Source organism: Bradyrhizobium sp. GW821-FHT13H05, assembly GCF_058804065.1.
The window spans coordinates 339,672-396,791 of record NZ_JBXAPO010000005.1 but is presented as its reverse complement, the minus strand read 5'-3'; the positions used below and the strand labels follow the sequence as shown (position 1 = coordinate 396,791).

50 protein-coding genes (2 of these 50 running past the window's edge) are annotated in these 57,120 nt (G+C 65.0%); 21 read left to right on the top strand and 29 right to left on the bottom strand.

Going from position 1 to position 57,120, the window contains the following annotated elements:
• From cmk to AC1RR3_RS18485, 11 genes are all read left to right on the top strand, one after another.
• On the top strand, positions 1-200 hold the 3' end of the coding sequence (cmk, locus tag AC1RR3_RS18535; protein ID WP_492824551.1) for a (d)CMP kinase. 439 nt of this gene lie to the left of the window's left edge; 200 of the gene's 639 nt are visible here — the last part of the coding sequence; its start codon lies off the left edge, out of view; it ends in the stop codon at positions 198-200.
• A gap of 266 nt (positions 201-466) precedes the next feature.
• A complete protein-coding gene (gene rpsA / locus AC1RR3_RS18530; RefSeq protein WP_492824550.1) occupies positions 467-2,173 on the top strand; it encodes a 30S ribosomal protein S1 in 1,707 nt (568 codons plus the stop codon).
• Positions 2,174-2,385: 212 nt separating this feature from the next.
• Positions 2,386-3,366, top strand: coding sequence for a signal peptide peptidase SppA (sppA, locus tag AC1RR3_RS18525; protein WP_492824549.1), 981 nt, complete (start codon positions 2,386-2,388; stop codon positions 3,364-3,366).
• 171 nt (positions 3,367-3,537) lie between these two features.
• Positions 3,538-3,843, top strand: a complete 306-nt coding sequence (locus tag AC1RR3_RS18520; protein ID WP_007598410.1) for an integration host factor subunit beta — start codon at positions 3,538-3,540, stop codon at positions 3,841-3,843.
• 81 nt (positions 3,844-3,924) lie between these two features.
• A complete protein-coding gene (locus tag AC1RR3_RS18515; protein WP_492824548.1) occupies positions 3,925-4,317 on the top strand; it encodes a lipopolysaccharide assembly protein LapA domain-containing protein in 393 nt (130 codons plus the stop codon).
• Positions 4,318-4,381: 64 nt separating this feature from the next.
• A complete protein-coding gene (locus AC1RR3_RS18510; protein ID WP_492824547.1) occupies positions 4,382-5,053 on the top strand; it encodes a phosphoribosylanthranilate isomerase in 672 nt (223 codons plus the stop codon).
• Positions 5,050-6,267 carry a tryptophan synthase subunit beta gene (gene trpB, locus AC1RR3_RS18505; RefSeq protein WP_492824546.1) on the top strand — a complete coding sequence of 406 codons (1,218 nt, stop codon included), beginning with the start codon at positions 5,050-5,052 and terminating at the stop codon, positions 6,265-6,267. Before AC1RR3_RS18510 ends, trpB begins: the two co-directional genes overlap by 4 nt.
• Positions 6,264-7,100, top strand: a complete 837-nt coding sequence (trpA, locus tag AC1RR3_RS18500; protein WP_492824545.1) for a tryptophan synthase subunit alpha — start codon at positions 6,264-6,266, stop codon at positions 7,098-7,100. The genes trpB and trpA overlap by 4 nt, the downstream gene beginning before the upstream one ends.
• Before the next feature lie 174 nt (positions 7,101-7,274).
• Positions 7,275-8,216, top strand: a complete 942-nt coding sequence (gene accD / locus AC1RR3_RS18495; RefSeq protein WP_492824544.1) for an acetyl-CoA carboxylase, carboxyltransferase subunit beta — start codon at positions 7,275-7,277, stop codon at positions 8,214-8,216.
• Complete coding sequence (locus tag AC1RR3_RS18490) at positions 8,213-9,556, top strand: bifunctional folylpolyglutamate synthase/dihydrofolate synthase (RefSeq protein ID WP_492824543.1); 1,344 nt, start codon at positions 8,213-8,215, stop codon at positions 9,554-9,556. The genes accD and AC1RR3_RS18490 overlap by 4 nt, the downstream gene beginning before the upstream one ends.
• Positions 9,557-9,697: 141 nt before the next feature.
• On the top strand, positions 9,698-10,444 hold the full coding sequence (locus AC1RR3_RS18485; protein ID WP_492824542.1) for a metallophosphoesterase family protein: 747 nt from the start codon (positions 9,698-9,700) through the stop codon (positions 10,442-10,444).
• Positions 10,445-10,586: 142 nt separating this feature from the next.
• Here AC1RR3_RS18485 and trxA read toward each other — a convergent pair whose 3' ends face one another.
• The 11 genes from trxA to ubiE form a co-directional block, all read right to left on the bottom strand.
• Positions 10,587-10,907 (bottom strand): thioredoxin, encoded by a 321-nt coding sequence (trxA, locus tag AC1RR3_RS18480; RefSeq protein WP_007598398.1) that lies wholly within the window; start codon positions 10,905-10,907, stop codon positions 10,587-10,589.
• A 69-nt stretch (positions 10,908-10,976) separates the two neighbouring features.
• Entirely contained in the window at positions 10,977-14,486 is a 3,510-nt protein-coding gene (gene addA / locus AC1RR3_RS18475; RefSeq protein ID WP_492824541.1) for a double-strand break repair helicase AddA, read from the bottom strand.
• A complete protein-coding gene (gene addB / locus AC1RR3_RS18470; RefSeq protein ID WP_492824540.1) occupies positions 14,480-17,626 on the bottom strand; it encodes a double-strand break repair protein AddB in 3,147 nt (1,048 codons plus the stop codon). The genes addA and addB overlap by 7 nt, the downstream gene beginning before the upstream one ends.
• Positions 17,627-17,874: 248 nt before the next feature.
• Positions 17,875-18,597 carry a nucleotidyltransferase family protein gene (locus AC1RR3_RS18465; RefSeq protein WP_492824539.1) on the bottom strand — a complete coding sequence of 241 codons (723 nt, stop codon included), beginning with the start codon at positions 18,595-18,597 and terminating at the stop codon, positions 17,875-17,877.
• Positions 18,598-18,737: 140 nt separating this feature from the next.
• A complete protein-coding gene (locus AC1RR3_RS18460) occupies positions 18,738-19,055 on the bottom strand; it encodes a PilZ domain-containing protein (protein ID WP_492824538.1) in 318 nt (105 codons plus the stop codon).
• A gap of 89 nt (positions 19,056-19,144) precedes the next feature.
• Positions 19,145-20,665: a tRNA (adenosine(37)-N6)-threonylcarbamoyltransferase complex ATPase subunit type 1 TsaE gene (gene tsaE, locus AC1RR3_RS18455; RefSeq protein WP_492824537.1), complete on the bottom strand. Its 1,521-nt coding sequence runs from the start codon at positions 20,663-20,665 to the stop codon at positions 19,145-19,147.
• Positions 20,662-23,166 carry a sensor histidine kinase gene (locus tag AC1RR3_RS18450; protein WP_492824536.1) on the bottom strand — a complete coding sequence of 835 codons (2,505 nt, stop codon included), beginning with the start codon at positions 23,164-23,166 and terminating at the stop codon, positions 20,662-20,664. The genes tsaE and AC1RR3_RS18450 overlap by 4 nt, the downstream gene beginning before the upstream one ends.
• Before the next feature lie 373 nt (positions 23,167-23,539).
• Positions 23,540-23,998: a dUTP diphosphatase gene (gene dut, locus AC1RR3_RS18445; protein ID WP_492824535.1), complete on the bottom strand. Its 459-nt coding sequence runs from the start codon at positions 23,996-23,998 to the stop codon at positions 23,540-23,542.
• Positions 23,995-25,443 (bottom strand): bifunctional phosphopantothenoylcysteine decarboxylase/phosphopantothenate--cysteine ligase CoaBC, encoded by a 1,449-nt coding sequence (gene coaBC, locus AC1RR3_RS18440; RefSeq protein WP_492824534.1) that lies wholly within the window; start codon positions 25,441-25,443, stop codon positions 23,995-23,997. The genes dut and coaBC overlap by 4 nt, the downstream gene beginning before the upstream one ends.
• Positions 25,444-25,499: 56 nt before the next feature.
• A complete protein-coding gene (ubiB, locus tag AC1RR3_RS18435) occupies positions 25,500-27,074 on the bottom strand; it encodes a 2-polyprenylphenol 6-hydroxylase (RefSeq protein ID WP_492824533.1) in 1,575 nt (524 codons plus the stop codon).
• Complete coding sequence (gene ubiE / locus AC1RR3_RS18430; RefSeq protein WP_492824532.1) at positions 27,071-27,832, bottom strand: bifunctional demethylmenaquinone methyltransferase/2-methoxy-6-polyprenyl-1,4-benzoquinol methylase UbiE; 762 nt, start codon at positions 27,830-27,832, stop codon at positions 27,071-27,073. The genes ubiB and ubiE overlap by 4 nt, the downstream gene beginning before the upstream one ends.
• An 81-nt stretch (positions 27,833-27,913) precedes the next feature.
• Between ubiE and mutM the strand changes: the two genes are divergently transcribed.
• Positions 27,914-28,795: a bifunctional DNA-formamidopyrimidine glycosylase/DNA-(apurinic or apyrimidinic site) lyase gene (mutM, locus tag AC1RR3_RS18425; RefSeq protein ID WP_492824531.1), complete on the top strand. Its 882-nt coding sequence runs from the start codon at positions 27,914-27,916 to the stop codon at positions 28,793-28,795.
• 252 nt (positions 28,796-29,047) lie between these two features.
• Here the strand turns inward: mutM and AC1RR3_RS18420 are convergent, their stop codons facing one another.
• The gene (locus AC1RR3_RS18420; RefSeq protein WP_492824530.1) at positions 29,048-29,785 is read right to left on the bottom strand and encodes a nucleotide-binding protein; all 738 of its coding nucleotides are present in this window, start codon (positions 29,783-29,785) and stop codon (positions 29,048-29,050) included.
• A gap of 241 nt (positions 29,786-30,026) precedes the next feature.
• On the opposite strand from AC1RR3_RS18420, the gene ggt reads away from it, so the two are divergent.
• Together ggt and AC1RR3_RS18410 are read left to right on the top strand one after the other, a co-directional pair.
• Entirely contained in the window at positions 30,027-31,706 is a 1,680-nt protein-coding gene (gene ggt / locus AC1RR3_RS18415; RefSeq protein ID WP_492824529.1) for a gamma-glutamyltransferase, read from the top strand.
• Between the two features lie 190 nt (positions 31,707-31,896).
• A complete protein-coding gene (locus AC1RR3_RS18410) occupies positions 31,897-32,991 on the top strand; it encodes a sensor histidine kinase (RefSeq protein ID WP_492824528.1) in 1,095 nt (364 codons plus the stop codon).
• A gap of 89 nt (positions 32,992-33,080) precedes the next feature.
• Here AC1RR3_RS18410 and AC1RR3_RS18405 read toward each other — a convergent pair whose 3' ends face one another.
• Positions 33,081-34,442: a serine protease gene (locus AC1RR3_RS18405; RefSeq protein WP_492824527.1), complete on the bottom strand. Its 1,362-nt coding sequence runs from the start codon at positions 34,440-34,442 to the stop codon at positions 33,081-33,083.
• Positions 34,443-34,533: 91 nt separating this feature from the next.
• Here AC1RR3_RS18405 and AC1RR3_RS18400 point away from each other — a divergent pair, with 91 nt between their 5' ends.
• On the top strand, positions 34,534-35,337 hold the full coding sequence (locus tag AC1RR3_RS18400; protein ID WP_492824526.1) for a HesA/MoeB/ThiF family protein: 804 nt from the start codon (positions 34,534-34,536) through the stop codon (positions 35,335-35,337).
• 9 nt (positions 35,338-35,346) lie between these two features.
• Here the strand turns inward: AC1RR3_RS18400 and AC1RR3_RS18395 are convergent, their stop codons facing one another.
• Positions 35,347-36,354: an aldo/keto reductase gene (locus AC1RR3_RS18395; RefSeq protein WP_492824525.1), complete on the bottom strand. Its 1,008-nt coding sequence runs from the start codon at positions 36,352-36,354 to the stop codon at positions 35,347-35,349.
• Between the two features lie 116 nt (positions 36,355-36,470).
• Here AC1RR3_RS18395 and AC1RR3_RS18390 point away from each other — a divergent pair, with 116 nt between their 5' ends.
• Complete coding sequence (locus tag AC1RR3_RS18390; RefSeq protein WP_492824524.1) at positions 36,471-37,382, top strand: LysR family transcriptional regulator; 912 nt, start codon at positions 36,471-36,473, stop codon at positions 37,380-37,382.
• A gap of 134 nt (positions 37,383-37,516) precedes the next feature.
• On the opposite strand, the gene AC1RR3_RS18385 is transcribed toward AC1RR3_RS18390, so the two are convergent.
• Entirely contained in the window at positions 37,517-38,518 is a 1,002-nt protein-coding gene (locus AC1RR3_RS18385) for a 2-hydroxyacid dehydrogenase (protein ID WP_492824523.1), read from the bottom strand.
• Between the two features lie 331 nt (positions 38,519-38,849).
• Here AC1RR3_RS18385 and AC1RR3_RS18380 point away from each other — a divergent pair, with 331 nt between their 5' ends.
• Positions 38,850-39,380, top strand: a complete 531-nt coding sequence (locus AC1RR3_RS18380; RefSeq protein WP_492824522.1) for an SH3 domain-containing protein — start codon at positions 38,850-38,852, stop codon at positions 39,378-39,380.
• A gap of 67 nt (positions 39,381-39,447) precedes the next feature.
• Here AC1RR3_RS18380 and irrA read toward each other — a convergent pair whose 3' ends face one another.
• Positions 39,448-39,939 (bottom strand): iron response transcriptional regulator IrrA, encoded by a 492-nt coding sequence (gene irrA / locus AC1RR3_RS18375; RefSeq protein WP_492824521.1) that lies wholly within the window; start codon positions 39,937-39,939, stop codon positions 39,448-39,450.
• Positions 39,940-40,293: 354 nt separating this feature from the next.
• On the opposite strand from irrA, the gene fabA reads away from it, so the two are divergent.
• The 3 genes from fabA (at position 40,294) to fabI (ending at position 43,037) form a co-directional block, all read left to right on the top strand.
• Positions 40,294-40,815 (top strand): bifunctional 3-hydroxydecanoyl-ACP dehydratase/trans-2-decenoyl-ACP isomerase, encoded by a 522-nt coding sequence (gene fabA / locus AC1RR3_RS18370; RefSeq protein WP_008131765.1) that lies wholly within the window; start codon positions 40,294-40,296, stop codon positions 40,813-40,815.
• Positions 40,816-40,855: 40 nt separating this feature from the next.
• Positions 40,856-42,079, top strand: coding sequence for a beta-ketoacyl-ACP synthase I (gene fabB, locus AC1RR3_RS18365; RefSeq protein WP_492824520.1), 1,224 nt, complete (start codon positions 40,856-40,858; stop codon positions 42,077-42,079).
• Positions 42,080-42,236: 157 nt separating this feature from the next.
• Positions 42,237-43,037, top strand: a complete 801-nt coding sequence (gene fabI / locus AC1RR3_RS18360) for an enoyl-ACP reductase FabI (RefSeq protein ID WP_492824519.1) — start codon at positions 42,237-42,239, stop codon at positions 43,035-43,037.
• On the opposite strand, the gene AC1RR3_RS18355 is transcribed toward fabI, so the two are convergent.
• The 6 genes from AC1RR3_RS18355 to AC1RR3_RS18330 all read right to left on the bottom strand — a co-directional run bounded on the left by AC1RR3_RS18355 (position 43,034) and on the right by AC1RR3_RS18330 (position 46,476).
• Positions 43,034-43,630 (bottom strand): glutathione S-transferase family protein, encoded by a 597-nt coding sequence (locus AC1RR3_RS18355; RefSeq protein WP_492824518.1) that lies wholly within the window; start codon positions 43,628-43,630, stop codon positions 43,034-43,036. The genes fabI and AC1RR3_RS18355 overlap by 4 nt on opposite strands.
• A gap of 114 nt (positions 43,631-43,744) precedes the next feature.
• Positions 43,745-44,011, bottom strand: a complete 267-nt coding sequence (locus AC1RR3_RS18350) for a hypothetical protein (RefSeq protein WP_492824517.1) — start codon at positions 44,009-44,011, stop codon at positions 43,745-43,747.
• A complete protein-coding gene (locus AC1RR3_RS18345; RefSeq protein ID WP_492824516.1) occupies positions 44,008-44,139 on the bottom strand; it encodes a hypothetical protein in 132 nt (43 codons plus the stop codon). The genes AC1RR3_RS18350 and AC1RR3_RS18345 overlap by 4 nt, the downstream gene beginning before the upstream one ends.
• Before the next feature lie 13 nt (positions 44,140-44,152).
• The gene (locus tag AC1RR3_RS18340) at positions 44,153-44,947 is read right to left on the bottom strand and encodes a hypothetical protein (RefSeq protein ID WP_492824515.1); all 795 of its coding nucleotides are present in this window, start codon (positions 44,945-44,947) and stop codon (positions 44,153-44,155) included.
• A 130-nt stretch (positions 44,948-45,077) separates the two neighbouring features.
• A complete protein-coding gene (locus AC1RR3_RS18335; protein WP_492824514.1) occupies positions 45,078-45,542 on the bottom strand; it encodes a GNAT family N-acetyltransferase in 465 nt (154 codons plus the stop codon).
• A gap of 7 nt (positions 45,543-45,549) precedes the next feature.
• Positions 45,550-46,476: a hydrogen peroxide-inducible genes activator gene (locus AC1RR3_RS18330; RefSeq protein WP_492824513.1), complete on the bottom strand. Its 927-nt coding sequence runs from the start codon at positions 46,474-46,476 to the stop codon at positions 45,550-45,552.
• Positions 46,477-46,590: 114 nt separating this feature from the next.
• Here AC1RR3_RS18330 and katG point away from each other — a divergent pair, with 114 nt between their 5' ends.
• The gene (gene katG, locus AC1RR3_RS18325) at positions 46,591-48,756 is read left to right on the top strand and encodes a catalase/peroxidase HPI (RefSeq protein WP_492824512.1); all 2,166 of its coding nucleotides are present in this window, start codon (positions 46,591-46,593) and stop codon (positions 48,754-48,756) included.
• Between the two features lie 231 nt (positions 48,757-48,987).
• On the opposite strand, the gene pnp is transcribed toward katG, so the two are convergent.
• The 7 genes from pnp to nusA all read right to left on the bottom strand — a co-directional run.
• The gene (gene pnp, locus AC1RR3_RS18320; RefSeq protein WP_492824511.1) at positions 48,988-51,144 is read right to left on the bottom strand and encodes a polyribonucleotide nucleotidyltransferase; all 2,157 of its coding nucleotides are present in this window, start codon (positions 51,142-51,144) and stop codon (positions 48,988-48,990) included.
• Positions 51,145-51,601: 457 nt separating this feature from the next.
• A complete protein-coding gene (rpsO, locus tag AC1RR3_RS18315) occupies positions 51,602-51,871 on the bottom strand; it encodes a 30S ribosomal protein S15 (RefSeq protein ID WP_008131787.1) in 270 nt (89 codons plus the stop codon).
• Between the two features lie 2 nt (positions 51,872-51,873).
• The gene (truB, locus tag AC1RR3_RS18310; RefSeq protein WP_492824510.1) at positions 51,874-52,992 is read right to left on the bottom strand and encodes a tRNA pseudouridine(55) synthase TruB; all 1,119 of its coding nucleotides are present in this window, start codon (positions 52,990-52,992) and stop codon (positions 51,874-51,876) included.
• Positions 52,989-53,423 carry a 30S ribosome-binding factor RbfA gene (gene rbfA / locus AC1RR3_RS18305; RefSeq protein WP_492824509.1) on the bottom strand — a complete coding sequence of 145 codons (435 nt, stop codon included), beginning with the start codon at positions 53,421-53,423 and terminating at the stop codon, positions 52,989-52,991. The genes truB and rbfA overlap by 4 nt, the downstream gene beginning before the upstream one ends.
• Positions 53,424-53,579: 156 nt before the next feature.
• A complete protein-coding gene (gene infB, locus AC1RR3_RS18300; protein WP_492824508.1) occupies positions 53,580-56,288 on the bottom strand; it encodes a translation initiation factor IF-2 in 2,709 nt (902 codons plus the stop codon).
• Positions 56,289-56,358: 70 nt separating this feature from the next.
• Positions 56,359-57,042, bottom strand: coding sequence for an RNA-binding protein (locus AC1RR3_RS18295; RefSeq protein WP_492824507.1), 684 nt, complete (start codon positions 57,040-57,042; stop codon positions 56,359-56,361).
• Between the two features lie 23 nt (positions 57,043-57,065).
• Positions 57,066-57,120 carry the 3' portion of a transcription termination factor NusA gene (gene nusA / locus AC1RR3_RS18290; protein ID WP_492824506.1) on the bottom strand. It continues 1,556 nt past the right edge of the window, so the window shows 55 of its 1,611 coding nt (coding positions 1,557-1,611); the start codon falls outside the window, past its right edge; the stop codon is at positions 57,066-57,068.

Sequence of the window (57,120 nt, the reverse complement as noted above, 5' to 3'; positions counted from 1 at the left end):
GGGGCGAGGAGGCGGATGAGGCGGCGGTGCTCGCCGACATCATCCGGCGCGACGAACGGGACAAGAACCGGCCGATTGCGCCCTTGAAACCGGCCCCGGATGCTTACTTGCTAGATAACTCCCAACTGGATATAGAAGGCGGCGTCCGGGCCGCCATCGACATTATCGAGGCCGTCCGAGCGGGCCGGTCGCGGGGTTAAGCCGCGGCCGTCATTGGAGGAAGCGCCCGCTCCCGCTCTTTGAGGTCGATACTCTCGGTCCCTGTTTGGGGCCGACGCGATCCAGGCTCCGGACAAAAGATTTCCACGTATCGAACGTGCGGGCCCAGCCGGCCCGCTTCCGCTGTTCCGGTCTTAAGGCCGGGGCAACGAGCGGTCGCTCGAAGGTTTTGTGGACCTTCCGACACTGCACGCCCGATACGCCCAAAAACCCAACGGCCGGCAAGACATCCGCAACTGGAGAACAAATGGCTTCGATTTCTGCTGATACCTACAGCCCGTCGCGTGACGATTTCGCCGCGATGCTCGACGAGTCCTTCGCAGGTGGCAACCTGCAGGAGAGCTCCGTCGTCAAGGGCAAGGTGGTTGCAATTGAAAAGGACATGGCCGTCATCGACGTCGGCCTGAAGACCGAGGGCCGCGTTGCCCTGCGCGAATTTTCCGGCCCCGGCCGCGAGAGCGAGATCAAGGTCGGCGATGAGGTGGAAGTGTTCCTCGATCGGATCGAGAACGCCCTCGGCGAAGCCGTGCTGTCGCGCGACAAGGCGCGCCGCGAAGAGAGCTGGGGCAAGCTTGAGAAGGCCTTCCAGAACAACGAGAAGGTCAACGGCGTCATCTTCAACCAGGTCAAGGGCGGCTTCACCGTCGACCTCGACGGTGCCGTGGCCTTCCTGCCGCGCTCGCAGGTCGACATCCGTCCGATCCGCGACGTTGCGCCGCTGATGAACAACTCGCAGCCGTTCCAGATTCTCAAGATGGACCGCCGCCGCGGCAACATCGTGGTGTCGCGCCGCACGGTTCTCGAAGAGACCCGCGCCGAGCAGCGCCAGGAGCTGGTGCAGAACCTCGAAGAGGGTCAGGTCATCGACGGCGTGGTCAAGAACATCACCGATTACGGTGCGTTCGTTGACCTCGGCGGCATCGACGGCCTGCTGCACGTCACCGACATCGCGTGGCGCCGCGTCAACCACCCGACCGAGGTGCTCTCGATCGGCCAGACCGTGAAGGTCAAGATCATCAAGATCAACCACGAGACGCACCGCATCTCGCTGGGCATGAAGCAGTTGCTGGATGATCCGTGGCAGGGCATCGAAGCCAAGTACCCGCTGGGTGCCCGCTTCACCGGCCGCGTCACCAACATCACCGACTACGGTGCGTTCGTCGAACTCGAGCCGGGCATCGAAGGCCTGATCCACGTCTCCGAGATGTCGTGGACCAAGAAGAACATGCACCCCGGCAAGATCGTGTCGACCTCGCAGGAAGTCGACGTGCAGGTGCTGGAAGTCGATTCCGTCAAGCGCCGCATCTCGCTCGGCCTCAAGCAGACCATGCGCAACCCCTGGGAGGTCTTCGTCGAAGGTCACCCGACCGGTTCGGTGGTCGAGGGCGAAGTCAAGAACAAGACCGAGTTCGGTCTGTTCCTGGGCCTCGAGGGCGACGTCGACGGCATGGTCCATCTCTCCGACCTCGACTGGAAGCTTCCGGGCGAGCAGGTGATCGACAACTACAAGAAGGGCGACGTGGTGAAAGCCGTCGTGCTCGATGTGGACGTCGAGAAGGAGCGTATCTCGCTCGGCATCAAGCAGCTCGAAGGCGACCCCTTCGCCGAGCCGGGCGATGTCAAGAAGGGCGCCGTCGTGACCTGCGAAGTGCTCGAAGTGAAGGAAAGCGGCATCGAGGTGAAGATCGCCGGTACCGACTTCACCACGTTCGTCAAGCGCTCGGAGCTCGCGCGTGACCGCAACGACCAGCGCGCCGAACGCTTTGCCGTCGGCGAGAAGGTCGATGCCCGCGTGATCCAGTTCGACAAGAAGGCCCGCAAGGTCCAGGTGTCGATCAAGGCGCTCGAAGTTGCCGAAGAGAAGGAAGCCATCGCGCAGTACGGCTCCTCCGATTCGGGAGCGACGCTGGGCGACATCCTCGGCACCGCGCTCAAGAACCGCGACAGCAAATAAGCGAAACGTTTGTTTTGCTGACATCAAAGCCCCGGCGCGAGCCGGGGCTTTTTTGTTGCGTATCCGTAGCCCGGATTACGCTTCGCTCCATCCGGGCTACAGGCCGCAGGCCTTGTTTTCTTCAAATTGCGCCGCAATTGATGTATTCAGACAAGCCATTGGTCACGTTGTGACGGCACAACGCCCGCGGCCTTTCATTTGGAGATATTCCGATGTCGCTCGATTCGGACATCATCGTCGATCGCCGCAGGATCCGTCGTAAATTGACGTTCTGGCGCGTGGTGGCTGCGCTGATCGCGATCGCGGCGATTGCGGGTTTTGCGCTGGTCGTGACGCCCGGTACGCGTGGCACCTTCGCCTCCGCCGGCGCGATCGCGCGGGTCCAGATCGAGGGCCTGATCCGCAGCGATTCCGATCGCACCCAGGCGCTTGAGCGGCTGGAGAATTCGCAGGCCGCCGCCGTCATCGTTCACATCAACTCGCCGGGCGGCACCACTGCCGGCTCCGAGCAGCTCTACGATTCGCTTGTGCGGCTGAAAGCGAAGAAGCCGCTCGTCGTCGTGGTCGAGGGCCTTGCCGCTTCCGGCGGCTACATCACGGCGATCGCGAGCGACCACATCATCGCCCAGCAGAGCTCGCTGGTCGGCTCGATCGGTGTGTTGTTCCAGTTTCCGAACGTCTCGGAGCTGCTGAAGACCGTCGGCGTCAAGGTCGAGGAGGTGAAGTCCTCCCCGCTGAAGGCCGCGCCCAACGGCTTTGAGCCGACCAGCCCCGAAGCGCGCGCCGCGCTCGATGCGCTGGTGAAGGACTCCTATGCCTGGTTCAAGGATTTGGTGAAGCAGCGCCGTGGCATGGATGACACGCAGCTCGAAAAAGTTGCCGATGGCCGCGTCTTCACGGGACGCCAGGCGATCGATCTCAAGCTGATTGATCAGCTCGGCGACGAGAAGGCGGCGGTGACCTGGCTCGAGGAGCAGAAGGGCGTCAAGAAGGGGCTCACCGTGCGTGATTACAAGCTCCAGCCGCGCTTTAGCGATCTGCCGTTCCTCAAGACAGCTGCTGTCGTCACGCTGGAAGCGCTTGGTTTAGGCTCGATTGCGCATCAGATCGGGCAAACCGGCGTCGCGCAGGCGGTCGATCGGCTCGGAATGGATGGAATGCTGGCTTTGTGGCAGCCCGCCGCGTCAAACTGACTGGTGCAAGCGAGTTCCGAAGGATTTTCTCGTCTGACGAGTGCCGGGGCAGCCCGCTTTTTCGGCATTTGTCACGCATTTTCACGACGCTCAACCTTCATTTAGCGTCTTGACAGATCACGGTATTTTCACGGAAATGGTCATCCGCACGCTTCCGGGTCCTATCTCTCGATGATCAAATCCGAACTTGTTCAGCGTATCGCCGAGCACAACCCGCATCTGTACCAGCGGGATGTCGAGAACATTGTGAATGCGATTCTCGAAGAGATCGTAGCGGCTCTCGCACGCGGTGATCGCGTCGAGTTGCGCGGCTTCGGTGCCTTCTCGGTCAAACATCGCCCTGCACGCGCCGGGCGTAATCCGCGCACTGGCGCCCATGTGCCCGTCGACCAGAAGAGCGTACCGTTCTTCAAGACCGGCAAGGAAATGCGCGAACGGCTGAACCGCGACCATCCGGATCCCGGCGCGCCAGATTAAGGCCGTCGCCGACTGTCGTCCGGGCTTAAACGAACGGCCGCATGATGCGGCAGCAAGCTTGATTCAAGACGAGCGATCGCGATGCGAAAGTTCCTGACCGCGCTGATCGTGCTTCCGCTGGGCCTGATCCTGGTGACCTTTGCGGTTGCCAACCGGCATTTCGTCACGGTCTCGTTCGACCCCTTCGTGTCGAACGACCCGTCATTTTCGCTCACCATGCCGCTGTTCCTGCTTCTGATCCTGGTGGCTGCCTTCGGGGTCGTTGCCGGTGGCTGTGCCGTCTGGTTCGGCCAGCGGCACTGGCGGCGCGCCGCGCGCCGGCATGAGGCGGATGCCCGGGCTGCGAGGGGCGAACTGGCTGATCTGCGGGCCCAGGCGGCCGTAGCGAAGCCCGAGTCCCAGCGCCTTCCCGTCCCCGCCGGGGTGGGTCTTTACGGGGCCATCGGGCGAGACAAGCAGCGCGCGACGTTGTAGAAGCGGCCCCAACCGAAAACCCGTTTCCCGGCCGCAGCTTGCGGCCTTGACCCGCTTTGAGACCATGTCCCTGCTTGTCAAAATCTGCGGCCTGTCCACGCGCGAGACGCTCGACGTCGCGCTCGGCGCTGGCGCGGACATGGTGGGGTTCGTGTTCTTTCCACCCTCGCCGCGGCATGTGTCGCTGGAGACCGGGCGGGATCTCGGCCGCCAGGTGAAGCGGCGCGCGCTGAAGGTTGCGCTCACCGTCGATGCCGACGATGCCACGCTCGACAACATTATGGATGCGCTGTCTCCGGACATCTTCCAGCTCCACGGCAGTGAGAGCGTGGCGCGGCTGCGCGACATCAAGCAGAAGTTCGGCCGCCCGGTGATGAAGGCGGTACCGGTCGCAACCTCGGCCGATCTCGCCGTGCTATCAGGCTATGCCGCGGTCGCCGACCGCATCCTGTTCGATGCGCGTGCGCCGAAGGATGCGACGCGGCCCGGCGGCCTCGGTGCGCCCTTCGACTGGCATCTGCTGGAAAATCTCGATCTGAAATTGCCCTATATGGTCTCGGGCGGGCTTGATGCCGACAACGTCGCGGAAGCCCTTCGCGTCACCCGCGCTGGCAGCGTCGACGTGTCCTCCGGCATCGAAAGCGCTCCTGGCGTGAAAGATCCCGAAATGATCAAGGCCTTCATTCGCGCCGCGCGCGCCACCCAAGATGCTAGCCAAGAGTTGAGCGTCCGATGAACATCGCCAAACCAAACTCCTACCGCAGCGGCCCCGACGAGCGCGGCCATTTCGGCATCTTTGGCGGACGCTTCGTCGCCGAAACCCTGATGCCGCTGATCCTCGATCTGGAGAAGGCCTACACCGCGGCCAAGGCCGATCCGGCCTTCCAGGCCGAGATGGACGGCTATCTCAAGAACTATGTCGGCCGGCCCTCGCCGCTCTATTTCGCCGAGCGTCTCACCGAGCATCTCGGCGGCGCCAAGATCTACCTCAAGCGCGAAGAGCTCAACCACACCGGTTCGCACAAGGTGAACAACGTGCTCGGCCAGATCATGCTGGCGCGACGCATGGGCAAGAAGCGCATCATCGCCGAGACCGGCGCCGGGCAGCACGGTGTCGCCACCGCGACGTTGTGCGCGCGCTTCGGTCTCGAATGCATTGTCTACATGGGCGCGGTCGACGTCGAGCGGCAGCAGCCCAACGTCATCCGCATGGAGATGCTGGGCGCAACCGTGGTCCCGGTGCAGTCGGGCACGCGCACGCTGAAGGACGCGATGAACGAGGCGCTGCGCGACTGGGTCACCAACGTGCACAACACCTTCTACTGCATCGGCACGGTGGCGGGTCCGCATCCCTATCCGACGCTGGTGCGCGACTTCCAGTCGATCATCGGCAACGAGACCAAGGCGCAGATGCAGGAGATCGAAGGCCGCCTGCCGGATTCGCTGGTCGCCTGCATCGGCGGCGGCTCGAATGCGATGGGCCTGTTCCATCCCTTCCTCGACGATTCCACCGTCGAGATTTTTGGCGTCGAAGCCGCAGGCCACGGACTGACGCAGCTGCACGCGGCCTCGATCGCAGGCGGCCGCCCCGGCGTGCTCCACGGCAACCGCACTTATCTGCTGATGGATGCCGACGGCCAGATCCAGGACGCGCATTCGATCTCGGCCGGTCTCGATTATCCCGGCATCGGCCCCGAGCATTCCTGGCTGCACGAGATCGGCCGCGTGAACTATCTCTCCGCGACCGACGACGAGGCGCTCGCCGCCTTCCAGCTGCTGTCGAAGCTGGAAGGCATCATTCCCGCGCTCGAACCCGCGCACGCCATCGCCAAGGTGATGGAGCTCGCGCCGAAGCGGCCGAAGGACCACCTGATGGTCGTCAATCTCTCCGGCCGCGGTGACAAGGACGTTCCGCAGGTCGGCGACATCCTGAGGGGCAAGAGCAAGTGACCACGCGTATCGATACCCGTTTTGCCGAGCTGAAGAAGCAGGGCCGCGCGGCCTTTGTCACCTATGTGATGGCCGGCGATCCCGATCTCACGACGTCGCTCGAGATCGTCAAGGCGCTGCCCAAGGCAGGCGCCGAAATCATCGAACTCGGCATTCCCTTCACCGATCCGATGGCGGATGGTCCCTCGATTCAGGCGGCAGGTCTGCGCGCGCTCAAGAACGGCATGACCTTGAAGAAGACGCTGGGCCTGGTGCGCGATTTCCGCAAGGACGACAATTTCACGCCACTGGTGCTGATGGGTTATTACAATCCGATCTACATTTACGGCGTCGACAAGTTTTTGGCTGACGCCAAGACATCAGGCGTTGACGGCCTGATCATCGTCGATTTGCCGCCGGAGGAAGACGACGAGCTCTGCATTCCCGCGCTGAAGGCGGGCCTGAATTTCATTCGCCTGGCGACCCCGACCACCGACGACAAGCGCCTGCCCGCGGTGCTCTCGAACACATCAGGCTTTGTCTATTACGTCTCCATCGCTGGCATCACCGGTGCGGCGGCGGCGGACGCCAACGCCGTAGGTGAAGCCGTCGCGCGCATCAAGCGGCATACCAAGCTGCCGATCTGCGTTGGTTTTGGCATCCGCACGCCGGAGGCGGCGCGCGCCATTGCCGAGAAGGCTGATGGTTCGGTGGTCGGCACCGCGCTGGTCGACGCGCTCAAGAACAGCCTCGATGCCGAAGGCCGCGCGACCGCCAAAACCGTTAACGCCGTGGCGGAGCTGACCGCGGCGCTGGCCCAAGGCGTCAGGGCTGCGAAACAAGCGGCCGAATAGGCCATAATTCCGCTTTAGCTCTTTAGTTTGAGCATGATCTTGTCGGAAAACCGCTTCACACTTTTCCGGATCATGCTCTAAGGCGGACGACACGGCGGCTTGCCGGGCCGAGGCCCGGCCGCCATATATCCCTTCAGGCGGTCCCCAGCGGGGGCCAGCACATCGGAGCAAACCATGAACTGGCTTACCAATGTGGTCCGGCCGAAGATCCGCAACATGCTGCGGCGGGAGACGCCGGAGAATCTGTGGATCAAGTGTCCGGATTCCGGGCAGCTCGTGTTCTACAAGGACGTCGAGGCCAATCAGTTCGTCATTCCCGGCTCGAACTACCACATGCGCATGGGCGCGGTGGCGCGTCTGAAATCGATCTTCGACAACGAGACCTGGTACGATGTCGCGCTGCCTGACGTCACGCCCGACCCGCTGAAATTCCGCGACGAGAAGAAGTATGTCGATCGCATCAAGGACGCACGCGCGCGCACCAACCTGAACGATGCGATCAAGGTCGGCTACGGCAAGCTCGAAGGCGCGGCCGTCGTCGTCGCCGTGCAGGATTTCGATTTCATGGGCGGCTCGCTCGGCATGGCCGCAGGCGAGGCCATCGTGCGCGGGCTTGAGCTCGCAGTCGAGAAGAAGTCGCCGTTCATCGTGTTCGCCGCGTCAGGCGGCGCGCGCATGCAGGAAGGCATCCTCTCGCTGATGCAGATGCCGCGCACCACGGTCGGCGTGCAGATGCTGCGTGAGGCCAAGCAGCCCTACATCGTTGTGCTGACCAACCCGACCACCGGCGGTGTCACCGCATCCTACGCGATGCTGGGTGACGTGCAGATCGCCGAACCCGGCGCGCTGATCGGCTTTGCCGGCGCGCGCGTGATCGAGCAGACCATCCGTGAGAAATTGCCGGAAGGCTTCCAGCGCGCCGAATATCTGAAAGAGCACGGCATGGTCGACATGGTCGTGCATCGCCACGAGCTGCGCCCGACGCTGGCGCGGCTCTGCCGTTTGCTGACCAAGGCGCCGGCGCTGGAGAGCGCGTCGAAATCGGTGCAGCCGGTCGTCAGCCCGGCGCAGATCGTATCGGCCGCCGAGACGGCGCCGGCCGCGCCTCACGCGTGAACGCGTCCCCTGACAGTGCAAAGCCGTCGCTCGGTGAATTGATCGGGCGGCTGTCGGCCCTGCATCAGAAGCGCATTGATCTCGGCCTCGAGCGGATGCACCGCCTGCTCGAGCGGCTCGGTCACCCCGAACGCAAGCTGCCGCCGGTGATCCATGTCGCCGGGACCAACGGCAAGGGCTCGACGGTTGCCTATCTGCGCGCCGCGCTCGAAGCGGCAGGCCTGCGCGTCCACACCTACACCTCGCCGTATCTGGTCCGCATCAACGAGTGCTTTCGGCTCGGTCGCGTCGGCGGCGGCGTGCTCGTCGGTGACGACGAATTGCGCGCTGCACTCGAAGAGGTCGAGCGCGTCAATGCTGGCGAGCCTGCGACCGTGTTCGAGCTGAAGACCGCCGCGGCCTTTCTTCTGTTCGCGCAGAACCCGGCCGATGCGGTGCTGCTCGAGGTCGGTCTTGGCGGGCGGCTCGATTCGACCAATGTCGTGGATGCGCCGGCGGCCTGTGTGATCACGCCTGTCAGCATGGACCACACGGACTTTCTCGGCGACACGCTGACATCGATTGCCGGCGAGAAGGCTGCGATCATCAAGCGCGGCGTGCCCGTGATTTGCGCCGAGCAGTCGCCGGAGGCGATGGGCGTGATCGAGGCGCAGGCCAAGCGCATGCGCGCGCCGCTGTTTGCCGCGAACGAAAGCTGGCACGTCAATGTCGAGCACGGGCGTCTGGTCTATTCCGACGATCGCGGCCTGATGGATCTCGCCGCGCCGCGCCTGTTCGGTCGCCACCAGTTCGACAATGCCGGCCTCGCAATTGCGACGCTGCGCGCGATCCAGACTTTCAAAGTCAATCAAGCGGCGTTCGAGGCCGGCATCCTCGGTGCCGAATGGCCGGCGCGGATGCAGCGCATCACGTCGGGCGAATTGCTCTCGTGGGGACCGCAGGGCTCCGAAATCTGGCTCGACGGCGGCCACAATGCCGAAGGTGGCCGCGTCGCGGCGGCCGCGCTCGGCGATCTCGAAGAGCGGGTGTCGCGGCCGCTGGTCGTGATCGCAGGCATGATGGCCAACAAGGACGCGAAAGCCTTTCTCGCCAATTTCGCCGGGCTCACCCGTCACATCATCGCGGTGCCGATTCCCGATACCGAGAATGCGATGCCGGTCGACCGCCTTGCGGATGCCGCGCGCAGCCTTAGCATGCGCATCGAGATCGCGCCCGGCGTCGAGGCCGCGTTGCGCGCATTGGCGAAGCTCGCCTACGAAGTGCCGCCCCGCATCCTGATCACCGGCTCGCTGTATCTCGCTGGCCATGTGCTAGGCCTCAACGGCACGCCTCCTGCATAGCAGGTCTCGTGTCCCGGACGCGGTGCAGCGTGCAACGCTGCGCCGCAGAGCCGGGACCCAGCATGCCGCAACATGGGCCCCGGCTCAGCAGCGCACCGCCGAAGAAGCGCTGTGCTGCGTCCGGGGCAAGAGAGAATGCCAATGCGTTTTGCCGCGATTGCCGACGTCCACGGAAACCATCTCGCGCTGGAGGCGGTACTCGCCGACATCCGCGCCCATGATATCACCGACATCGTCAATCTCGGCGACATGCTGAGCGGTCCGCTCGATGCTGTCAGGACCATCGAGATCCTGATGAAGCTCGACGCCGTGCATGTGCTCGGCAATCACGACCGCTATCTGCTCGACCGCCCGCCGGAGAAGATGGGCTCGTGGGACCGTCCGGCCTACGAAGCGCTCGATGCCGCGCAACTCGACTGGCTGCGCGCGCAGCCGATGACGCGCGTGTTCCGCGAGCAGGTTTTCATGTGTCATGCGACGCCCGAGAACGATGAGATCTATTGGCTCGATACCGTGCATCCTGACGGCACGGTCGCGCTGTCGCCGCTCGACCGCATCGAGCAGTTCGCGCAAGGCGTCACCCAATCGCTGATCCTCTGCGCCCACACCCATCTCGCCCGCGCGGTGCGGCTTCGCGACGGCCGGCTGATCGTCAATCCCGGCAGCGTCGGCAGCCCCGGCTATCGCGACAAGCATCCGTTCCCGCATGTCGTCGAAGCCGGCACGCCGCACGCGCGCTATGCGATCCTCGAGCTCGTCGATGGTGCGTGGCAGGTGACGTTCCGCCAGATCGCCTACGATCACGAGGCGATGGCCGCGCTCGCGCGCCGCAACAATCAGCCGGAGCTGGCGAACGCGCTGGCGACGGGATGGATCGCCGCTTCGTAGCCCGGATGGAGCGCAGCGCAATCCGGGAATCGTGCCGCAAGCCGTGACGGCCCCGGATTACGCTGCGCTCCATCCGGGCTACGCAAAACAAAACGGCCGGCTATTCGCCGGCCGTTGAACAACTCTGAACTCATGCCGCGGATCAGACCGCCGACGTGATCCACTGCTGAAGCTTCGCCTTCGGCGCAGCGCCGACCTGGCGGGAGGCCATCTCGCCGCCCTTGAAGATCATCAGGGTCGGGATCGACATCACGCCGTACTTCGACGCGGTCTTCGGGCTCTCGTCGACGTTGAGCTTCACGATCTTGACCTTGTCGCCCATCGCGCCGGCGATCTCATCGAGGGCGGGTGCGATCATGCGGCAGGGGCCGCACCACTCGGCCCAGAAATCGACGACGACAGGGCCGTTTGCCTTGAGCACTTCGGCTTCGAAATCGGTGTCAGAAACCTTGCCAACGGCCATGGGAGTACCTCGTTCGGTTGAAAGAGAATCGGCGCGACGTGGAATCGCGCCCGGGATCATGGCGTCAACCTATGAACGGCCCCTTGCCGGGTCAAGGACGCTCACGCCGACATGAAGGGATGCCAGCGCCGCGTCCAGCGCGGGGGCTGAAATCTCCATATATTCAAGGGTCTCGGTCCAGAGCAGGACGGCGCGAACGGGCTTTTGGGGATAAAGCCGCGCCAGCACGGCCCGGTACAGCGCAAGCTGCCGGACATAGGCGGCGGGCGCTTCGGCCGCGCTTTTGGGGGCCGCCTGGTTGGTCTTGAAATCGACGATCAAAACCTCATCGGTGCGAACGACCAGCCGATCGATCTGCCCCGACACCAGCGCCGGCGGCCGGCCTGGCCGCTCCAGCCGGCCGACGATGGCGACCTCGGCCCGGCTGCCGGCGGCAAAGACGGGCGCGAAGCGCGGTTCGGCGATCAAGGCGAGCACTTTGTCGGCCAGCGCCGTGCGGTCGGCCTCGGTCCAGTCCGCGGCATTGCGGGCCATGAAGCTCAGCGCGGCATCGCGCCGGCGCTCGGGGGCGATGTCGGGCAGCGACTGGAGCATCCGGTGCACCAGCGTGCCGCGCTGCAGCGCCAGCGCGCGCGACTGCACCGATTCGCTGGTCCTCACGCTGCGGCCCTCTTCGGCCGACTGGCCGGAGGGGCGTACCGGATCATCATCGACGGTCTCGCGTGGCACCGGCGTGCGCAGCCAGCCCGGCAATGCGATCGAATGATCCACCGAGCTCGCCGGCGTCCCCAGCGCTGCGACATCGCCCGGCCGGGCGAATCGCGTCACCTTGCCGAGCGGCGTCTCGATCGTCTGCTTGTCCAGATCCGAGCCGGCGAGTCCGGTATCGATGAGGTCGTACCAGCTCAGCTTGCGGACCGTCCTCATGTTGCCGGGTAGGCAGCCGCCGACGATCAGACGGTCGGCCGCGCGCGTCATCGCGACATAGAGCAGGCGGCGGTATTCGTCCTCGGTCTCCTCGATCATCGCCTTGCGCGCCTCGGCGACCGGCTTGGGATCGTCCGCCTTGCGCCCGGCCCAGACCACCACCTCGCCGCCATTGCCGCGCGGCACGTGGATCAGCCGGACCCGCTGCGAATCCGCGGGCGAGGACGTGGTGTCGACCATGAACACGACCGAAGCTTCCAGCCCCTTGGCGCCGTGCACGGTCATCACCCGCACCTCGTCGCGGGAGATCTCCATGTCGCGCTTCACCTCGGTGTCGGCCGAACGCAGCCAGGCCATGAATCCCTGCAGCGAGGCCGGTGCCTTGCGCTCATAGTTCAGCGCCAGCTCCAGGAATTCGTCGAGCGCGTCATTGGCCTCGTGGCCGAGCCGGCGCAGGATGCGGGCGCGGCCACCGTCGCCGCCGAGCAGCCAGGCGTAGAAGGCGAACGGTGTCTCCTCGCGCGCACGCAGCTCGCAGGCTTCCAGGCGCCGCAGCACGGTCGCGGACTTCTCGCTTGTGCCCGCATGCTCGCCGAGCGCGCGACGCAGCGATCCCTTGCGATCATGGGCCAGCTGGAACAGGTCGTCGTCATCGAGCCCGAACAGCGGGCTCTTCAGCGCCACCGCGAGCGCGAGATCGTCCTGCGGCAGCAGCAGTGCATCCGCAAGGTTCATCAGGTCGATGATGCCGATGTGCTCTGTGAGCTTGAGCCGGTCGGCGCCGGCGACCGGGACGCCAGCGTGCTTCAGCGCCTGGATCACGGCGTCGAATGCATTACCGCGCCGGCGCACCAGGATCAGCATGTCGCCATAGCGCAGGGGACGGCGCTCGCCTTCGTGCCCTGTCAGCGTGCCGCTCTCGACCAGCCGCTTGATCTCGGTCTGGATCCGGCGCGCGAGCTTGACCTCGGGGCTGGTCACGGCGACGCCGTCGAACGGCGCGCGCCAACCCTCGATGTCCTGTCTGTCGTCGGCTTCAGCCAGGTCCCACAGCTCGATCACGCTGGGACCTGCATCGGCGAGCGCGTTGTGCAGGGGATGGCCGATCTCGACCGAATGGATGCTCTTGTAGATCGCGGGGTCGCGGAAGACGTGATCAACCGAATGCAGGATCGCTGCGCCCGAGCGGAACGAATAGGTGAAGGCTACGGGATCGAACTTCAGCCCGGCCGCGGTGAACTTGCGGTGCAGCTCGCGCCGGCGCGCGTCAAATTCCCGGGGCTGCGCGCCCTGGAACGAGAAGATCGACTGCTTCTCGTCGCCGACGGCGAAGACGGTTCGGTTCAGCCCTTCGCGTGCGCCTTCGCCGGCGGTGAATTCCGAGATGATGTGCGCGACAATGTCCCATTGCCGCGGGCTGGTGTCCTGGGCCTCGTCGATCAGCACATGGTCGACGCCGCGGTCGAGCTTGTAATGCACCCAGCCCGAGGACACGCGGTCGAGCATCGCCAGCGTCTTGTCGATGAGGTCGTCATAGTCGAGCAGGCCGCGCTCCTGTTTCTCGCGACGGTAGTTTGCCGCGGCCGCGGTCGCGATATGCAGCAGCGCAGCGGTGCGGTCACGCATGGTCACTGCGCGGCGCTTCTCGACCAATCCAGCGAGGCGCAGCGCCTCGTTCTCGAACAGGCGGGCGACGGACGGATTGTGCTCGCCAAACTTCTTGGTCAGCACCGCCTTGCGCGGCAGTTTTTCGTCGGTGAGGAAGACGCCGAGATAGGCATCGACCTGCGCGGCGCCGGAAAACACCTTGGCCTCGCGGAGCCGGCTGGCCTGGTCGTTGTCGGATTTGCTGCCATCCTCCAGTGCAAAGGCGATGTCGTCCCAGCGCGAGCGCGGCAAATACGGGCCGTCGAGAATCTCTGTTTCGACATCCTCGATGCGGTCGCTTGCGCTCACGCTCAGCGTCGCCGCCATCTGCGCGGCAGCGGTCTCCGCGTTGCCGGCGTCATCGGTCCAGGCCATGAAATGGTCGCGGCTCAGACAGGCCTCGCGCACGACTTCCTTGAAGGTGACGTCGGCGGCGCTGGCCATCGCGGTCAGCAGCGCGCGGCCGGTGACGCTGTCAGGGGCGCGCGCGGCCTCCAGCAGCACCTTCAGATTGGCGCGCTCCATCATGTCGGTCTGGTCGCGCTCGTCGATGACCGAAAAGCGCGCGGGCACATTGGCCTCGAATGGAAACTGCTGCAGCAGGCGGGTGCACAGCGCGTGGATGGTCTGCACCTTCAATCCGCCCGGCGTCTCCAGCGCGCAGGCGAACAGTTTTCGCGCGTCGCGCCGCAGTTTTCGGTCCGGGTGAGGAATGCCGACGGCACGGATTGCCGCATCGAGCCCGGTATCATCCAGCGTCACCCAATGACCAAGCGTGGTGAACACGCGTTCGGCCATGTTGGCGGCGGCGGCCTTGGTGAAGGTGATGCAGAGGATCTTTTCCGGCGGCACGCCCGACAGCAGCAGGCGGATCACGCGCTGCACCAGCACATGGGTCTTGCCCGAGCCGGCATTGGCCGACACGAAGGCCGACGCAGTCGGATCGGACGCACGCGCCTGCCGCGCGCGGACCTCGTCAGGGATGGGACGCGGTAGCTTCACCATTCCTCGATCCCCAAACCGCCGGCCGCCGACCATTCCTTGATGCGGGCGAGGTCGTCATAGGTGCCGTAGCGGTTGGTCCACATCGGCAGGTTCAGCGAGGTGTAGGGCTGGTTCTCGTCGTCGAAGGCACGGATCAGGGCTTCCAGCTTGGCCCTCGCTTCCGCGGCCGCCGTATCAGGCGGCTGCGGCTCGTCGCCTTGCTTGAATTTGAGCTCGAGGATGCGCTCCTCGCCAGCGGGATTGTTGCCGCTCAGGCGCACATAGACGAGCTGGCTCACGGACGAGCCGGCGTCGATATCAGGAAAACCGCCCTCGCGCAGGATCGCGGCTTCCAGCGTCAGCTGCGGCGACAGGCCCATGCGGACCTGCTTGCCGGTTGGCGGCTGGCCGGTCTTGTAGTCGAGGATGGCGTAGCCGCCGCCCTGGCGCCGCTCGATGCGGTCGGCGCGCGCGGAGAGGCGGAAGCTGCGTTCGTTGTCGAGCCTGATCGAAATCTCGCCGCGGGTCTCCGCGGTGATCGACTCGATCGCGCTGCGCCGCGCCGTCTCCCATTCGCCGAACCAGCGCGCGATGCGCTGGAAGCGTGGCCACCACAAGGCCCGCGCCTCGGGGCGCTCCATCAGCGGCAGGAAATACTTTTCGCCGATCGCGCGCAGCACGCGGGCGGGATCGTCGGGAAGACGCCCGGCATAAGTCTCGGTGAACTCGCCGAGCGCGTCATGGATCGCCGAGCCGCGGTCGGCGGCTGACAGCGGCATGTCGACGGGATCGAGTGCGGCGAGCTTCAGGATGCGTTTGGCGTAGATCGTGTAGGGATCGCGCAGCCAGTCTTCGATCTCGGTGACCGACATACTTGTCGGGCGTGTCGCGCGCGGCGGTCGCGGCTCCGGCTGCTTGATGGGTGTGACCTCGGCGGGCTGATCCAGCGCACCAGCGAACTGCACATACTTCTCGCCGGCGCGAACGGCCGCCTTCCAGAGCTCGTCGCCGGCAACGGCCTCCAGCCGATGCAGGAAGCGTGAGGCCACCGCCGGCGCGCCGCCGGCCTTGGCGGAGTGGGTGAGGATCACCTCGTCGGCGCCGAGCAGTTGCGCGAAATCGTGCGCGGAGAGGCCGATGCGCCGCTCCGGCAGATCGAGGCCGAGTTCGTGCCGCATCGGACGGCTGAGCCAGGGATCGATGCGCGGTGCCGGCGGCCAGACGCCCTCGATCAAGCCGCCGACGATGATACGGTCCGCCTGCATCAGACGCGATTCCAGCGGGCCGTAGATTTGCAGCCGCGCGCCGGGCTTGTCGCGGCGCCGTACGGCGCGGTCACTGAAGGCGGTGTGGAAGACATCCGGGTAATCAGGCAGCGGCACCATCAATCCGCTGGTGGTGCCGCCGCGCAGCAGATCGTCGAAGGCGCTGGCGAGCGCGAGGCCTTCGCGCTCCTCGAAAGCCATCGAAATGCCCTGCTCGTCGTGCGACAGCTCGATCATGATCTCGCGATGGCGATGCGCAAGCTCGGCGAAGTCATACGGCTTCGACGACGGCAGGCTTTCGATCGGCGCCAGTGCTTTTTGCAGGGCATCGATCAGCGCTTGGATACGATCGAGATCCTCGGCCTTCAGACGCGCACGTGGCTCGGCCTTATGGAGCGCGGAGACCTCGCTGCGCCACAGCTTGGCCAGCTCCTCGCGAAAGCGATTGAATTCGCGCAACAGGCCGGCAGTGCCTGCGGGCGGGCGCGTGCCACGCAAGACCGCTAGCTCCAGGCCTTCGATCGCCGCTTTCCACGCGCCGGGCAGACGGCCGAGCCGGCAGAGTGGATGCTTCAGCATCGCCAGCAGCGTCGGCGGCTCCAATCCCTTGGTCGCGGCCTCAGCTGTCAGTCGCGCAAAGACGCCGGCGGATGTTTCCATCAAGACGTCGCCGCCGGAATCGTCGAACGCAAGGTCCCATCGGGTCAGCGCGGCCATCACCCGCCGCGCCAGCGCGCGGTCCGGCGTCACCAGTGCTGCGGACTTATCGAGATGCCGCGCCTCGCGCATCGCAATGGCGATGGCGAGTGCTTCCATCTCGGGGTTGGCGGCTTCGACGACCGCGAGGTTCGTCATGCCGCCGGCGATCTTCGCGGCGACATCGGGCTGCTTCAACCGGTCGTGCCAGACTTCCGTCTTGGCCGACGGCCGCATCGATTCGGAGGCGAGCAGGTCTCGACCGCCATTCGCTGCCGGCTGCAGCAGCTCGACATCGCTGCGCTTGATGCCAAAGCGGTCCAGCAGCGCGTGCAGGGCGTATTGCGGATGGTTCGAGGCCGGATGCTCCGCGAACTTGCCGAGCGAATCGCGCACGCCGCCGATGCTGCGCCAGGCATCGTCGTCGAGATCGGTGTCGAGCCCCGGCAGCACCACGGCGCCATGCGGCAGCGAGGCGACCGCATGGAGGAATTTCGCGGTGGCCGGCATCGAGCCGGTCGAGCCGGCCGCGATCACAGGGCCATGCGGATGCGCGGTCAGGCGTTTGGCTTCCGCCGCGATCAGCAGGTCGCGCCGGGCCGCGGGCTCGATCCGGTTGATCTCGGCGAGATGGCCGGGCCAGGCGATGCGTGCGATGCGCAGGAATTCGAGCGAATGCTGCCAGTAGCGGTCGAGCATGTCAGGCACGAGGCCGTCGAGCGCGCCCCAGTCGACGCCGCGCGTCACCATGTCGTCGATCAGGCGCGCGAGGTCGCTGGCCAGAGCAAGCGTCGAGGCGGGGCCGCCGACCACCAGCGGCGACAGCACCGGGCCCTTGGCCCAGGCCGCGACCAGTTGCGCCAGCGTCAGCCGGCGTTCGAGCTCGCCGAGCCGCGGCGGAATGTCGAGCGGCGTCGTGCCGGAAAACTGCTCGCCTTCGTCGGCAAACGCGAGCTCGTCCTCGTCGATATCGCCGAGCGCGACGATGCGCGGCAGCACGACGGCATCTGCCTTCATCTCGTCGAGAAAGATCTCGCGGACGACGCGCATGGCGCGCCGGGTCGGCAGATACAGCGTGGCATCGGCCAGCCGCGCCGGCTCCTTGCGCGCCTCGAAGCCATCAACCAGCCGGCCGTCGAGCAGCGCGGTGACGACCGTGCGCAGGAACGGAACTGAGATGGGAACGCTGAGAACGCGCATGGGCTGCCTGATTCGAAGGATCAGGCGCCAATATAGGGAGGCGGATTCAAATGGATATGGGTGGAGGCGAGATAGTCCCCGCTGTTCGTGCGGGACAGGTCTCGTGCCCCGGACGCGGCGCAGCACGCAGTGATGCGCTGCTGAGCCGGGGCCCAGGTTGCTTCGTTCCGCGAGTGAAGATGGAGTGGGTCCCGGCTCTGCGGAGCGGCACTTCGCGCCGCACCGCGTCCGGGACAAGAGAGCAGCTGTTACGCCACGCTCTCCAGAAACGCCTCTTCCGCGGCGTGCACGGCGTCGGGCGTGCCGACATGCATCCAGACGCCGTCGAGGCGGAGGCCGAACAGGCGCTCCTGCTCATTGGCGCGGTCGAACATTTTTGTCAGCGAGAACTCGCCCTGCGGCGCATCGGCGAAGATCGCGGGCGACAGGATCGCAGCGCCGGCATAGACGAACGGGACGACCTCTTTTTCCTTGCGCTTGCGCAGGGCGCCGTCGGGCAGCATGCCGTAATCGCCGCGGCCGTTATAGCCGATGCTGGTCGCGGTCGGCGCCATCAGCAGCAGGATGTCCATGCGCTCGGGGTCGAAGTTTTCGGCAAGCCGCGCCAGGTTGGAGCGGACGCCGTCGATCCACAGCGTGTCGGAATTGACGTGGAAGAACGGCGCGTCGCCGAGCAGCGGCAGCGCCTTGACCACGCCGCCGCCGGTGCCGAGCACCTGGTCGCGCTCGTCCGAGATGGTCACGCGCGGATGCTGGCGCGATGCGGTGTGATCGATGATCTGGTCCGGCAAATAGTGCACGTTGACGACTGCGTCGGCGACGCCGGCCTGGCCGAGCTTGTCGAGCACATGGTCGAGCAGCGGCTGGCCGGCCACCGGCACCATCGGCTTCGGCATCTTGTCCGTCAACGGACGCATGCGCAGGCCGAACCCTGCGGCGAGCACCATGGCTTTGGTCGGCTTGACGGACATTCGTTGCTTTCTCGTACCTGTCTTTCTCGGACCTGTTGGTTTTGCGTTTGCAGCAAATCCTAGCACGGGACTCAATCAGCCGCACCGCATCTCAACCGCCTTAACCACCCGCCGTGACGGTTGTACGACGGGTGTTGCCGTTACGCCCCGACGGAGGTGGAGCGCGCCTTTTTCTTCTTGTCGCCGATTTTCAGGAAGTTGACCCCGATCTGGTCGCCATTGACCCAGGCCAGCTCGCAGCGGCGGTACGCAAGTCCGGTGGACGACAGCAGGAGAAAAAATTCCTTCAGATGCAGGCCTTCGACCGAACCGTCGATGGTCAGCTTGGCGCCGCTCTCGGAGACATCCTCCATGGTGCATTCGCGCCGCCAGGTGCCGTCGATCCCCATCATCTGGGCCGGTATCCCGCGCTCGAAAACAACCCGGCTGTTGCCACGCTGGTCCGTCTTGACCGCCATCTGCCCTTGCTCCAGCCCCGTATTTGTCCGGCTGCCTGCGGTCGATGATACCGATGCGATGGCTAACAGCCGGTAAATTGACCCGCGAATCAGCTTTGGGGCGGCGGGACGTTGGCAAGATACCAGTCGCGCAAATGGCCCAGCGCCGGATGCGCGAGCGAACGCTGAAGGTAGGTCCAGATCCGCGGCTGGTGGCGCAGATAGTGCGGCTTACCGTCGCGGCGGTTGAGCCGGGCGAAGGTGCCGAGCAGGCGGGTGTTCCGCTGTGCCGACATGATGGCGTAGAGCTCGGCGAAGCCAGCCGGGTCGAAGCTCGCATCGTCGGCACGCCGCGCCTTGATGTAGCGCGATAGCAGCGTCAGCTCGATGTTCTCGGGCACGTCGATGCGGGCGTCCTGGAGCAGCGAGACGACATCGTAGGATTTCGGCCCCAGTACCGTGTCCTGAAAATCGATCACACCGACGCGTTCGATGCCGGTGCGCATTCCGAGCCAGATCAAATTGGGCGAGTGATAGTCGCGGATGATCCACGTCTTCGGCGCGGCCAGCGGCTTCTTCAGCAGCTCGCGCCACATCGCGAAAAATTCGGCGCGCTTCTCATCGCTCAGCGGCGCGTTGCGATCAGGCAGATACCATTCCGGCATCAGCCCGATTTCGATCAGCATCGCATCAATGTCGAAGACGGGGATATCGTAGATCTGATCCGTAAGCGGCAGCGTCCCCGGCAGCGTCTTGCTGTGGAGCAAGGCGAGCACATCGGTCGCGGCCTCGTAGCGGTCTGGAATCGGTCGCGGCGGGTCGCCTTCGATCACGCCCTCGCTGCCAAAATCCTCGCTGATCAGAAAGCCGTGGTCGAGATCGAAATGGTGGATCGCGGGCGCCGAGATTCCTTGCGCACGCAGACCTTCGTCGATGGCGACGAAGGGCTTGACGTTCTCGGCGAGATGAACCGCGGCGCTGTAGGATTTTCCATTGTACATCGCAGCGCCATCGGGGCGCTGCGGAGAGTTCATGAGGATGACAATCTCGTCGTCGCGCAGCAGCCGCGCATAGGATCGCGTCGATGCATCGCCGGCCATGCGCCGTCGCGTCGCGTCAATATAGCCGGATGCGTCGAGGAATTCGCGCAGGGCCTTCAGCCGCGCGACCGTCGCAGCGGCTTTGCCGTAACCGGTGACGTCGGCCGCGCGCGCATTCGAGCCCAGCGCCGGCCGGTGCGTCAGCGCGATGTCGATGCGATCCCCAGGCATCGCCGACGGCGCGCGCTCCGGCCATTCGATCAGCATGAGCGTGGCATCGGGGAGCGGCGACAGCCCGATCTCCTCGAGTTCGTTCTCGTCCTCGACGCGGTAGAGATCGGCGTGCATCACGGGGAAGGGCGGCAGCTCGTAACCCTGCACCAAGGTGAAGGTCGGGCTCGGCACTTCCAGCTCTTCGTCGCCGGCGAGGTAGCGGATCAGGCTGCGCGCCGCCGCGGTCTTGCCGGCGCCGAGATCGCCGGTGAGGGTGATGACATCGCCGGGGCCGACCAGCAGCGCGAGGTCGGCCATCAATTGCGCAGTCGCCGTCTCGTTGTGGAGCGCGACGGAGAATGTGGTGGGCGCGTTCATTCGGCGGCGTCGCGACGCGCCGCCTGGTCGGTCGGGAAGTCGCAGATCACGACCGTGCCGCGGCCGACGATCGAATCCACCCGCACCTTGCCGCCATGCAGCTCGACGAAGGAGCGCACCAGCGACAGGCCGAGCCCGGCGCCGCGGTGACGCGACCCCTGTGAGCGGCTTTCGAACCAGTTGAACACCTTGTCCTTCATGTCGGCGGGTATTCCAGGCCCGGAATCTGTCACGGTGAAGACCACACTGTGCTCGGTGCGGCGCGCGCTGATGCCGACGGTGGAATCCTGTGGAGAAAACCCGACGGCGTTGGCGAGCAGGTTATAGAGCACCTGTACCACGCGCTTCTCGTCGCCGGTGAAGCTGCCGATATCGGGCGCGATCTCGACCTTGAGGCGGATGCGGTCGGTGGCGAGCCGGTCCTGGATTCCTTCTGCGGCCAGCTCGATGGTCTTGCTGACGTCGACGGGGCCGAGTTCCAGCTTCATCGCGCCGGCGTCGATGGTGGCGAGATCGAGGATGTTGTTGGTCAGCGCCAGCAGCGCGTTGGTCGATTTGGTGACGTAGTCGAGATATTCGGCCTGTTTCGGCGTCAGCGGCCCGGTCGAGGGATCGCTGAGGAAATGCGCGAAGCCGATGATGGTGGTGAGCGGCGAGCGCAGCTCGTAGGAGACGTGGTGGACGAAATCCACCTTCATCTGGTCGGCGGTCTCCAGCGCCTCGTTGCGCTCGCGCAGCGCGCGCTCGACATTCTCGGTGTCGGTGATGTCCTGGAATGTCAGCATGGTGGCGCCGTCGTGCAGGGGCCGGATCATGCCGTCGAGCACGCTGCCGTCCTTGCGCTCCAGCTTGAGCGGCACGTCGGCGCGGCTCTCGATCGAGGTGACGGCTTCGCGGATCTGGCGCCAGACCACGGGGTCGTCGAACAGCTGGTGGCACCAGCCTTCGACGGTCTGGATGTGCGGCTCGTCGCGCATGGCGTCGGCGGACAGCTTCCACATCCGGACGAAGGCCGGGTTGAACAGCTGCGCCTTGCCGTTGCTGCCGAACACCGCGACGCCCTCGGCCAGACTGTCCAGCGTCTCGCGCTGAACGCGGATCATGCCGTCGAAGCGGCGGGCGAGGTCGAGGCTCTCGGTGACGTCGTCGAACAGATAGGTGACGCCGCCTTCGGGATTCGGCGTGGTGACGACCGAGAGCGCGCGGCCGTCGGGCAGGTACCAGGTGTCCTTGGCGGCCTCGACGGCGCGATAGGCCTCGTGCAGCTTGGCCTTCCAGGCGCGGAAATCCGGCTGCTCCTGCAATTTGCGCCCGGCGCGCAGCTGATCGAGCACGCTGGAATCATCGGGATGCGCGTCGAGGAAGGTGCGGTCGAGGTCCCACAGCCGCCGGTAGGAATCGTTGTAGAAGGCAAGACGCCGCTGGCCGTCGAACACGGCAACGCCCGACGACAGCTGGTCGAGCGTGCGGCGATGCGCTTCCGCCATCCGCACCAGCGCCGAGCTCAGCCCATCCGCCTCGCTGGCGTCGATCGCGACGCCGACACTGCCGCTGCCGACATTGACGGCGCGCACGTCGTAGATGCGCCGTTCGCCGCCGATCACGATCGGCAGCCGCGCGTTGAAATGGGCGGCGTCCTTCAGGCCCCGCTCCATCGCGGTGCGGTCGGCGCTGTCGAGCAGCTCGAGCTTGCGTTCCTGGGCGTCGCTGACGCTGTTGGCTTCGGTCGCGCGCACATAGGCCGGATTGGCGAAAGTCAGCGCGCCGTTCTCGGCCTTGGCCCAGATCGGCCAGGGAGCGGCAGCCGCAAAGCCGCGCAGCATCTCGGTCTCGTCGAGCAGCGCCTTGTGGCGCAGGCTGGTCTCGGCGAGTTCGCGCCGCAGGCCGGAGAGTTCGCGAATCCTGACAATGGCCTGGCCGCCGATGGCGCGGCCGATCGCCTCGAGCGTGTGGCCATGCGCGGTGGTCAGCGTCAGCTGGAACCCGTCGCCGCGGTCGCGCAGCGCATCGACGGCGTGGTCCATCTGCAGCGCGGGTTCCGGCGGCAGCCAGGTTCCGAATGCCAGCACGCGCTGCGGAGATGAGTCGCGCGGCAGCACCATCGAGACGTCGCCGGAAATCTGCGCGCGGTTGTCACCGGCCGGCCAGGAGATCAGGATCTGCGGCTCGGCGAACAGCAGCGCGCCGAAGCGGTCGGCCTGGAGTTGCAGTTCCCCGATCCGCGCCCGCAACCGCGCCTCGGTCTTCGCCCTGCCCACGCGCGTGCGCATCAACAGGATCGCAGCCACGACCGAGAAGCCGAGCAGCGCCAGCGCAGTGGCAAGCACCGCGAGTTCCTGCCGGTTGAAGTCCAGCAATATCGAGAGTGTGTCGACGAGGTCGGCGGCCTCAGCCGGCGCAGCCGGCAGCAGCGCTGCGAGAGCGCCTCCCAGCAAGCCGTTGCGCACGAGCGATGTGCACGACAGCAGCGTCCGACGCATCGACACGATCACGCCTGACATAGTTGCCCCAAGACCGCACGAATTGACGCGCCGCGACCCCCGTCGCGCGCGAATCAAAGGACAATACCCTCACCGCGACTCCACCGGTAAGAGTCCAGATCGTGAACGCAAAGGCGGCCCCAAAAAAATGCGGGGCGCGCTGTTCCAGTCGCACGTAGTTCTTCGGGATGATTCGGCTGGAGCTGCCGTGCGTTGGTGCGTCACACGAATCGCGTGCCGCGAAGCAGGTGCGCTCCCTCCCCCGCCTGCGGGGGAGGGTCGGGGAGAGGGTGCCTCTGCCACGGGACAATCCCCCAGAGGAAAGAACCCTCACCCGGCGCTTCGCGCCGACCTCTCCCGCAAGCGGGAGAGGTGAAGCCAACTCGCAGCTCGGCTACCGGCCGGTCGAGCCGAAACCGCCGGCGCCGCGATTGGTCGCGGACAATGTTGCGACCGGAACCAGCGTGGCCTGCAACACGGGCGCGATCACCATCTGCGCGATGCGCTCGCCGCGCTTGATCACGAAGGGGGTCGCGCCGTGGTTGATCAGGATCACCTTGATCTCGCCGCGGTAATCCGCGTCGATGGTTCCCGGCGAATTCAGCACGGTGACACCGTGCTTGGCGGCCAGCCCGGAGCGCGGCCGCACCTGCGCCTCGTGCCCGGGCGGCAGCGCGATCGCAAGGCCCGTCGGCACCAGCGCATATTGGCCGGCGGCGAGCGTCAGCGGCTCGCTGTCCGGCACCGCGGCCATCAAATCGAGGCCGGCGGCATCGAGGGTCTGATAGGCCGGCAGCGGCAGGCCCTCGGCGTGGGCCAGTTGCTGCAATTCGACCGTGATTGTCGTGCTCAAGATGCGGACTCCCGGGATTTGTCGGTCACGCTCTTTGCGACATGCGCGACCAGTTCGATGGCGACCTGTTCCTTGGTCATCACCGGCCAGGAATCAACAATGATCTCGCCGTTCTTCTCAGCATTCTTGCTGATGAGGTGGACGGTGTTGCGGTCACCGCCCATCACGCCGGTCGCCGGCGAGACGTCGTTGGCGACGATCCAGTCGCAGCCTTTGCGCGCGAGCTTGGACTTGGCGTTGTCGATGAGGTGCTCGGTCTCGGCGGCAAAGCCGATCACCAGCGGCGGGCGCCTGTCGGTCAATTTCGAGATCGTGGCGAGGATGTCGGGGTTCTCAACCAGCTGAAGCGGCGGCATGCCGGCCGAGGTCTTCTTCAGCTTCTGCTCGCCCTCACTGGCGACGCGCCAGTCGGCGACCGCGGCGGCGAAGATCGCGATGTCGACCGGCAGCGCGGCCTGCACCTGCTCCAGCATCTGCCGCGCGGATTCGACGTGCTTCACCGTGACGCCGGCGGGATCGCTGAGATCGACCGGGCCGCTCACCAAAACCACTTCCGCGCCTGCGGCTTGCGCGGCGGCGGCGATGGCAAAGCCCTGCTTGCCGGAGGAGCGGTTGGCGATGTAGCGCACTGGATCGATCGGTTCGTGCGTGGGACCTGCGGTGATCAGCACGCGCTTGCCGGCGAGCGGGCGCGGTACCGGCGGCCGCAGCAGGCGCTCGGCGGCGGTGGCGATCTCGATGGCTTCCGACATCCGCCCGACGCCCGCCTCGCCCGCCTCCGCCATCTCACCGGAATTGGGCCCGATCAGCACCACGCCGTCACGTTGAAGCTGTGCGACGTTGCGGCGCGTCGCGGCGTTATTCCACATCAGCGGGTTCATCGCCGGCGCCAGCAGGATTTTTCGGTTGGTCGCGAGCAGGATGGCGCTGGCGAGATCGTCTGCGTGACCGTTCGCCATCTTCGCCATCAGGTCGGCAGTCGCCGGCGCCACCACGATCATGTCGCACTCGCGCGCGAGTCGGATATGGCCGGCATCGAACTCGCTCTGCGGGTCGAACAGGTCAGTGTAGACGCGCTCGTGCGACAGCGCGCTCACGGCCAGCGGCGTGACGAATTGTTGTGCCGCCTTGGTCAGCACGCAGCGGACCTCGATGCGGCGTTCCTTCAGCCGGCGGATCAGGTCGAGCGACTTATAGGCCGCGATCCCGCCGCCGATGATCAGGGTGACGCTGGCCTCGGGAAGCGCGCCGGTACGCTGCGGCGTGGGGGCGGTGGATGCCGCGGGCGGTACCGCAAACGGTGTCAGCGGCTCCTCGCGGCCCTCGATCAGCTCCCGCAGGATGACCCGGACCTCTTCCTCGACCGATCTGTGGTTCTTGGCCGAACGCAGCCGCAGATAGGTTTTGACGTGTTCGTCGAGCTTACGGATGGTCAGGCTCGCCATGACGCCCTCCAGCACGGAATGATAGCGATGCTATCAAGCAAGTGATTGCAGTGCAATCACAAATTCCGGACGGCGATCAGGATCCCGATGAAGGTCGCGGCGATGATCCAGAGCGCCACGGTGCGCCAGCGATTCTTGCGGCCTTCGCTGCGGCCCATGGCCGCGATGCTCTCCGGCGACAGCCGGATGCCGTCCCGCGTCATGGCTTCGAGCTGCTCGAGCACCGCGACGGAGCGTTGGGCGATATCGGGCAGGCGCATCAGCACGCGGGCGAGATCGCCGCCGCCGGCAAGCGCGCCCTGCACCCGGCCGATCGGTCCGAGATTGCGCTCGATCCATTCGCGCACCACGGGGTCGGCGACCTTCCAGATGTCGAGCTTGGGATCGAAGCCGCGCGCGACGCCCTCGACCACCACCATGGTCTTCTGCAGCAGGATCAGCTCGGGCCGCGTCGTCATGTCGAACAGGCCGGTGACCTCGAGCAGCAGGGTCAGGAGCCGCGCCATCGAGATCTCTTCCGCCGTGCGGTTGTGAATCGGCTCGCCGATGGCGCGGATGGCCTGCGCGAAATTCTCGACGGAATGATGCGCGGGCACATAGCCCGCCTCGAAATGCACTTCCGCCACGCGGCGATAGTCGCGGGTGATGAAGCCGAGCAGGATTTCGGCGAGGAAGCGCCGCTCCTTCATGCCGAGCCGGCCCATGATGCCGAAATCGACCGCGACGAGGCGGCCGGCATCGTCCAGGAACAGATTGCCCGGATGCATGTCGGCGTGGAAGAAGCCGTCGCGCAGCGCGTGGCGCAGGAAACTCTGGATCACCTTGCGGCCGAGATCGGGCAGGTCGACCTGCGACTCTTCGAGGCGCTTGTGATCGTTCAGCGCGATGCCGTCGATCCACTCCATCGTCAGCACGTTGTGCGTGGTGCGGTCCCAATCGACTTCAGGCACGCGGAAATCGGGATCGCCCTGCGTGTTCTCCGCCATCTCCGACAGCGCGGCCGCTTCCAGCCGCAAATCCATCTCCATCGCGACCGAGCGCGACATGGTGTTGATGACCTCGATCAGGCGCAGCCGCCGCGCCTCGGACGAATAGGCCTCGGCCTTGTGCGCGACGAAGAAGAAATCGGAGAGGTCGCGGCGGAAGCGCGAGGCGACGTTGGGCCGCAGCACTTTCACGGCGACCGCCTTGCTGATGCCGTCGCGCAGCACCTCGCCGCGATGCACCTGCGCGATCGAGGCGGCCGCGACCGGCGGACCGAGCTTGGCGAACACGTCCGTGAGCGGCCGCTCCAGCGAGGTCGCGATCGCAGCTTCCGCCTCGGCTTGCGAAAACGGCGGCAGGCGATCCTGCAGGCTTTCCAGGTCGCGCGCCATGATGACGCCGACGACGTCGGGTCGCGTGGCCAGGAATTGTCCGAGCTTGAGATAGGCCGGGCCCATCCGGGTCAGCGCACGCGACATCCGGGGCCCATCCTTGGGGCCGCGCCGTTCGACGATGCGCGCAAGCTTCAGCGCGAGTTGCCCGGGCGGCGGCACCAGGCTCGGATCGACCGAGCCGAACACGCCCTCGCGCGCGAACACGAACGCAGCGCGCATCAGGCGCGCAGTGTGGGTGATGGCAGAAATCACAAACGCCAGCCCGAATGCAGTGCGACGATGCCGCCGGACAATGTCTGCCAGCTCACGCGGGAAAAGCCGGCGTTGCGGATCATGTCGGCGAAGGCGTTGGGTTTTGGAAACTTGCGGATCGATTCGACCAGATATTGGTAGGATTCGGCATCGCCCGTGATCATCCGGCCGAGCGGCGGGATCACCTTGAACGAGAACAGGTCATAGAGCCGGTCGAGCCCGGGCATCTCGACGGTCGAGAACTCCAGGCACAGGAAACGGCTGCCGGGCTTGAGCACGCGATAGGCCTCGCGCAGCGCAAGGTCGATCTGCGGCACGTTGCGGATGCCGAAAGCGATCGTATATGCGTCGAAGCTGCGGTCGGCAAAGCTGAGCGCCTCGGCATTGCCTTCGACGAAATCGACCTGGGTCTCGAGATGACGCTTGGCGGCGCGCTCACGGCCGACGGCGAGCATGTCGGAATTGATGTCGCAGACCGTGGCGTGGAAGCCGGGGCCTGCCGCCTTGGCGGCGCGGAACGAGATGTCGCCGGTGCCGCCGGCAACGTCGAGCAACGCGAATGGCTGGTTGCCCCTGGGCGGGTTGAGGGCGTTGATCATGATGTCCTTCCAGACCCGGTGCAGGCCTCCGGACATCAAATCGTTCATCAAGTCATAGCGCGACGCCACGCTGTGAAACACATCGTTCACCAGCGTCTGCTTGTCCCCCAGGGGAACGTCTTTGAAGCCAAAATGCGTGGTTTCGCCCGGCCGATCCATTACTCTACTCCACAGGGCGGACCATAGCGCGCCCGCCGCAATGGCGCTATCACACCGCCCTCATAAGGTGAATGCCTGACCATGCCTGAATTGCCCGAAGTCGAGACCGTCCGCCGCGGCCTTCAGCCCGTCATGGAGGGCGCGAAAATCCTCGTCGCGGAGGCCCGCAGGCCCGATTTGCGCTTTCCGTTCCAGCCCGACTTCGTGGCCCGGCTCCAGGGGCAGGTCGTCACCGGGCTTGGCCGCCGTGCAAAATATCTCATGGCCGATCTCGCCTCCGGCGACGTGCTCTTGATGCATCTGGGCATGTCGGGCTCGTTCCGCGTCATCAAGCCGGATAATGCTTCGGCACCCGGCGAGTTTCACTATCCGAAGGGCAAAGACTCCACACACGACCACGTGCTGTTTCGGATGTCCTCGGGTGCGGACATCGTCTTCAACGATCCGCGCCGCTTCGGTTACATGAAAGTGATCGCGCGCAATGCGCTTGAGGATGAGCCGCTGCTGCGCGATCTCGGCCCCGAGCCGCTTGGCAACGAATTCGATGCGGCGATGCTGGCGCGGTCCTGCGAAGGCAAGACCACCAGCCTGAAGGCCGCGCTGCTCGACCAGCGCGTGGTGGCGGGGCTTGGCAACATCTATGTCTGCGAGGCGCTGCACCGCTCGCATCTGTCACCGCGCCGGATCGCCGCGACGCTATCGACGAAGAAGAGCGAACCGACAGACCATGCGAAGAGATTGGTTGGCGCGATTCACACCGTGCTGAACGACGCCATCAAGGCCGGCGGCTCGTCACTGCGCGACCATCGCCAGACCTCCGGCGAGCTCGGCTATTTCCAGCACTCGTTCAAGGTCTACGACCGCGAAGGCGAGACCTGCAAGACGCCAGGGTGCGGCGGCACGGTGAAGCGCTTTACCCAGAACGGGCGGTCGACGTTCTGGTGTCCGAAATGTCAGAAGTGAGGATGAGGCTCGAAGTCGCGAAGCGTTGAGTTTCCGCGAGGCGACGGACCCACCACGCGGGTCATTGCGAGCGCAGCGAAGCAATCCAGAATCTTTCCGCGGAGGGACTCTGGATTGCTTCGCTGCGCTCGCAATGACGCGTGGATGGAACGCGAAGCGAAGCAATCCGGCCGGGCTGGTGGCCGGATTGCTTCGTCGCTGGGGCCCTTCCGGATGGTGAAGGGCCGGCTGTCGTCTGAGCGATCGCCCCGCTCAGGACGCCAGTGTTTCGTCCGCCGCAAGCTCGGTGGCGACGTGCAGCATGCCGTCCGCGGCCGAGATGACCTGGTCGATCAGCACATTGGTCGTGGCTTCGAGCTCGAGCCGGGTCTCGATCCAGCGCCAGAGGCCGCGGATCTCGTCCGCCGACTTGCCGTTCGGCGCGAATTCGCTGACGGCGAGGCCGCTGGCGAGTGAGTCCTGGTGATCGTTGCGCATCACGATCAGCGGGCGCGCGAGCACCTCGGCGAGATCGAGCGCGGCTTCCTCCGCGAGCGTGTTGGCGGCGTTGTCGATGCGCTGGCCGCGGATCGGCGTCTGGTTCAGCACAAAGCTGTAGGGCCGCTTCCAAGCGCGCGCGACGCTGAGGGTGGAGACCGTCGCCTCGATGTCGGCGACGCTCGGGCGGGCCGGGATCAGGCAGAGATCGGAATGGCGGATCGCGGCGGTGGTGGCGGCGGACAGGCCGGCCGCGGTGTCGACGATCGCGAGCTGCAGGCCGCTCTCGGCCAGCATCTTCAGGCGCGGCTCGATATCGGCGGCCTGATAGATCGGCTCGACGACGAGATCATCGGTGCTGCGGCGGCGCTGCCAGTTGGACAGGGTGCCCTGCGGGTCGGTCTCGATCAGGCGGACGGTGAAGCCGGCCTGCTTGGCCGCCAGCGCGAGGCCGATGGCGAGGGTGCTCTTGCCACTGCCGCCCTTTTGGGTGGCGAGTACGATCGTGTGCATTTGAAGGTCAATCCTTTGGAGTGCTTGGGTCAGGAAAACGCCACGCGAACGTGCATCGCTTTGCGATGCTGAGCTCTTCTCGCTCAGGACGTGCCGGCCCGATCCAAAGGGGATCGCGGAGGTCCGAATCAACGGTAACAATGATGGCAGAATCGGGAATGCCAGCTAATCCGTACCATTACTGGACCCGTAATCGTGCGTGTGATGTGCTCGCCGCCGTGAATGAAGAGGGACAAGCGGCATGAGCGGAAACTGGCGCGACCGGACGGCAACCACATTTGACTGCCAGAAAATGCCCGCGGTCTCGAGCCGCGGCATGGTGGTCAGCAACCATCCGCTGGCCTCCAGCGCCGGCGCTGAGATGCTGGCCGCCGGCGGCAACGCCATCGATGCTGCGATCGCAACCCTGTTCACGCTGACCGTGGTCGAGCCGATGATGGTCGGCATCATCGGCGGCGGCATGGCGCATATCCGGCTCGCCGACGGCAGCCATCGTTTCATTGACGGCCAGAGCACCGCACCCGCTTCGGTGCGCGACACCACCTACACGTCGAAGCCGGGTTCGGCACATGACGTGTTCGACACCGTCGGTAACGAAAATCTCAACGGCCCGAAGGCGGTTGCGACGCCGGGCTCGCTGAAGGCCTGGTGCGAGACGCTGCGCCGGTTCGGCACCATGAGCCTCGCCGACGTCATGCAGCCCGCGATCAAGCATGCCGCGCGCGGCTATGCGGCGACGCCGTATCTGCACGAATGCATCAGCGAGTGCGCTGCCGAGATGCGCAAGGACAAGCCGATCGCGGCGGTCTTCTTGCCGAACGGCGAGCCGCTGAAGGTCGGCGAGCGCGTGGTGCAATCAGAATATGCCGAGACGCTCCGCACCATTGCCAATCACGGCGAGACCGCGCTCTACGAGGGACCGCTCGGCGACATCCTCGCAGACTACATGGAGAAGACCGGCGGCTTCATCCGCCGCAATGACCTCGCGAATTACAAGACCGTCGAGCGGCAGCCGATCCGCGCCGACTATCGCGGCTGGACCATTTTTGGCCCGCCGCCGCCCGCCGCTTCCGGCGTGCATATCGCGCAGATGCTGAACATTCTGGAAGGTTACGACATCGGCGGCCTCGGCTTCGGTACAGCGGAGACGATCCACTATCTCGCCGAGGTTCTGAAGATCGCCTTCGCCGATCGCGCCGCGGCCAGCGGCGATCCTGATTATGTCGGTGTGCCCGTGGAGAAGCTGACGTCTAAAGCTTATGCCGAGGAGCGCCGCCGCGCCATCGATCCGGTGCGTGCGCAGGCCTGGGGCGCCGGCGTGTCGCAGCTCGAAGGCGCGCACACCACGCACATGACCGCAGCCGACGCGTTCGGCAATGTGGTCGCGACCACCCAGACCATCAACAATCTGTTCGGCGCGAAGATCATGATCCCGGGGCTCGGTGCCATCGCCAACAATTACATGAACCTGTTCGACCCGCGTCCCGGCCATGCGCTGTCGCTCGCGCCGGGCAAGCGTGTGACGACCTCGATGTCGCCGATGATGGCGCTGCATGACGGCAAGCTGCGCTTTGCGCTTGGGCTGCCCGGCGGAAAGCGCATCTTCCCGAGCGCGATGCAGGCGCTGGTCAATCTGATTGACCACGGCATGAGCTTGCAGGAGGCGGTCGAGGCGCCGCGAGTCTGGACCGAGGGCAATGCGCTCGAGGTGGAGCAGAAGGTGCCGGAGGCCGTGCGTTTGAGGCTCGCTGCGCTCGGTCACAAGGTGCAGCCCGTCGCGACGGTCGCCGGCGGCATGAACGGCATCGCTTTCCACGACGACGGCACCATGACTGGCGCCGCCTGCTGGCGCGCGGATGGGACGCCGGTTGGAATTTCCGGTGGCCTCGCGCGCAGTGGTGTGCGGTTCAGGCTGAGTTAGTGGAGTGTTCCTAGGACGCTCTGGCGGTTTTTGAGCTTCGTTGGCAATTTTTGGACAAAGGCATTCGCTGGTTTCCGGCAGATGTCGCATGCCCGGCCTGATCGAGCGGATGACGACATGAGTCGTGCGCTGTATGCTACGCAACTCTGACGACGGGGTTGTCGGTCGGTGTTCGGGTAAGGTTGCGCGTATGGGTGGAGATGGAGTCAGCGATTTCCTGGCCGGGGGCGGCGAAATGGGCGCTTTGGTGCGAGCGTTCGACTGGTCGAAAACGTCGGTAGGCTCTCCGGAAACCTGGCCCCAAAGTCTTCGCGTTACCGTCCGGCTCGTTCTGACCTCGCGCCACCCGATGTTCATCTGGTGGGGGCCAGACCTCATCCAGTTTTACAACGATGCTTACCGGGAGACGATGGGGCCGGAGCGGCACCCGAGCGCCCTGGGAGCACGGGGCCGCGAGTGCTGGGCCGAGATCTGGGACATCATTGGTCCGCAGATCGAGTACGTCATGTCGGGCCAGGGTGCGACCTGGAACGAGGACCAGCTTGTGCCGGTGACGCGTCATGGTCGTCGCGAGGACGTTTGGTGGACGTATAGCTATGGTCCAATCGACCTCGAAGACAAGGTTGGCGGCGTGCTTGTCGTCTGCAGAGATGTCACGTCCGAGCATACGGCAAGGGAAGCGCTGGGCCTCATCAATGAGGAGCTGAAGCACCGCGTCAAGAATACGCTTGCGGTCCTGAGCGCGGTCGCTGCCCAGACATTTCGCGAGCCATCCAGCAGAGCGGATCTCGAAAAGTACCAGGCGCGACTTGGCGCGTTCGGCCGCGCGCATGACCTGTTGACCGCCGCAAATTGGGCTGCCGCGCCCCTTCGGGATGTGGTCGACACCGCTCTCATGCCCTATCGGACAGGCGAAGGCCGCTTCACGGTTTCCGGTCCGCCACTCGTCGTCAAATCGCGACAGGCTCTCGGTCTGTCCCTTGCGATCCACGAACTCGCGACCAACGCTTTGAAGTACGGCGCCCTGACCGTGGCGAGCGGCCGCGTGTCGATTACATGGACATGCGTGGATCAGGACGGAGCGCCAAAATTCGTTTTCGCCTGGCAGGAATTTGGCGGGCCCATGGCGTCGAAGCCGTCCCGCGTGGGCTTTGGTTCACGCCTCATCTCCCGGGTGCTGGAAGACGATTTTGGAGGGCCCGTCGACGTTTCCTATGATTCGACCGGTCTCGTTTGCCGCCTGACCGCCCCCCTCGAAAATCTGGCAAACGCGAAAGGCTCGTGAGCCGGAGCGGAAGCAGCGTGGCGCGGCGGCGCGACATTTTGTTTGCTGCACGCGTCGAGACAGGAGAGGAAGCGCGGGCGTGGTCCGAATTACTTCCGCACGCAGATCACGCGGACGACCGCGGCTCTTGCATCGGTCGACGCGCCACTCGCCGCAACGCCGTTCGCTTTCAGAAAATCGCGCACCGTCTCCGCGGACACGATTACGGCCTGTGACGCCGGCACCGCTGTCGCGGGTCCCGCGACCAGCGCCGGCTTCAACAGCGCGACGCCGGCGAACTTGCCGTCGGCGTCGATTGCGGGGCCACCTGAAAATCCAACCGCCGGCGCCGGCGACAGCGCCGAATCGCTTGATGTCACCGGCGCGAGCGCGCCCTTGACGCTCGACACGCCCGCCGCGCCGCCCTGGCTCTGCGGATCGGCAATGCCGACGACATCGACACTCGTCTTGCCTGCGCCGCCGACGAGGCTGAGCGGCTTCAATCCGCGCGCGCCGTAGATGTGCAGCAGCGCGAGGTCGTGCTCCTTGTCCTCGGCGAGGCGGTCGGCACTGCCGTAGCCGGCGATGGTGATCGCAAGACAGCCGTCGGTGACGAGGCGGTCGGTAAGGATTGCACCGTCATCGCTGACGACAATGCCGGTGCCGTATTCGACGGTCTTGCGCGGTGCTGGTCCGGCTTGTGGTCCTGACGGAAAGCCATTGAACGCGCTCGACATCGCGATCACGACCGGCTCGACCGTGTTCTCGGTCGCCTGGTCGTAGAGGATCGTCATGATGCGGACCTCGTCGCCTTTGAAGGTGCCGCGCACGTAGAATTTCTTGAGGCCCTGCAATCCCGACAGCACGAAGAAGTCGGGCTTCACCACGGTGTAGTCGACCTTGCGCCCGGCCGGCTCCTTCTTCTCCGCGTCCGCGAGCTTTGCCGTGGTCGGGTTCACCTCCTTGCGGCGGCTGAGCAGCACCTGCACGGTTCCGGTCGGTGAGGTCCATTTCGAGCCGTTGGCGTCGGTCGTCTGCTGCGGCACCAGTTTTGAGGGAATGCCGAGCCGGGCGCCGCTGGTCATCTCCGTCACGATCTTCCAGCCGACGCTGTCCTGCTTGCGTCGCGCGGTCTCGGCGAGCGCGGCGCGCTCCTGCGGATTGAGCACGCCGGTCGGCTTGCCGCCCTTGAGCTTCTGATACTCCTTGATGGCGTCGACCATGCGCGCGCTGATATCGCCGGTGATGGCGCCGTTATACTGGCCGACCCAGGCGAGGTCGGACTGGAGCGCCAGCCGCTCGGCCTGCGCCATGGCGTCGGCTGTCTCCGACGGCGTCTGCAGGGCGGGCGGCTTGATTGGTACGGTCTGGACCGTCTTCGGCTTGGTGCCGGGGATCTGCGGCGTCGTCATCTGGGCGCTCGCGGCTGTGGCAGAAGCAAACATCAGTGTTGCCGCAAGCATCGATCTCATGACAAATCCAGCCAGCCCATTGAACGCAATGCCATTGAAGCACATCTCGTTGGTCGCGAACACTATTGGGGTGGTTCAGGAGTAAGAGAAGGTGCTGAGCCCGGACGAACTCGAACGCTATGCCCGCCATATCGTGCTGCGCGATGTCGGTGGTCCCGGCCAGGCCGCGCTGAAGCGCGCCTCCGCGCTGGTGATCGGCGCCGGCGGGCTCGGCGCGCCCGCCTTGATGTATCTGGCTGCCGCCGGCATCGGCACGCTCGGCGTGGTCGATGACGACGTGGTGTCGCTGTCCAATCTCCAGCGTCAGGTGATCCATACGACGCCCGATATCGGCCGGCACAAGGTCGAGAGTGCCGCCGAACGGATCACAGCGCTCAATCCACATGTCCGCTTCGTCGGCCACGCCACCTGGCTCAACGCCGACAATGCGCTGTCGCTGATCGGCGACTACGACCTCGTGCTCGACGGTTCCGACAATTTCTCGACGCGCTATCTGGTCTCGGATGCCTGCTTCTTCGCGAAGCGCCCGCTGATCACCGCAGCGCTCGGCACCTTCGATGGCTCGCTCACCACCATCCGCGCGCATGAGACCAACGAGCAGGGCGTGTTCAATCCGACCTATCGCTGCCTGTTTCCGGAAGCGCCGCCGCCCGGCACCGTGCCGGCCTGCGCCGAAGCCGGCGTCATGGGCGCGCTCGCGGGCGTGATGGGCTCGATGATGGCGCTCGAGGCGATCCGCGAGATCGTCGGCTTTGGCGACGGCCTGGTCGGCCGCCTCCTGATGATCGATGCGCGCGCGATGCGCTTCGAGACGCTGCGCTACGCGCGCGACCCGGCCAATCCGCTCAATGGCGATGGGCCTGTGGTCACCGACCTCAGCGCCCATCGCACTTGATTGCAGCAGTTACGCGCTGGCCGGCTTCTCGCTGTCGAGATGCGCCATCTGCTCGGCCGCGTAGCGCGTGCCGGCGGCGACATTTGGCGGGAAGGCTTTTGCCAGCACCGCAAGATGCGCCGGCGTCAGCGTCACCTTGGTTGATCCGAGCGCCTCGCTGAGACGGTTGCGGTTGCGTGCACCGACCAGCGGGATGATCTCCTTGCCCTGCGCTGCCACCCAGGCGATTGCGACCTGCGCCGGCGTTGCGCCGATTTCGCTGGCGATCGCGCGCAGCTGCTCCACCAGCGCGAGATTGGCGTCGAGATTGGCGCCCTGGAAGCGCGGCGTCATCAGCCGGTAGTCGCGGCCGGCCTTTCCAGAATCCTTCGACCAGTGGCCGCTGATCAGGCCGCGCGCCAGCACGCCATAGGCGGTGATGGCGATGCCGAGCTCGCGGCAGGTCTTCAAAATGTCGCGCTCGATGCCGCGCTCGATCAGCGAGTACTCGATCTGGAGATCGACGATCGGATGCACCGCATGTGCGCGGCGGATGGTGTCGGAGCCGACTTCGGACAGGCCGATATGTTTGACGTAGCCGGCCTTCACGAGGTCGGCGATACCGCCAATCGTTTCCTCAATGGGAACGTTGGGATCGAGCCGCGCCGGACGGTAGACGTCGATGTAGTCGGTGCCCAGTCGCTGTAGCGAGTAAGCGAGGAAGTTTTTGGTCGCAGCTGGCCTCGTGTCCATGCCGGCGAACTCGCCGGCGGGGCCGCGCAGCGCGCCGAACTTCACGCTGATCTGCACCTTGTCGCGCGGAATATCTTTCAGCGCCTCGCGGACCAGCATTTCATTGTGGCCCATGGTGTAGAAATCACCGGTGTCGAGCAGCGTGATGCCGGCGTCGAGCGCCGCATGGATGGTGGCGATGCTCTCGCCGCGATCGGACGGGCCATAGGCGTCCGACATCGCCATGCAGCCGAGGCCAAGGGCGGAGACGGTGGGGCCGGTTGAACCGAGTTTGCGCTGTTCCATGATGGCTCTCCTCAAGTAGGCGGCGGATGGCGCCGCGTGACGAGGCCAGATATGCGCCCGGTCGATTGCGCCGATAAGCTGGACAATCTGGAATACCTTGTTCACATTAGCGAACAATGGCTGATCCTGATCTGCGCGATCTCGACGTCTTCGTGGCGATCGCCCGCACCCGCAATTTCCGCCGTGCGGCGGTCGAAATTCGCGTGTCGGTGTCGAGCCTTAGCCAGCGGCTGCGGGACCTTGAGGAGCGTCTCGGCGTCCGGCTGATGAACCGTACCACCCGCAGCGTGGCGCTGACCGAGGCGGGTGAGCTGCTGCTGTCGCGCGTCGCCCCGGCGCTCCGCGACGTCGGCGATGCCCTGGATCAGGTCCGGGGCCTGCGCGAGGTCGCGTCGGGCCGCCTGCGCATCAATGCGCCGCCGCCAGCGGTTGATCTCGTGCTGGCCCCGATGGTCGGTCCGTTTCTGGACGCGCATCCCCAGGTCGAGCTCGACATCGTGTCCGAGAGCGGCTTCGTCGATATCGTCAGCGCGGGCTTCGACGCCGGCGTGCGCTACGGCGAACATCTTGCACAGGACATGGTGGCGATCCCGTTGAGCGGTCCGCAGAGCTATGTCGTGGTGGCGTCGCCTGCTTACGTCGCGCGCCGCGGCAGGCCGAAGCATCCGAAGGACCTGCTCGACCATGATTGCATCCGGGCCCGCTACTCGAGCGGTGTCATGCATGATTGGGAATTCGAGAAGTCCGGCCAGATCATGAAAGTCGATCCGCCTGCAAAACTGATCTCGACAAACATGGGCCTTGCGATGCGCGCTGCGCTCGACGGGGTCGGCATCTGGGCGACCATCGGTGGTTATGTCCATGACGCCGTGAAGTCCGGCGCGCTGGTGAGCTTGATCGAGGATTGGTGCGAGCCGTTTCCGGGCCCGTTCCTGTATTATCCGAGCCGGCGCCAGGTGCCGCCGGCGCTGCGCGCCTTCATCGATTTCGTCGCCGACTGGCGCAAACGCGAAACGCGCGGACCGTAGACCCTCATGGTGAGGAGGCGCGAAGCGCCGTCTCGAACCATGTAGGCCCATCTCTCACCCGCGGCCATCCTTCGAGACGCCCGCTCTGGCGGGCTCCTCAGCATGAGGATGGAGAGTGACGCGGCTGGTTAGGCCTAGAGCATGCTCGGCAGCACGCGGTCCGGCGGCTTGTGGGCGTCGAGGAAGGTGCGGATATTGATGATCACCTTCTCGCCCATCTCGACGCGGCCTTCGATCGTGGCCGAACCCATATGCGGCAGCAGCGTCACCTTGCCGGCCTTGGCAAGCCGCACCAGCTTGGGGTTCACCGCGGGCTCGTGCTCGTAGACGTCGAGGCCGGCGCCGGCGATCTCGCCGGCTTCGATCAGCTTGATCAGCGTGTCCTCGTCGGTCACTTCGCCGCGCGCGGTGTTGACGATGTAGGCGTCCTTTCGGATCAGCTTCAGCCGCCGCGCCGAGAGCAGATGATAGGTCGCCGGCGTGTGCGGGCAGTTCACCGAGATGATGTCCATCCGCGCCAGCATCTGGTCGAGGCTTTCCCAATAGGTCGCGCCCAGCTCTTCGGCGATGACAGGCGCGACAGGACGGCGGTTGTGATAGTGGATCTGCAGGCCGAAGGCGCGGGCGCGGCGCGCCACGGCCTGGCCGATGCGGCCCATGCCGATGATGCCGAGACGTTTTCCCCCGATACGGTGGCCGAGCATCCAGGTCGGCGACCAGCCGGGCCACGGCTTTCCTTCCGTCAGGATCGAGGCGCCTTCGATCATCCGGCGCGGCACCGCCAGGATCAGCGCCATGGTCATGTCGGCGGTGTCTTCGGTCAGAACTTTTGGCGTGTTGGTGACGGTGATGCCGCGGGCATGCGCGGCCTCGACGTCGATATTGTCGACGCCGTTGCCGAAATTGGCGATCAGGCGCAGCTTGCAGTCGGGCTGGTTGACGATATCAGCGGTGATGTGGTCGGTGACGGTCGGCACCAATATGTCGGCGGTGCGCGCGGCTTCCGCGATCTGCTCGGCGGACATCGGCGTGTCCTCGAGATTGATGCGTGCGTCGAACAGCTCGCGCATCCGCGTCTCGATCGAATCCGGCAGCTTGCGCGTCACGACGACGAGGGGCTTTTTCTTCACCGACATGTCCTGCTCTCATGAGGCGTCGCAAACCGCCTCTGTCGCCAAAGGCCGGCCGTTGAGGTCTCATTAACCCGGTTGTTCGACACTGCCCTTGCCGTGTCGTCCCCGGCGTTTCCTTCAAGCTCTCCCGACATTTCCGGCCGGAAAATCGGGGCAAACTGGTTGTTCAGATGTCCATCCTTCCTAGCAGAAGGCCGGGCCAAGACAAGAACCACGGGTTGAGGCTTGGCGGAACATCCGCGTGGGGCGGGTCAGGGACGTGGACGGCTGGGGTTTTTGGAATTTTGGGGTGAGGGTCCGGCGCGAGGCCGGATCTTCGACAGGAGACGGGTTGATGGCGTTGGGGCGATTTTGTTCGGTGATGGCGCTCGTTTGCACCTGGTTGAGCGCCTCGGTCAGCCCCGGGCACTCGGCGAAGGACAATACCCCCCAGACCGCCAGCGGCCTCCCGGTGCCACGCTATGTCAGCCTCAAGTCGGATCACGTGAACGTCCGCGCCGGTCCGACCAAGGACAACGACGTGGCCTGGGTCTACACCCGTTCAGGCCTGCCGGTCGAAATCACCGCCGAGTTCGAGAACTGGCGCCGGGTGCGCGATTCCGAAGGCGCCGAGGGCTGGGTCTATCATTCGCTGCTGTCGGGCCGCCGCACCGCGGTCGTCACCATGAAGCACAAGGACGACCTTGCTCCGATCTACGACCGCGCTGATCCCGACAGCGCAGTTGCAGCCCGGCTCCAGGCCGGCGTCGTCACGCAGGTCAAGAAGTGCACCGCAAACTGGTGCCGCGTGATCGGCAACGGCTTTGACGGCTGGATCCAGCAGGAGCGCCTGTGGGGTGTCTACTCGGACGAGCAAGTCAACTAACGGCCCGAAACGACAATGGCCGGGAACATCCCGGCCATGACGATCAAATCAGCGGTGTAAGACGATCTCAGCGCTTCTTGCGCAGGCGCACGACCATGTCGATGCGCGCGATCTCGTAACCCTCCGGCACCTCCGGCATCTTGGACAGCGCCAGATGCGGATCCTCGATGTCGACCAGCTCGTGGCTGTTCTCGAGGTAATAATGGTGGTGGGTGGTGACGTTGGTGTCGAAATAGGTCTTGGTGCCGTCGACACTGACCTGACGCAGCAGGCCGGCGTCGGTCAGCTGGTTCAGCGTGTTGTACACGGTCGCCAGCGACACCGGCACCTTGGCCAGCGTCGCTTCCTCGTACAGCATTTCAGCCGTGAGGTGACGCGCGCCCTTGCCGAATAGGAGCCAGCCCAGCGCCATCCGCTGGCGCGTCGGGCGGAGGCCGGCGGACTGGAGCATTTCGTTGACGTCATGCCACGGGCAGCCGGTCAAGGCCGGCTGACGGCCGGACAAGAGAGCCGCCGCATGGGCGTCGTCGTCGTGGTGATGCGCTGTATTCTCGCTCATTTCCAGATTTCAGGCACGCGTGGACACTATCTATATGCAATATATGGACAGATAGATGCAGATGCAAGTTTCTCGCAACTAGAGAGGTTCTAATCAGGTTTGGAACCGGCCGCGGATACCGTCACTTTACCTTCATGAGATCGCTTTGCCACCCGAAACGCCTGTGTTAGAGAGCGCGCGGTTCCGCTTAGCCGATTGTGGCGCGGCCGGGCATTGAGGCCAGGTTCGCAGGTCCATCCGGGCTATCGGCATTCGCGCCTGCTGACGACAGCAATCGGCGTTGCTTTCCGAACAGAACGGGGCCCATTTTTGCCAGAAACGCCGCTCAATCGGGGTTAGAACAGAGGCTTCCGCATGCTGAACAGGCGCAACGGTTACGAATACGAAGATCTGCTGGCATGTGCCCGCGGCGAGATGTTCGGCCCGGGCAACGCCCAGCTGCCGCTGCCGCCGATGCTGATGTTCGACCGCATCACCGATATCAGCGACAATGGAGGCGAGTTCGGCAAGGGCGTGGTGCGCGCCGAGCTCGACGTGAAGCCCGACCTCTGGTTCTTCGGCTGTCACTTCAAGAACGATCCTGTCATGCCCGGCTGCCTCGGCCTCGATGCGCTGTGGCAAATGGTCGGCTTTTATCTGGGCTGGAGTGGTGGCGAAGGTCGTGGTCGCGCGCTGGGCCTGAACGAGCTGAAGTTCAGCGGCCAGGTGCTGCCGGAGGCCCGCAAGGTTGTGTACAACGTCGATATCAAGCGCGTGATGCGGTCAAAGCTGGTGCTGGGTATCGCCGACGGGTGGCTTTCGGTCGATGACCAGATTATCTATCGCGCCAAGGACCTGAAGGTCGGCCTGTTCAAGCAGGGCGTGAGCCTGGGCTGAGCGCATCACAAAGAAAGACAACGATTTAGGCGAGGCTGTCATGAGGCGGGTTGTGGTCACCGGGATGGGCATCGTCTCGTCCATCGGAAACAACACCCAGGAGGTGCTTGCGAGCCTTCACGAGGCGAAGTCGGGCATTTCGCGGGCTGAGAAATATGCCGAGCTCGGCTTCCGTTCGCAGGTGCAAGGTGCGCCGACGCTCGATCCTTCGACGGTGGTCGACCGCCGCGCCATGCGTTTCCTCGGTCAGGGTGCGGCGTGGAATCACGTGGCGATGGAGCAGGCGATCCAGGACTCCGGTCTGTCGCCTGACGACGTCTCCAACATCCGCACCGGCATCATCATGGGCTCCGGCGGCCCCTCCGCCCGCACCATCGTCGAATCCGCCGACATCACCCGCACCAAGGGCCCGAAGCGCGTCGGACCGTTTGCGGTGCCGAAGGCGATGTCCTCCACGGCCTCCGCGACGCTCGCGACCTGGTTCAAGATCAAGGGCGTGAACTATTCGATCTCCTCGGCCTGCGCGACGTCGAACCATTGCGTCGGCAACGCCTATGAGACGATCCAGATCGGCAAGCAGGACGTCATCTTCGCCGGCGGCTGCGAGGAATTGGACTGGTCGCTGTCGGTGCTGTTCGACGCCATGGGCGCGATGTCCTCGAAATACAACGACACGCCCGCCACCGCCTCGCGGCCCTACGACGTCAACCGCGACGGCTTCGTCATCGCCGGCGGTGCCGGCGTGCTGGTGCTGGAAGAGCTCGAGCATGCCAAGGCGCGCGGCGCGCGCATCTATGGCGAGATCGTCGGCTATGGCGCGACGTCCGATGGCTACGACATGGTCGCGCCGTCGGGTGAGGGCGCGGAGCGCTGCATGCGCATGGCGATGTCGACGGTGAAGACCAAGGTCGACTACATCAATCCGCACGCGACCTCGACGCCGGCAGGCGATCCGCCGGAGATCGATGCGCTTCGCCGCGTGTTCGGAAATGGCGAGAAATGCCCGCCGATCTCGGCGACCAAGGCGCTGACCGGCCACTCGCTCGGCGCGACCGGCGTGCAGGAGGCGATCTACTCGCTGCTGATGATGAACAACGGCTTTATCTGCGAAAGCGCGCACATCCAGGAGCTCGATCCCGTGTTCGCCGACATGCCGATCGTGCGCAAGCGCATCGACAACGTCAAAATCGGCACGGTGCTGTCGAACTCCTTCGGCTTCGGCGGCACCAACGCGACGCTGGTGTTCAGCCGGCTGGATGTGTGAGCTCCGCGCGCTGTCATGCCGCGCCTTGTGCGCAATTGCGCACGGGAGCCGGGCATCCAGTCCGCCGCGGCCTCTCGGTTTATAACGACTGTCTCTGGAATACTGGATCGCCCGCATGCGCGGGCGATGACGTCGGAATGATAGGAGTCGCGAGGCAATGGAAGGTTTGATGAAGGGCAAGCGCGGTCTGATCATGGGCATCGCCAATGATCATTCGATCGCCTGGGGCATGGCGAAGACGCTGCATGCCCATGGCGCCGAGCTTGCCTTCACCTTCCAGGGCGAGGCTTTGGGCAAACGCGTCAAGCCGCTGGCGGAGCAGCTTGGCGTTGATCTGGTGCTGCCCTGCGACGTCGAGGACATCGCCAGCGTCGATGCGACCTTCAACGCGCTTCGGGAGAAATGGGGCAAGCTCGATTTCGTCATCCACGCGATCGGTTTTGCCGACAAGAACGAGCTGAAGGGACGCTACGCCGACACCAGCCGCGAGAATTTTTCGCGCACCATGGTGATCTCCTGCTTCTCGTTCACGGAAGTCGCCAAGCGCGCTGCTGAGCTGATGACGGAAGGCGGCAGCATGATCACGCTGACCTTCGGCGCCTCGGAGCGCGCGATGCCGAACTACAACGTGATGGGCGTGGCCAAGGCGGCGCTGGAAGCCTCGGTGCGCTACCTTGCCTCCGATTTCGGACCGCGCGGCATCCGCGTCAACGCGATCTCCGCCGGCCCCATCCGCACGCTCGCCGGCTCCGGCATCGGCGAGGCGCGCGCGATGTTCGCGTTCATGCAAAAGCATTCGCCGCTCCGTCGCGGCGTCACGCTCGACGAGCTTGGTGGCTCCGCGCTGTATCTGTTGTCGGATCTCTCCGGCGGCGTGACCGGCGAGATCCACTACGTCGATTCCGGCTACAACACCGTGCTGATGCCGAGGCCGGACGATTTGAAGACGCCGGACTAACCCGCCGCGATCTTCTCCGCGCGCTGGAATGCCGGCCGCGCCATACAGCGATCGAGATAGGCATCGAAGGCCGGGCGCGATGGCACCATCTTGAACCGGCGTACCGCGAAGTTGAGGCCCGAGCCGATTGTGATGTCGGCGGCTGAAAACTCCTCGCCGAGAATCCAGGGCCCTTTGGCGAGCGCGGCTTCCAGCACGTCGAAGACCTGCGTCGCGCTGCCCCAGGCCGCGGTCGAGGTCGGAATCTCGATCTTGGTGAAGATCTGGATGATGGCGGGCTCGATACAGCCCGGCGAGAAGAACAGCCATTGCAGATAGCGCGCACGACGCGGGTCGGTCACATCAGGCGCAAGCTTCGTCTCGGGATAGCGGTCGGCGATGTAGGCGCAGATCGCCGCGGCTTCGCCGAGCGCGGCATCGCCGTCGCTCAGCGCCGGCACCTTGCCCATCGGATTGACCTTCAAATAGTCCGGCGCCTTCTGCGCACCGGTCGAGATGTCGGTCAGCACGCGCTCATAGGGCAGGCCGCTCTCTTCCATCAGCCAGAGCGTCGTGAACGAGCGCGAGCGGGGCGACCAATAGAGCTTGATCATGGGGCGGACCTTTTCTCGAGCGTAGACGGGCGCAGGCTATTCATCGCGTGTTTGCGTCGGATACGCAACGCACTACGCCTGGTTGGACGAGCCGCTCTGCGAGCGACATCTTGGTCAACGCGACGGAGATGAGCGTTGCAGCAGGGCCGGCAGCGTCTTGTCGAGGCTCTTTGTCAGCATCGTTCGTACACCATCGCGCAGCACCGGATTGTTGACTGCATCCGCCGGCTTCTCCGGAAACATCGCGCGGTCCACCTGCATGGACGGCCCGCCAAGCGGATTGTGCATTACGCGCTCCGCAAATGTGTCCTCGGTCGTCACGGCTGGCGCCTCCCTGATCAACGCGAAAGTCGCACCGTCATAGACCCTGATGTACATCATGGCGAAGAGGTGCCCTGGCCCATCGAGAGGGTATTGCGAGATGCCAATGCCGAATTCGCGCTGGCTTCCGCCGGAGACATCAGCGCATAAGAGGCCAGGGCGGCTGCAACGACCAGAATGTTGATCATGCTCCGGCACTGCTCACGGTGCGAAATACGGCGGCAAGATTTTGTCCAGCCGCTCCGTCAGGAAATCGCGCATGTTGTCGCGCAGGATCGTGTTGTTGGCGGCGTCGGCCGCTGTGGCCGGAAACAGGGAATTGTCCATTTTGTGCAGATGCGGGTCTTGCCCAAAGCCGTCAGCCATGTGCTTCACGACACCTTCCAGCGTCAGCGCAGGCCCCTTCCTGATTTCGAAGGTCTGGCCGTCGAACACGGTCACGCCGACATAGGCGTACAGAAACGTATAACTGATGATGCCTATGCCGCGATTGAACATGCCCAGTCCTCGCAGTGGCAGATTGGTCCCCGGCAGCACCCCCTCGCCCCGCGTCACGACGACATATCGTTCGCAGCCGGCATTGCCCGCGATCTGACGGATCAGGGTTGACAGTTCTTCGCGTTCGTTGCGAAACAGACTGGGCTTCGGGTGATAGAAGGCGTCGAACGTGCCTTTGGCGTAGGCAATTCGCCGTACCGGCGTGGCACCTGCTGCCGCACGCACTTGCGCGAAAACAACATCGTCAAGGCCCCAGGACACCGGCACTTCCGCATATTCGTTTCCGAACACCGTCAGGCCGATCTTCTCGACGACGAACGGGTCCTGCGTCGCCGCGATCACGCCGATGCCGCAGGGACCTGAAGTCGTTGGCTCCGCAGGTTTGGCCGGAGCCTTCGGCTTCGCCGCCTTCTTGGGTGCCCGCTTGGCCGGTGTCGCAGCTTGAGCGGGAGGCGCGGTGGGTGCGGGAGGGGTTTGCGCGACCGCCGAGCCAAGCATGAACAGCAGCGCGATCAGCGAGACAGCAATTCGAACCATGGATTCCGGGAGATCAGAGGCAGGAGGTTATTGGCCACACCACACTAGGTGGGGATCTTGACAACCGCAAGCTGCGTCCGGCGTTCGTTGCCTATTCGGCGCCGCGCTGCCGCTTCCACCGATAGCATTTCATCGTGAAACCCGTCACCGGGGAAATGTCTTCCGTCTCGAACACAAAGCCTTCGCGCTCATACCAGCGCCAGGCTTTTTCATTCTCGCGCACACAGCGCAGTTCGATCTCATCGGGCAATTGCGTGCGCGTGAAGGCGAGCAGTTGCCGGCCGAGCGACTGGCCCTGATAAGCGGGGGCGACGAAGAGCTGGTCGAGATAAAACTTTGGCAGATGCAGCGCCAGCATCGCGGCGATGGTGCCGTTGTCGTCGGCGGCGTACAGGGTCCAGCCGTCCTCGATCTCGCGCCTGACACGTGCACGCAGGTTTGCCAGCAGGAAGTTGCTGGCCTCGGCAAGCCCGGTCGAGACCCAGCTTTCCATCCAGACGCGGGCGATTTCGTCATATTCGTCGACGCAGGCGGGGCGGATGACCGGATGTGACATCGGAGCCCTACGCCCGTTGGCCGCGTACCGATTGCCGTGCGCGCACCTTGCCGGCCGACAGGCACACCACCTCCGAAATCTGCAGCAGTTGCCGCGCCAGAGGACTGGTCTTGCGCCAGACCATGCCGATCGTGCGCGAAGGCTCCGGGTCGCGAAAGCGCGACAGCGAAACTGAGGCCGATCGTGTTTCCACCGACACCGCCATTTCCGGAATCAGGGTGACGCCGATGCCGGCGCTGACCATCTGGACCAGCGTCGACAGCGAGTTCGCATCCAGCATCTCGCGTGGCGGTGCCGATTGCATGTTGCAGAACGACAGCGCCTGGTCGCGGAAGCAGTGCCCCTCTTCGAGCAGCAGCAGCCGCATCTCCCGCATCATCTCGCGCGAAGGCGGCGGGATGCCGGCATCCGTGCCCGGCCGCACCAGCAGGAATTTCTCGTCGAACAGCGCGACTTCGGTGAGAGAGGGCTCCGACACGGGCAGCGCGACGATGGCGGTGTCGAGCCGGCCTTCCACCAGTTCCTGGATCAGCCGCGGCGTCATCGTCTCGCGCACGCGGATGTCGAGCTCCGGATGCAGGCGCGTGAGATTCTTGGTGATCTTGGGCAGCAGATACGGCGCGATCGTCGGGATCATCCCGATCCGCAGCCGGCCGGCGAACCGGTCCTGCGAGGCGCGGGCGAAATCGCCGAGCTCGTCCACGGAACGCAAGATGTCGCGAACGCGCGGTGCGAGCTCTTCTCCGAACCGGGTCAGCGCCACCTGCCGGGCGCTGCGCTCCAGCAGCAGGCCGCCGAGTGCGTCCTCCAGTTCCTTGATCTGCATCGACAGGGCTGGCTGCGAGATCGAGCTTGCCTCCGCCGCACGGCCGAAATGACCGTGGCGCGCCAGCGCGTCGAAATACCGGAGCTGGCGCATTGTCACGTTGGCCATCAGAAAATCCTATCGCAGCGATCATTAAAGTCAACTTCCCCTGATGGAATGGGAGGCTTAGAGTGGTTCTACCTGGTCAATGGCGCGAGTTCGACGCCACCAGAGGAGGTATTCATGGACGACTCTTCGAAGTGCCCGTTTTCGGGTGGAAAACGCGTGCCGGCGAACCGCGATTGGTGGCCGACACAGCTCAGCATCGAGATGCTGCACAAGAATTCAGGCCTGTCCGACCCGATGGGCAAGGACTTCGACTACGCCAAGGAATTCAAGTCGCTCGACCTGAATGCGGTCATCAAGGATCTGACCGCTCTGATGACGGATTCACAGGAATGGTGGCCCGCCGACTTCGGTCACTATGGCGGCCTCATGATCCGCATGGCCTGGCATAGCGCAGGCACGTATCGCACCACCGACGGCCGCGGTGGCGCCGGCGCCGGTCAGCAGCGTTTCGCCCCCCTCAACAGCTGGCCCGACAACGCGAACCTCGACAAGGCGCGCCGGCTGCTCTGGCCGATCAAGCAGAAATATGGTCGCAAGATCTCCTGGGCCGATTTGATGGTGCTCGCCGGCAACGTTGCGCTGGAATCGATGGGCTTCAAGACGTTCGGTTTTGCGGGTGGCCGCGCCGACGTGTGGGAGCCGGAAGAGCTCTATTGGGGTCCCGAAGGCAGCTGGCTGGGCGATGAGCGCTACAGCGGCGAACGCGAGCTCGCCGAGCCGCTCGGCGCGGTGCAGATGGGCCTCATCTACGTCAATCCGGAAGGCCCGAACGGCAAGCCGGATCCGGTCGCCGCGGCCAAGGACATCCGCGAGACCTTCGCCCGCATGGCGATGAACGACGAAGAGACCGTCGCGCTGATCGCCGGCGGCCACACCTTCGGCAAAACCCATGGCGCGGGTGATCCCTCGCTGGTCGGACCGGAGCCGGAAGCGGGCGCACTCGAGGATCAGGGCCTCGGCTGGAAGAGCAAGCACGCGTCGGGCCTCGCCGGTGATTCCATCACCAGCGGTCTCGAGGTGACCTGGACGACAACGCCGACGAAGTGGAGCAACAACTTCTTCGAGAACCTGTTCAAGTTCGAATGGGAGCTGACGAAGAGCCCGGGCGGTGCGCAGCAGTGGACGGCCAAGGGGGCCGACGCGATCATTCCCGATGCCTTCGACAAGTCCAAGAAGCATCGGCCGACGATGCTGACGACCGACCTGTCGCTGCGCATGGATCCGGCCTACGAGAAGATCTCGCGCCGCTTCCTCGAAAACCCGGCCCAGTTCGCGGACGCCTTCGCCCGCGCCTGGTTCAAGCTCACCCATCGCGACATGGGCCCGATCCAGCGCTATCTCGGTCCGCTGGTGCCGAAGGAGACGCTGATCTGGCAGGATCCGATCCCGGCCGTGAATCACGAGCTGGCCAGCGATCAGGACATCGCCGCACTGAAGACCAAGATCCTGGCTTCGGGTCTCTCGGTGCCCGAGCTGGTCTCGACCGCCTGGGCGTCGGCCTCGACGTTCCGCGGCTCGGACAAGCGCGGTGGCGCCAACGGTGCGCGCATCCGGCTTGCTCCGCAGAAGGACTGGGAGGTGAACCAGCCGGCTCAGCTCTCGAAGGTTCTCGGCAAGCTCGAAGCGATCCAGAAGGACTTCAACGCGTCATCAGGCGCCAAGAAGGTCTCGCTCGCGGACCTCATCGTGCTCGGCGGCACCGCCGCGGTCGAGAAGGCCGCGAAGGATGCCGGCGTTGACGTCAAGGTTGGCTTCACCCCGGGCCGCATGGACGCCTCGCAAGAGCAGACCGATGCGGCTTCCTTCGCTCCGCTGGAGCCCCGGGCCGATGGTTTCCGCAACTTCGTCGGCAAGCGGCATCAGTTCCTGCAGCAGGAAGAGGCGCTCGTCGATCGCGCGCAGCTGCTCCGGCTCACCGGCCCCGAAATGACGGTGCTTGTCGGCGGCCTGCGCGTGCTCGGTGCCAACGCGGCTGATTCAAAGAACGGCGTCCTCACCTCCAAGGTGGGAACACTCACCAACGACTTCTTCGTCAACCTGCTCGACATGAGCGCGCAGTGGACGTCGGCAGCTGACGGCAGCTACGAAGCCCGCGACCGCAAGACCAACGCGGTGAAGTGGACCGGCACACGCGCCGACCTCATCTTCGGCGCGCACTCGCAGCTCCGCGCCTACGCCGAGGTCTATGCCACGTCGGATGCCAAGGAGCAGTTCGTGAAGGACTTCGCCAAGGCCTGGACCAAGGTGATGAACCTCGACCGGTACGACATCGCCGCCTGAGGCCAGCTGATCTCGCCTCGGGCTCGGTGCAACCTCTCCCGCTTGCGGGGGAGGTCGCGCCGAAGGCGCGGGTGGGGGCTTTCTCCTCGATGGGAGTCCCTCCGTGGAGAAACCCTCTCCCCAGCCCTCTCCCGCAAGCGGGAGAGGGAGCGCATATCGCCCGGAGCGAGCACCGGCAAACAAAAAGGGCGGCCGCGAGGCCGCCCTTCGTGTTTCTGATGAGAGCGAGATTTACTCGCCGGCCGCTTCGCGCGGGGCCTTCTCGCCGTCGCCGCCCTTGCCCTCGAGGTCTTCGCCGGTGGTCTGGTCGACGACCTTCATCGACAGGCGGGTCTTGCCGCGGTCGTCGAAGCCGAGCAGCTTGACCTTGACCTTGTCGCCTTCCTTGACGACGTCGGAGGTCTTCTGCACGCGCGCCGAAGCGAGCTGGCTGATGTGGACGAGGCCATCCTTGGAACCGAAGAAGTTCACGAAGGCGCCGAACTCCATCACCTTGACGACGGTTCCGTCATAGATCTGGCCGACTTCCGGATCGGACGCGATCGACTTGATCCATTTGATCGCGGCCTTCATCGCCTCGCCGTCGGAGGAGGCGACCTTCACGGTGCCGTCGTCCTCGATGTTGACCTTGGCGCCGGTCTTCTCGACGATCTCGCGGATCACCTTGCCGCCGGTGCCGATCACTTCGCGGATCTTGTCGGTGGCGATCTTGAAGGTCTCGATGCGCGGCGCGTATTCGCCGAGCTCGGCGCGGGCGTTGGTGAGCGCCTTGGCCATCTCGCCGAGGATGTGGATACGTCCATCCTTGGCCTGACCGAGCGCGACCTTCATGATCTCCTCGGTGATGCCCTCGATCTTGATGTCCATCTGGAGCGAGGTGATGCCCGCTTCCGTGCCGGCGACCTTGAAGTCCATGTCGCCGAGATGGTCTTCGTCACCGAGGATGTCCGAGAGAACCGCGAAGCGCTTGTCTTCGAGGATCAGGCCCATCGCGATGCCCGCGGTCGGCCGCTTCAACGGCACGCCGGCGTCCATCAGCGCGAGCGAGGCGCCGCAGACCGAAGCCATCGACGAGGAGCCGTTGGATTCGGTGATCTCCGACACCACGCGGATCGTGTAGGGGAACTCGTGATGCGGCGGCAGCACCGGGTGGATCGCACGCCAGGCCAGCTTGCCGTGGCCGATCTCGCGGCGCTTGGTGCCGCCGAGGCGACCGGTCTCACCGACCGAGTAGGGAGGGAAGTTGTAGTGCAGCAGGAACGTCTCTTTGTACGTTCCCGACAGCGCGTCGATGTACTGCTCGTCCTCGCCGGTGCCGAGCGTGGTCACGACCAGGCCCTGGGTCTCGCCGCGGGTGAACAGCGCCGAGCCGTGGGCGCGGGGCAGCACGCCGACTTCGGCGACGATGTTGCGCACGGTCTTGGAATCGCGACCGTCGATGCGCTTGCCGGTGTCGAGGATGTTCCAGCGAACGATCTTCGCTTCCAGCTCCTTGAACACGGCGCCGATGCGCAGCTTGTCGTATTTCGGCTCCTGCCCTTCGGGGAAGTAGTGGGCGATCACCTTTTCCTTGACCTTGCCGACCGCGGCATAGCGGTCCTGCTTGACCGGAATGGCGTAGGCGCTGCGCAGTTCCTGCTCGACGAGGCCGAGCATTTCCTTTTCGAGCGCGGAATTGTCGATGACGGTGACTTCGCGCGGCTCCTTGGCGGCCTTCTCGGCAAGCTCGATGATCGCGTTGATCACCGGCTGGAAGTGGCGGTGACCGAACATCACGGCGCCGAGCATGATGTCTTCGTTCAGCTCCTTGGCTTCCGATTCCACCATCAGCACGGCGTCGGCGGTGCCGGCGACGACCAGGTCGAGCTGGGTGTCGACCATTTCGTCGAGCGTCGGGTTGAGGATGAACTCGTCATTGGCGAAGCCGACGCGCGCTGCGCCGATCGGACCCTTGAAGGGCGCGCCGGACAGGGTCAGCGCAGCCGACGATGCCACCAGCGCCACGATGTCAGGGTCGTTTTCCATGTCGTGCGACAGTACGGTGACGATCACCTGGGTCTCGTTGCGCCAGCCGTCGACGAACAGCGGACGGATCGGACGGTCGATCAGGCGGGAGACCAGCGTCTCCTTCTCGGTTGGACGACCCTCGCGCTTGAAATAGCCGCCGGGAATGCGCCCCGCAGCGTAGGTCTTTTCCTGGTAGTCGACGGTCAGCGGCAGGAAGTCGACGCCTTCGCGCGGCGACTTCGCGGCGACGACGGTGGCGAGCACCACGGTCTCGCCATAGGTGGCGACGACGGCGCCGTCAGCCTGACGTGCGATCTTGCCGGTTTCGAGCTTGAGAGGGCGTCCGCCCCAGTCGATCTCGACTGAATGCTTATTGAACATAGAGGTCTTCTTTCATGGGTTCTCGAAAGAAGGGACGGCTCGAAAAACAAAAACCATGTCAAGATTGCAGGACGCTGATCGGAGCGGGCGATCAGCGTCCTGCGATCCTGCCATGGTTTTCGGATTTCGGATGGCGTCCATCCTTTCGGGTCATACGGGCGCCTTGCCCGTTGTGCCCAGCCGCCGGATTGCTGCTGGACTGTCAGTCGGCACGAACGCGAACACCGAACCGCGGTCTTCGCCGATCATACCCCGGATGCGAATCGTCAAAGCATGATCCGGAAAAGTGTGAAGCGGTTTTCCGGAAAGATCATGCTCAAACAACAACCCAAAGCGCGAATCATAGAGCTTTGGCCCGCACCCGACGCGCACGCAGCCTCGATCAAAAACCTTTAAGCAAACGCTTTCGTTCGAAACCACGCGCGAAAACGCGCGCCATTGGCGCGCGCAGGAACACTTAACGACGAATGTTGTGCTTCTCGAGCAGGGCCTTGTAGCGCGCTTCGTCCCGCTTCTTGAGGTAGTCGAGGAGCGAGCGGCGGGTCGACACCAGCTTCAAGAGGCCGCGACGCGAATGGTTGTCCTTCACGTGGGTCTTGAAATGGTTCGTGAGGTTGTTGATGCGTTCCGACAGGATCGCGACCTGCACCTCGGGCGAACCGGTGTCGCCGGCTTTGTTGGCATTCGTCTTGATGACTTCCGCTTTGCGTTCTGCGGCAATCGACATCGTCAATTTCTCTCGTTACGACCGGAGCTGGCAGTCAGGCCGGTCAGGTTGAACACACGCTTGGGGATGATTTCGCCATTGCCGACTTCAGCAAGCGCCAAGAGACGGCCTGCTACCGTGACATAGACTGTGCCGCTACTAGTGGGCGCATCCCGTCCGCGCAATAAAACGGCTTGGCCCCGATGGAGCCTTGCCGCATCAGCCCGAGTGACGGCCAGTGCCGGGATGTCGTCCAGCGCGGTCTCAACGGGCATAAGCGCGTCGGCGAGGCTGCCCTCGCCGGACGCGGCTCTATCGCACAAAGCCTCCAACTGATCCAGCGGAATCATGTCGTTCTCGTCAAATGGCCCGACCAGGGTCCGCCTGAGTGCGCAGATATGGCCGTAAGTACCGAGAATCCGGCCCATATCGCGGGCCAGCGCACGGACATAGGTGCCCTTGCCGCACTCGGCCTCGAACACGGCTCGATCGTTATCCGGTTGATCTACAAGGGTTAAATGGTGAATTTCGACCGGGCGGGGGGCCAGTTCCACGATCTCGCCGTCGCGGGCGAGGTCGTAGGCGCGCTCGCCCTGGACCTTGATCGCGGAATAGCGCGGCGGGATCTGCTCGATCACCCCGGTGAAGCGGGGCAGGAGGGCGAGGATCGCCTCGCGGGTCGGGCGCTGCTCGGAGGTCGCGGTCACCCGGCCCTCGATGTCGTCGGTGTCGCGCTCCTCGCCCCAGCACACGGTGAACTGGTAGCGCTTGCGGCCGTCCATGACGAAGGGAACCGTCTTGGTCGCTTCTCCAAGTGCAATGGGCAGGCCGCCGGAGGCGAGCGGATCGAGCGTGCCGGCGTGTCCGGCGCGCTTGGCGTTGAACAGGCGCTTGAGCACGGCGACGGCCTGCGTCGAGGTCATGCCGATCGGTTTGTCGAGCACGACCCAGCCATGGACGTCGCGGCGGTCGCGGCGCGGCTGGTTGCCCTTCTGGTGCTTGGCGCGCGGATCGTTGTTGACGCGGCGCGGCTCCTGGTGCGGCTGAGAATTGTCGCCCAGATCCGCAAAATTATTTTTCTGCACGTCGCGCGCATCGGTCTCTTCGCCGCCGATCGTGCCGTGAGCCGGGTCCATCGTCATTGCTCTTCTTCCCGATCCGAATCCGGATCCTGTTCCAAGTCTCTTTGCACCGCAGGCGTTCGCAAAAGCTTCTCGATCCGTTCCGCTTCGTCGAATCGCTCGTCGACGCGGAAGCGAAGATCAGGTGCAAATTTCAAGTTAACGCGCCGCGCGACTTCGCCGCGCAGGAATTTCTTGTTGCGCTCGAGCGCAGCGAGAACCACCTCGGTGTCGCGGCCACCGAGCGGCATCACGTAGATTGTCGCGAGCTTCAGGTCGGGTGACATCCGCACCTCCGGCACGGTGATGATGTGACCTTCAAGATCCGCATCATGCACGCTGCCTTGCGCCAGAATCTCGGCTATCGCGTGGCGAACCTGCTCGCCGACGCGCAACTGGCGTTGCGAGCCTCCGCCTGGCGCGGAACTTTTCTTCTGATGGTGGCGGGGCATTTCTAAAAATCACCTCGTCGTGCCCGCGTTTGGGACACGAGCATTGTCATTTGTCCTGTTGAAACGAATGAGGCGTGGATGGCCGGAATAAATCCGGCCATCGCACTCCCGCAATTTCAGTTCAAAAAGATCCGGACGCTTCGGTAAGATTTGGACTTACAGGGAGCGCTGGATCGTCTCCACGCGGTAACACTCGATCACGTCACCGGCGCGCATGTCGTGGTAGTTCTCGAAGGCCATGCCGCATTCCTGACCGGACTGGACTTCCTTCACTTCGTCCTTGAAGCGCTTCAGCGTCGACAGCTTGCCTTCGTGCACGACGACATTGTCGCGGATCAGGCGCACATTGGCGCCGCGTTCCACGGTGCCGTCGGTGACGCGGCAGCCGGCGACCTTGCCGACCTTGGAGATGTTGAAGATCTCCAGGATCGCGGCATTGCCGAGCATGGTTTCGCGCAAGGTCGGCGCGAGCAGACCGCTCATCGCCTTCTTCACGTCGTCCACGAGGTCGTAGATGATGTTGTAGTAGCGGATCTCGATGCCGTTGCGCTTGGCGGCCGCAGCGGCTTCCTTGTTGGCACGAACCGAGAAGCCGATGATCGCGGCGTTGAAGCCTTCCGCGAGCGTCACGTCCGATTCCGAGATGCCGCCGACGCCGGCATGCAGGATGCGGGCGGCGACTTCGTCGGTGCCGAGCTTCTCCAGCGAGCCGAGGATCGCTTCCAGCGAGCCCTGCACGTCGGCCTTGATGATCAGCGGGAATTCCTTGCGGCCCGCCGTCTTCAGCTGCGACATCATCTGCTCGAGCGAGCCGCGCATGCCGGAGATCGAGGCAGCCGCGTTCTCGCGCTTCTGGTGCGCGCGGTAGCTCGTGACCTGGCGGGCGCGGGCTTCGTTCTCGACGACCGCGAGACGATCGCCGGCTTCCGGCGGACCGTTGAAGCCGAGCACTTCGACTGGCACCGAGGGGCCGGCTTCCTGCACCGTCTCGCCCTGATCCGAGATCAGCGCGCGGACGCGTCCCATCTCGGCGCCGGCGACGATGATGTCACCGACACGAAGCGTGCCGCGCTGGACCAGCACGGTCGCAACCGGACCACGGCCGCGGTCGAGCTTGGCCTCGATCACGGTGCCCTCGGCCGGACGCTCCGAATTGGTCTTCAGGTCGAGGATGTCGGCCTGCAGCGCGATCATCTCGAGCAGCTTGTCGAGATTGGTCTTGTTCTTGGCGGACACTTCGACGTCGACGACTTCGCCGCCGAAGGATTCCACCTGCACCTCGTGCTGGAGCAGCTCGGTGCGCACGCGCTCGGGCTTGGCATCGGGCTTGTCGATCTTGTTGATGGCAACGATGATCGGCACCCGCGCCGCCTTGGCGTGGTTGATGGCTTCGATTGTCTGCGGCATGACGCCGTCATCGGCCGCAACCACCAGCACGACGATGTCGGTGACCTTGGCGCCGCGGGCGCGCATCGCGGTGAACGCGGCGTGGCCGGGCGTGTCGATGAAGGTGATCTTCTTGCCGCTCTCGGGCGACAGCACCTGATAGGCGCCGATATGCTGGGTGATGCCGCCGGCTTCGCCGGAGACAACGTTGGCATGACGGAGCGCATCGAGCAGCGAGGTCTTGCCGTGATCGACGTGGCCCATGACGGTGACGACCGGAGAGCGGGTCTCGGTGTCGGTGGAATCGTCGGTGGCGTCGAACAGGCCTTCTTCAACGTCGGACGCGGCAACGCGCTTGACGGTGTGCCCCAGCTCTTCGGCGATCAGCTGCGCAGTGTCGGCGTCGATCACGTCGGTGATCTTGTGAATCGCGCCCTGCTTCATCAGCATGCGGATGATTTCCACCGCGCGCTCGGCCATGCGGTTGGCGAGCTCCTGGATCGTGATCGCTTCCGGAATGATCACCTCGCGGATGAGCTTTTCCTTCGGCTCGTTCGCGGCATGGCCCTTCAGGCGCTGGGTGCGGCGGCGGAACGACGCGATCGAGCGTTCGCGCACCTCGTCGGCGTTGAGCGCGGTGACGACCGTCAGGCGGCCGCGCTCTTTCTGCGGGCCGGGCTTGTGGGTGGGCTTGGGGGCCACCACAGGACGTGCAGCACCGCCGGGACCGCGGCGGATCTGGCGCGGACCATCGTCCTCGTCCGGTCCGGCTGCGACCGCGGGAGCGCGACCCAGCGGGCCGCCTGTCGGCCGCGCCGTGGTCGTTCCGGGGCGCGCGGTCGTTGTTCCCGGGCGTGCCGTGGTTGTGGTGGTGCCGGGCCGCGCTGCAGGCGCGCCAGGACGCGGCGCAGGAGCGGCCGGGGCCGCAGCAGCTGCGGGGCGGGGAGCGGACGGCTGCTCGCCTTCGCCAAAACGCTTCTTGGCCTCGGTCTCGGCCTTGCGCTTGGCTTCGTCCTCGTGGCGATGACGTTCTTCCTCGGCCTTACGGCGGGATTCGGCGGCTTCGCGCTCGGTGCGTTCGGCGGCCTCGCGGACAGCGCGGCGCTGGGCCTCTTCCTCGGCCTGGCGGCGCTCTTCGACTTCGCGCACCTTGGCATCGGCCAGCGCGCTGGCGCGGGCGGAACGTTCGTCCTCGGTCAGGGTCCGCAGCACCACGCCGGAGCCGGAGTTACGCGGCGGTGCCGGGCGCGCGGGAGCAGGTGCAGGCGCGGCCGGAGCCGGCTTTGCAACAACCGTGGGAGCCTGCGGCTCGGGGCTGCCGTCGATGCGGCGCTTGCCGCGCTTCTCGACCACGACCTGCTTGCTGCGGCCATGGCTGAAGCTCTGGCGGACAGTGCCCGTTTCGACGCGCGGCTTGAGCGATAGCGTCTTGCTCGGAACGCTCAGCTTCTTGTCGTCAGGGGTCTTGGTATCAACCATTCAGCAGTCCTAATCCTGATCTGTTAGCGTTGTGCGTTGCCGCACCGTCCTATCGGGTCGTCGTTATCTCTCAGAAATCCTGGCCGGGCTTTTCGGCAGTCTTGTCATCGTGCGCCATCCGGTATCGGACCAGCATCTGGCTACGTGACAGGAATGACTTGCTCGCCGGGCCCGCGAGCAGGGCAGCATGTATCACATTTGACCGGGTAAGTGCCAAATCCAATTCTATCGATTTCAGTGCGGTGACGACGGGAATCTGCGGCCTGGTGCCACGATTTCCGTCATTTTGACGCGCCAGCGTGTCCAATTTGCGGATTCCGTCCGCGGCCCCGTCGCTGGCATGGATCAGGACCTCGACCGTGCCTTCCCGCAGGCCGCTTTCGACCTTGCCGAAACCGGCCACAACCTGGCCCGCCTTGGCAGCAATCCCAAGAGATTCGGTCACGCTCCGAACCAGGAGCGCCTCGATATCGGCGGGAAGCGTCTGGGGAATGCGGAGCTCGCGCTTGAAGGCCCTGCCAAAATGGTGACGCCGCACGGCTTCCGCAACCACCTCTCGTGAGGCTGTGACCCACATGCCGCGTCCGGGCAGCTTGCGCTTGAGATCGGGAACTATCGCGCCTTGCGGCGATAGGACGAAGCGGATCAGCTCGTCGATCGGCCGGACCTCGCGGCTGACCGCGCACATGCGCATGGTCGCGGACCTTTCGGTCCGCGGTCCATGGTCAAGTTCGGGGTCAGTATCTGCAAGCATCCGGGCGACATTCTCCTTAGCCCTTAAGCCGGCTGATCTTCGGTCGCCTCAGCCTCTTCTGCGGGCTTGGCGAGATCG

Coding starts and splice junctions, on each gene's coding strand:
- rpsA (WP_492824550.1), top strand. CDS start 467: ATGGCTTCGATTTCTGCTGATACCTACAGCCCGTCGCGTGACGATTTC.
- sppA (WP_492824549.1), top strand. CDS start 2,386: ATGTCGCTCGATTCGGACATCATCGTCGATCGCCGCAGGATCCGTCGT.
- AC1RR3_RS18520 (WP_007598410.1), top strand. CDS start 3,538: ATGATCAAATCCGAACTTGTTCAGCGTATCGCCGAGCACAACCCGCAT.
- AC1RR3_RS18515 (WP_492824548.1), top strand. CDS start 3,925: ATGCGAAAGTTCCTGACCGCGCTGATCGTGCTTCCGCTGGGCCTGATC.
- AC1RR3_RS18510 (WP_492824547.1), top strand. CDS start 4,382: ATGTCCCTGCTTGTCAAAATCTGCGGCCTGTCCACGCGCGAGACGCTC.
- trpB (WP_492824546.1), top strand. CDS start 5,050: ATGAACATCGCCAAACCAAACTCCTACCGCAGCGGCCCCGACGAGCGC.
- accD (WP_492824544.1), top strand. CDS start 7,275: ATGAACTGGCTTACCAATGTGGTCCGGCCGAAGATCCGCAACATGCTG.
- AC1RR3_RS18485 (WP_492824542.1), top strand. CDS start 9,698: ATGCGTTTTGCCGCGATTGCCGACGTCCACGGAAACCATCTCGCGCTG.
- trxA (WP_007598398.1), bottom strand. CDS start 10,907: ATGGCCGTTGGCAAGGTTTCTGACACCGATTTCGAAGCCGAAGTGCTC.
- addA (WP_492824541.1), bottom strand. CDS start 14,486: ATGGTGAAGCTACCGCGTCCCATCCCTGACGAGGTCCGCGCGCGGCAG.
- addB (WP_492824540.1), bottom strand. CDS start 17,626: ATGCGCGTTCTCAGCGTTCCCATCTCAGTTCCGTTCCTGCGCACGGTC.
- AC1RR3_RS18465 (WP_492824539.1), bottom strand. CDS start 18,597: ATGTCCGTCAAGCCGACCAAAGCCATGGTGCTCGCCGCAGGGTTCGGC.
- AC1RR3_RS18460 (WP_492824538.1), bottom strand. CDS start 19,055: ATGGCGGTCAAGACGGACCAGCGTGGCAACAGCCGGGTTGTTTTCGAG.
- tsaE (WP_492824537.1), bottom strand. CDS start 20,665: ATGAACGCGCCCACCACATTCTCCGTCGCGCTCCACAACGAGACGGCG.
- AC1RR3_RS18450 (WP_492824536.1), bottom strand. CDS start 23,166: ATGTCAGGCGTGATCGTGTCGATGCGTCGGACGCTGCTGTCGTGCACA.
- coaBC (WP_492824534.1), bottom strand. CDS start 25,443: ATGGCGAGCCTGACCATCCGTAAGCTCGACGAACACGTCAAAACCTAT.
- ubiE (WP_492824532.1), bottom strand. CDS start 27,832: ATGGATCGGCCGGGCGAAACCACGCATTTTGGCTTCAAAGACGTTCCC.
- mutM (WP_492824531.1), top strand. CDS start 27,914: ATGCCTGAATTGCCCGAAGTCGAGACCGTCCGCCGCGGCCTTCAGCCC.
- AC1RR3_RS18420 (WP_492824530.1), bottom strand. CDS start 29,785: ATGCACACGATCGTACTCGCCACCCAAAAGGGCGGCAGTGGCAAGAGC.
- ggt (WP_492824529.1), top strand. CDS start 30,027: ATGAGCGGAAACTGGCGCGACCGGACGGCAACCACATTTGACTGCCAG.
- AC1RR3_RS18410 (WP_492824528.1), top strand. CDS start 31,897: ATGGGTGGAGATGGAGTCAGCGATTTCCTGGCCGGGGGCGGCGAAATG.
- AC1RR3_RS18405 (WP_492824527.1), bottom strand. CDS start 34,442: ATGAGATCGATGCTTGCGGCAACACTGATGTTTGCTTCTGCCACAGCC.
- AC1RR3_RS18395 (WP_492824525.1), bottom strand. CDS start 36,354: ATGGAACAGCGCAAACTCGGTTCAACCGGCCCCACCGTCTCCGCCCTT.
- AC1RR3_RS18390 (WP_492824524.1), top strand. CDS start 36,471: ATGGCTGATCCTGATCTGCGCGATCTCGACGTCTTCGTGGCGATCGCC.
- AC1RR3_RS18385 (WP_492824523.1), bottom strand. CDS start 38,518: ATGTCGGTGAAGAAAAAGCCCCTCGTCGTCGTGACGCGCAAGCTGCCG.
- AC1RR3_RS18380 (WP_492824522.1), top strand. CDS start 38,850: ATGGCGTTGGGGCGATTTTGTTCGGTGATGGCGCTCGTTTGCACCTGG.
- irrA (WP_492824521.1), bottom strand. CDS start 39,939: ATGAGCGAGAATACAGCGCATCACCACGACGACGACGCCCATGCGGCG.
- fabA (WP_008131765.1), top strand. CDS start 40,294: ATGCTGAACAGGCGCAACGGTTACGAATACGAAGATCTGCTGGCATGT.
- fabB (WP_492824520.1), top strand. CDS start 40,856: ATGAGGCGGGTTGTGGTCACCGGGATGGGCATCGTCTCGTCCATCGGA.
- fabI (WP_492824519.1), top strand. CDS start 42,237: ATGGAAGGTTTGATGAAGGGCAAGCGCGGTCTGATCATGGGCATCGCC.
- AC1RR3_RS18355 (WP_492824518.1), bottom strand. CDS start 43,630: ATGATCAAGCTCTATTGGTCGCCCCGCTCGCGCTCGTTCACGACGCTC.
- AC1RR3_RS18350 (WP_492824517.1), bottom strand. CDS start 44,011: ATGATGTACATCAGGGTCTATGACGGTGCGACTTTCGCGTTGATCAGG.
- AC1RR3_RS18345 (WP_492824516.1), bottom strand. CDS start 44,139: ATGATCAACATTCTGGTCGTTGCAGCCGCCCTGGCCTCTTATGCGCTG.
- AC1RR3_RS18340 (WP_492824515.1), bottom strand. CDS start 44,947: ATGCTTGGCTCGGCGGTCGCGCAAACCCCTCCCGCACCCACCGCGCCT.
- AC1RR3_RS18335 (WP_492824514.1), bottom strand. CDS start 45,542: ATGTCACATCCGGTCATCCGCCCCGCCTGCGTCGACGAATATGACGAA.
- AC1RR3_RS18330 (WP_492824513.1), bottom strand. CDS start 46,476: ATGGCCAACGTGACAATGCGCCAGCTCCGGTATTTCGACGCGCTGGCG.
- katG (WP_492824512.1), top strand. CDS start 46,591: ATGGACGACTCTTCGAAGTGCCCGTTTTCGGGTGGAAAACGCGTGCCG.
- pnp (WP_492824511.1), bottom strand. CDS start 51,144: ATGTTCAATAAGCATTCAGTCGAGATCGACTGGGGCGGACGCCCTCTC.
- rpsO (WP_008131787.1), bottom strand. CDS start 51,871: ATGTCGATTGCCGCAGAACGCAAAGCGGAAGTCATCAAGACGAATGCC.
- truB (WP_492824510.1), bottom strand. CDS start 52,992: ATGACGATGGACCCGGCTCACGGCACGATCGGCGGCGAAGAGACCGAT.
- rbfA (WP_492824509.1), bottom strand. CDS start 53,423: ATGCCCCGCCACCATCAGAAGAAAAGTTCCGCGCCAGGCGGAGGCTCG.
- infB (WP_492824508.1), bottom strand. CDS start 56,288: ATGGTTGATACCAAGACCCCTGACGACAAGAAGCTGAGCGTTCCGAGC.
- AC1RR3_RS18295 (WP_492824507.1), bottom strand. CDS start 57,042: ATGCTTGCAGATACTGACCCCGAACTTGACCATGGACCGCGGACCGAA.